53 protein-coding genes, 2 pseudogenes and 1 riboswitch (1 of these 56 running past the window's edge) are annotated in these 57,671 nt (G+C 44.1%); of the genes and pseudogenes, 6 read left to right on the top strand and 49 right to left on the bottom strand.

The window, feature by feature from the left end; genetic code table 11:
• Nucleotides 1-71 precede the first annotated feature (71 nt).
• The 13 genes from ACESZH_RS15440 to ACESZH_RS15500 all read right to left on the bottom strand — a co-directional run bounded on the left by ACESZH_RS15440 (nucleotide 72) and on the right by ACESZH_RS15500 (nucleotide 8,927).
• Nucleotides 72-479, bottom strand: coding sequence for a hypothetical protein (locus ACESZH_RS15440; protein ID WP_373217700.1), 408 nt, complete (start codon nucleotides 477-479; stop codon nucleotides 72-74).
• Nucleotides 480-510: 31 nt separating this feature from the next.
• Complete coding sequence (locus ACESZH_RS15445) at nucleotides 511-660, bottom strand: hypothetical protein (RefSeq protein ID WP_373217698.1); 150 nt, start codon at nucleotides 658-660, stop codon at nucleotides 511-513.
• Between the two features lie 14 nt (nucleotides 661-674).
• Nucleotides 675-1,415, bottom strand: a complete 741-nt coding sequence (locus tag ACESZH_RS15450; RefSeq protein ID WP_373217696.1) for a hypothetical protein — start codon at nucleotides 1,413-1,415, stop codon at nucleotides 675-677.
• 4 nt (nucleotides 1,416-1,419) lie between these two features.
• The gene (locus ACESZH_RS15455; protein ID WP_373217694.1) at nucleotides 1,420-1,737 is read right to left on the bottom strand and encodes an HU family DNA-binding protein; all 318 of its coding nucleotides are present in this window, start codon (nucleotides 1,735-1,737) and stop codon (nucleotides 1,420-1,422) included.
• A gap of 5 nt (nucleotides 1,738-1,742) precedes the next feature.
• Entirely contained in the window at nucleotides 1,743-2,114 is a 372-nt protein-coding gene (locus tag ACESZH_RS15460) for a hypothetical protein (protein ID WP_373217693.1), read from the bottom strand.
• Nucleotides 2,104-2,544 carry a hypothetical protein gene (locus ACESZH_RS15465; protein ID WP_373217692.1) on the bottom strand — a complete coding sequence of 147 codons (441 nt, stop codon included), beginning with the start codon at nucleotides 2,542-2,544 and terminating at the stop codon, nucleotides 2,104-2,106. Before ACESZH_RS15465 ends, ACESZH_RS15460 begins: the two co-directional genes overlap by 11 nt.
• Before the next feature lie 396 nt (nucleotides 2,545-2,940).
• Complete coding sequence (locus tag ACESZH_RS15470; RefSeq protein ID WP_373217690.1) at nucleotides 2,941-4,146, bottom strand: hypothetical protein; 1,206 nt, start codon at nucleotides 4,144-4,146, stop codon at nucleotides 2,941-2,943.
• A gap of 17 nt (nucleotides 4,147-4,163) precedes the next feature.
• The gene (locus tag ACESZH_RS15475) at nucleotides 4,164-4,331 is read right to left on the bottom strand and encodes a hypothetical protein (protein ID WP_373217689.1); all 168 of its coding nucleotides are present in this window, start codon (nucleotides 4,329-4,331) and stop codon (nucleotides 4,164-4,166) included.
• Nucleotides 4,321-4,800 carry a helix-turn-helix domain-containing protein gene (locus ACESZH_RS15480; protein ID WP_373217688.1) on the bottom strand — a complete coding sequence of 160 codons (480 nt, stop codon included), beginning with the start codon at nucleotides 4,798-4,800 and terminating at the stop codon, nucleotides 4,321-4,323. Before ACESZH_RS15480 ends, ACESZH_RS15475 begins: the two co-directional genes overlap by 11 nt.
• 947 nt (nucleotides 4,801-5,747) lie before the next feature.
• Nucleotides 5,748-6,668: a hypothetical protein gene (locus ACESZH_RS15485; RefSeq protein WP_373217687.1), complete on the bottom strand. Its 921-nt coding sequence runs from the start codon at nucleotides 6,666-6,668 to the stop codon at nucleotides 5,748-5,750.
• Between the two features lie 420 nt (nucleotides 6,669-7,088).
• Nucleotides 7,089-7,586, bottom strand: coding sequence for a hypothetical protein (locus tag ACESZH_RS15490; RefSeq protein WP_373217686.1), 498 nt, complete (start codon nucleotides 7,584-7,586; stop codon nucleotides 7,089-7,091).
• A gap of 21 nt (nucleotides 7,587-7,607) precedes the next feature.
• Nucleotides 7,608-8,657: a hypothetical protein gene (locus tag ACESZH_RS15495; protein ID WP_373217685.1), complete on the bottom strand. Its 1,050-nt coding sequence runs from the start codon at nucleotides 8,655-8,657 to the stop codon at nucleotides 7,608-7,610.
• Between the two features lie 6 nt (nucleotides 8,658-8,663).
• A complete protein-coding gene (locus ACESZH_RS15500; protein WP_373217683.1) occupies nucleotides 8,664-8,927 on the bottom strand; it encodes a hypothetical protein in 264 nt (87 codons plus the stop codon).
• A gap of 170 nt (nucleotides 8,928-9,097) precedes the next feature.
• Between ACESZH_RS15500 and ACESZH_RS15505 the strand changes: the two genes are divergently transcribed.
• On the top strand, nucleotides 9,098-9,553 hold the full coding sequence (locus tag ACESZH_RS15505; protein ID WP_373217682.1) for a DUF6471 domain-containing protein: 456 nt from the start codon (nucleotides 9,098-9,100) through the stop codon (nucleotides 9,551-9,553).
• A 228-nt stretch (nucleotides 9,554-9,781) separates the two neighbouring features.
• Here the strand turns inward: ACESZH_RS15505 and ACESZH_RS15510 are convergent, their stop codons facing one another.
• The 4 genes from ACESZH_RS15510 to gap form a co-directional block, all read right to left on the bottom strand.
• Nucleotides 9,782-11,116 (bottom strand): tyrosine-type recombinase/integrase, encoded by a 1,335-nt coding sequence (locus ACESZH_RS15510; protein ID WP_373217681.1) that lies wholly within the window; start codon nucleotides 11,114-11,116, stop codon nucleotides 9,782-9,784.
• A 213-nt stretch (nucleotides 11,117-11,329) separates the two neighbouring features.
• Nucleotides 11,330-12,079, bottom strand: coding sequence for a triose-phosphate isomerase (gene tpiA / locus ACESZH_RS15515; RefSeq protein ID WP_373217680.1), 750 nt, complete (start codon nucleotides 12,077-12,079; stop codon nucleotides 11,330-11,332).
• Nucleotides 12,080-12,259: 180 nt separating this feature from the next.
• Nucleotides 12,260-13,453, bottom strand: a complete 1,194-nt coding sequence (gene pgk, locus ACESZH_RS15520; RefSeq protein ID WP_373217679.1) for a phosphoglycerate kinase — start codon at nucleotides 13,451-13,453, stop codon at nucleotides 12,260-12,262.
• Between the two features lie 77 nt (nucleotides 13,454-13,530).
• Nucleotides 13,531-14,550 carry a type I glyceraldehyde-3-phosphate dehydrogenase gene (gene gap / locus ACESZH_RS15525; protein WP_373217678.1) on the bottom strand — a complete coding sequence of 340 codons (1,020 nt, stop codon included), beginning with the start codon at nucleotides 14,548-14,550 and terminating at the stop codon, nucleotides 13,531-13,533.
• Nucleotides 14,551-14,749: 199 nt separating this feature from the next.
• Between gap and ACESZH_RS15530 the strand changes: the two genes are divergently transcribed.
• Nucleotides 14,750-15,568 carry a histidinol-phosphatase HisJ family protein gene (locus ACESZH_RS15530; RefSeq protein ID WP_373217677.1) on the top strand — a complete coding sequence of 273 codons (819 nt, stop codon included), beginning with the start codon at nucleotides 14,750-14,752 and terminating at the stop codon, nucleotides 15,566-15,568.
• A 68-nt stretch (nucleotides 15,569-15,636) separates the two neighbouring features.
• Here ACESZH_RS15530 and ACESZH_RS15535 read toward each other — a convergent pair whose 3' ends face one another.
• From ACESZH_RS15535 to ACESZH_RS15555, 5 genes are read right to left on the bottom strand one after another with little or no spacing between them, the layout of a single operon-like run.
• Nucleotides 15,637-18,093 carry a cation-translocating P-type ATPase gene (locus ACESZH_RS15535; RefSeq protein WP_373217676.1) on the bottom strand — a complete coding sequence of 819 codons (2,457 nt, stop codon included), beginning with the start codon at nucleotides 18,091-18,093 and terminating at the stop codon, nucleotides 15,637-15,639.
• A 44-nt stretch (nucleotides 18,094-18,137) separates the two neighbouring features.
• Nucleotides 18,138-19,220 (bottom strand): tRNA 2-thiouridine(34) synthase MnmA, encoded by a 1,083-nt coding sequence (gene mnmA / locus ACESZH_RS15540; protein WP_373217675.1) that lies wholly within the window; start codon nucleotides 19,218-19,220, stop codon nucleotides 18,138-18,140.
• On the bottom strand, nucleotides 19,220-19,666 hold the full coding sequence (gene nifU, locus ACESZH_RS15545; protein ID WP_373217674.1) for a Fe-S cluster assembly scaffold protein NifU: 447 nt from the start codon (nucleotides 19,664-19,666) through the stop codon (nucleotides 19,220-19,222). Before nifU ends, mnmA begins: the two co-directional genes overlap by 1 nt.
• A gap of 52 nt (nucleotides 19,667-19,718) precedes the next feature.
• Nucleotides 19,719-20,903 carry a cysteine desulfurase NifS gene (gene nifS, locus ACESZH_RS15550; RefSeq protein ID WP_373217673.1) on the bottom strand — a complete coding sequence of 395 codons (1,185 nt, stop codon included), beginning with the start codon at nucleotides 20,901-20,903 and terminating at the stop codon, nucleotides 19,719-19,721.
• Nucleotides 20,904-20,925: 22 nt separating this feature from the next.
• The gene (locus tag ACESZH_RS15555) at nucleotides 20,926-21,402 is read right to left on the bottom strand and encodes an Rrf2 family transcriptional regulator (protein WP_373217672.1); all 477 of its coding nucleotides are present in this window, start codon (nucleotides 21,400-21,402) and stop codon (nucleotides 20,926-20,928) included.
• A 124-nt stretch (nucleotides 21,403-21,526) separates the two neighbouring features.
• Here ACESZH_RS15555 and ACESZH_RS15560 point away from each other — a divergent pair, with 124 nt between their 5' ends.
• On the top strand, nucleotides 21,527-22,840 hold the full coding sequence (locus tag ACESZH_RS15560; protein ID WP_373217671.1) for an MATE family efflux transporter: 1,314 nt from the start codon (nucleotides 21,527-21,529) through the stop codon (nucleotides 22,838-22,840).
• A gap of 107 nt (nucleotides 22,841-22,947) precedes the next feature.
• Nucleotides 22,948-23,979: a 3-deoxy-7-phosphoheptulonate synthase gene (locus ACESZH_RS15565; RefSeq protein ID WP_373217670.1), complete on the top strand. Its 1,032-nt coding sequence runs from the start codon at nucleotides 22,948-22,950 to the stop codon at nucleotides 23,977-23,979.
• 94 nt (nucleotides 23,980-24,073) lie between these two features.
• Here ACESZH_RS15565 and ACESZH_RS15570 read toward each other — a convergent pair whose 3' ends face one another.
• The 19 genes from ACESZH_RS15570 to ACESZH_RS15660 form a co-directional block, all read right to left on the bottom strand.
• On the bottom strand, nucleotides 24,074-25,174 hold the full coding sequence (locus ACESZH_RS15570; RefSeq protein WP_373217669.1) for an ABC transporter ATP-binding protein: 1,101 nt from the start codon (nucleotides 25,172-25,174) through the stop codon (nucleotides 24,074-24,076).
• Between the two features lie 3 nt (nucleotides 25,175-25,177).
• On the bottom strand, nucleotides 25,178-26,239 hold the full coding sequence (locus ACESZH_RS15575) for a FecCD family ABC transporter permease (RefSeq protein ID WP_373217668.1): 1,062 nt from the start codon (nucleotides 26,237-26,239) through the stop codon (nucleotides 25,178-25,180).
• Nucleotides 26,240-26,263: 24 nt separating this feature from the next.
• Nucleotides 26,264-27,421, bottom strand: a complete 1,158-nt coding sequence (locus ACESZH_RS15580) for an ABC transporter substrate-binding protein (protein WP_373217666.1) — start codon at nucleotides 27,419-27,421, stop codon at nucleotides 26,264-26,266.
• Nucleotides 27,422-27,484: 63 nt separating this feature from the next.
• Nucleotides 27,485-30,424, bottom strand: coding sequence for an ABC transporter substrate-binding protein (locus ACESZH_RS15585; RefSeq protein WP_373217665.1), 2,940 nt, complete (start codon nucleotides 30,422-30,424; stop codon nucleotides 27,485-27,487).
• An 83-nt stretch (nucleotides 30,425-30,507) separates the two neighbouring features.
• A complete protein-coding gene (locus ACESZH_RS15590) occupies nucleotides 30,508-32,934 on the bottom strand; it encodes an Ig-like domain-containing protein (protein ID WP_373217663.1) in 2,427 nt (808 codons plus the stop codon).
• A 187-nt stretch (nucleotides 32,935-33,121) separates the two neighbouring features.
• A riboswitch (cobalamin riboswitch) is annotated at nucleotides 33,122-33,316 on the bottom strand.
• A 77-nt stretch (nucleotides 33,317-33,393) separates the two neighbouring features.
• Nucleotides 33,394-34,278, bottom strand: a complete 885-nt coding sequence (gene xerD / locus ACESZH_RS15595; RefSeq protein WP_373217662.1) for a site-specific tyrosine recombinase XerD — start codon at nucleotides 34,276-34,278, stop codon at nucleotides 33,394-33,396.
• Between the two features lie 222 nt (nucleotides 34,279-34,500).
• A complete protein-coding gene (locus tag ACESZH_RS15600; RefSeq protein WP_373217661.1) occupies nucleotides 34,501-35,088 on the bottom strand; it encodes a stage II sporulation protein M in 588 nt (195 codons plus the stop codon).
• 146 nt (nucleotides 35,089-35,234) lie between these two features.
• A complete protein-coding gene (gene rny, locus ACESZH_RS15605) occupies nucleotides 35,235-36,791 on the bottom strand; it encodes a ribonuclease Y (protein WP_373217660.1) in 1,557 nt (518 codons plus the stop codon).
• Nucleotides 36,792-36,889: 98 nt separating this feature from the next.
• Nucleotides 36,890-37,384 (bottom strand): regulatory protein RecX, encoded by a 495-nt coding sequence (locus tag ACESZH_RS15610; protein WP_373217659.1) that lies wholly within the window; start codon nucleotides 37,382-37,384, stop codon nucleotides 36,890-36,892.
• 3 nt (nucleotides 37,385-37,387) lie between these two features.
• A complete protein-coding gene (gene recA / locus ACESZH_RS15615; protein WP_373217658.1) occupies nucleotides 37,388-38,509 on the bottom strand; it encodes a recombinase RecA in 1,122 nt (373 codons plus the stop codon).
• A gap of 262 nt (nucleotides 38,510-38,771) precedes the next feature.
• Complete coding sequence (locus tag ACESZH_RS15620) at nucleotides 38,772-39,020, bottom strand: spore coat protein (protein ID WP_373217657.1); 249 nt, start codon at nucleotides 39,018-39,020, stop codon at nucleotides 38,772-38,774.
• 12 nt (nucleotides 39,021-39,032) lie between these two features.
• A complete protein-coding gene (locus ACESZH_RS15625) occupies nucleotides 39,033-39,218 on the bottom strand; it encodes a hypothetical protein (protein WP_373217656.1) in 186 nt (61 codons plus the stop codon).
• Between the two features lie 61 nt (nucleotides 39,219-39,279).
• Entirely contained in the window at nucleotides 39,280-40,728 is a 1,449-nt protein-coding gene (glgA, locus tag ACESZH_RS15630) for a glycogen synthase GlgA (protein WP_373217655.1), read from the bottom strand.
• 119 nt (nucleotides 40,729-40,847) lie between these two features.
• The gene (gene spo0A / locus ACESZH_RS15635; RefSeq protein WP_373217653.1) at nucleotides 40,848-41,654 is read right to left on the bottom strand and encodes a sporulation transcription factor Spo0A; all 807 of its coding nucleotides are present in this window, start codon (nucleotides 41,652-41,654) and stop codon (nucleotides 40,848-40,850) included.
• 667 nt (nucleotides 41,655-42,321) lie between these two features.
• Nucleotides 42,322-44,991 carry a hypothetical protein gene (locus ACESZH_RS15640; protein ID WP_373217652.1) on the bottom strand — a complete coding sequence of 890 codons (2,670 nt, stop codon included), beginning with the start codon at nucleotides 44,989-44,991 and terminating at the stop codon, nucleotides 42,322-42,324.
• Nucleotides 44,978-47,059, bottom strand: a complete 2,082-nt coding sequence (locus ACESZH_RS15645; RefSeq protein WP_373217651.1) for an RND family transporter — start codon at nucleotides 47,057-47,059, stop codon at nucleotides 44,978-44,980. The genes ACESZH_RS15640 and ACESZH_RS15645 overlap by 14 nt, the downstream gene beginning before the upstream one ends.
• Before the next feature lie 176 nt (nucleotides 47,060-47,235).
• Nucleotides 47,236-47,790, bottom strand: a complete 555-nt coding sequence (locus ACESZH_RS15650) for a TetR/AcrR family transcriptional regulator (protein ID WP_373217650.1) — start codon at nucleotides 47,788-47,790, stop codon at nucleotides 47,236-47,238.
• 326 nt (nucleotides 47,791-48,116) lie between these two features.
• Nucleotides 48,117-48,608, bottom strand: a complete 492-nt coding sequence (locus tag ACESZH_RS15655; RefSeq protein ID WP_373217649.1) for a heme-binding protein — start codon at nucleotides 48,606-48,608, stop codon at nucleotides 48,117-48,119.
• 114 nt (nucleotides 48,609-48,722) lie between these two features.
• Entirely contained in the window at nucleotides 48,723-49,904 is a 1,182-nt protein-coding gene (locus tag ACESZH_RS15660) for an iron-containing alcohol dehydrogenase (RefSeq protein WP_373217648.1), read from the bottom strand.
• A gap of 336 nt (nucleotides 49,905-50,240) precedes the next feature.
• Between ACESZH_RS15660 and ACESZH_RS15665 the strand changes: the two genes are divergently transcribed.
• Nucleotides 50,241-51,140 (top strand): helix-turn-helix domain-containing protein, encoded by a 900-nt coding sequence (locus ACESZH_RS15665; RefSeq protein WP_373217646.1) that lies wholly within the window; start codon nucleotides 50,241-50,243, stop codon nucleotides 51,138-51,140.
• Nucleotides 51,141-51,296: 156 nt separating this feature from the next.
• Here the strand turns inward: ACESZH_RS15665 and ACESZH_RS15670 are convergent.
• A pseudogene (locus tag ACESZH_RS15670) lies at nucleotides 51,297-51,407 on the bottom strand (SpoIVB peptidase S55 domain-containing protein); the annotation flags it as partial.
• Nucleotides 51,408-51,496: 89 nt separating this feature from the next.
• Complete coding sequence (locus ACESZH_RS15675; RefSeq protein WP_373217644.1) at nucleotides 51,497-52,054, bottom strand: virulence RhuM family protein; 558 nt, start codon at nucleotides 52,052-52,054, stop codon at nucleotides 51,497-51,499.
• Between the two features lie 97 nt (nucleotides 52,055-52,151).
• Here ACESZH_RS15675 and ACESZH_RS15680 point away from each other — a divergent pair, with 97 nt between their 5' ends.
• Nucleotides 52,152-52,325 carry a hypothetical protein gene (locus ACESZH_RS15680; protein WP_373219934.1) on the top strand — a complete coding sequence of 58 codons (174 nt, stop codon included), beginning with the start codon at nucleotides 52,152-52,154 and terminating at the stop codon, nucleotides 52,323-52,325.
• A gap of 14 nt (nucleotides 52,326-52,339) precedes the next feature.
• Here the strand turns inward: ACESZH_RS15680 and ACESZH_RS15685 are convergent.
• The 6 genes and pseudogenes from ACESZH_RS15685 to ACESZH_RS15710 all read right to left on the bottom strand — a co-directional run.
• Nucleotides 52,340-53,176: pseudogene (locus tag ACESZH_RS15685) on the bottom strand (DUF1016 N-terminal domain-containing protein); the annotation flags it as partial.
• Complete coding sequence (locus ACESZH_RS15690; protein WP_373217643.1) at nucleotides 53,176-53,502, bottom strand: helix-turn-helix transcriptional regulator; 327 nt, start codon at nucleotides 53,500-53,502, stop codon at nucleotides 53,176-53,178. The gene ACESZH_RS15690 and the pseudogene ACESZH_RS15685, both read right to left, overlap by 1 nt.
• Nucleotides 53,503-53,713: 211 nt before the next feature.
• Entirely contained in the window at nucleotides 53,714-54,916 is a 1,203-nt protein-coding gene (gene spoIVB / locus ACESZH_RS15695) for a SpoIVB peptidase (protein ID WP_373217641.1), read from the bottom strand.
• Nucleotides 54,917-54,976: 60 nt separating this feature from the next.
• The gene (recN, locus tag ACESZH_RS15700) at nucleotides 54,977-56,665 is read right to left on the bottom strand and encodes a DNA repair protein RecN (RefSeq protein WP_373217640.1); all 1,689 of its coding nucleotides are present in this window, start codon (nucleotides 56,663-56,665) and stop codon (nucleotides 54,977-54,979) included.
• A gap of 12 nt (nucleotides 56,666-56,677) precedes the next feature.
• Complete coding sequence (gene argR, locus ACESZH_RS15705; protein ID WP_373217639.1) at nucleotides 56,678-57,133, bottom strand: arginine repressor; 456 nt, start codon at nucleotides 57,131-57,133, stop codon at nucleotides 56,678-56,680.
• Nucleotides 57,134-57,201: 68 nt separating this feature from the next.
• Nucleotides 57,202-57,671 carry the 3' portion of an NAD(+)/NADH kinase gene (locus ACESZH_RS15710; protein ID WP_373217637.1) on the bottom strand. Its footprint extends 391 nt past the window's final position, so the window shows 470 of its 861 coding nt (coding positions 392-861); its start codon lies beyond the right edge, outside the window; the stop codon is at nucleotides 57,202-57,204.

Genomic DNA, 57,671 nt, shown 5'->3' on the forward strand with positions numbered 1-57,671 from the left:
AAATAAAGACAGAAAACTGAGCAACCTGTTGACAAGCGATGAAATCACATCAGCGACAGCTCATGAAATCGCTAACACATATAGTATAAACATATTTTTGCTTCCCACAGGCAAACGATATTATCATTAACTGCTTCCTGGAATTTAGTCTTGTTGTTAATTTTAATCAATTCCATTAAGGTATTTCTTGAAAAATGCTTTGTTTCATCTTTACATCTGAACAGATATTCGTATTGCTCAGGATCATCAATGCTGATAGCAGCATGATTTCCAAGTCCATCTTTTCCAACAAAGTCTATATTTTGTTTCATAATTTCTTCTTCTACTACATCCATAGTAAGAAGTGAATACGTCTTAGTCATAGCTGGAATCATAATATCTTTTCTTGCCATATCTGAGTGGAAGTGACAATCCCACTCCATATTATTTGTAAGCTTTACTCTATCATTTCTATAAAATTCTTTTATTTTATTATCCATAATTTTTCTCCTTATTATTGTTGATTCATTACTATTCACATCGTTTATTTTTCTTGCATTCATTAATGGTTACTGTATTAGCAATATACTCTGGGCTAATTTGGTAAGCCATTTCTTCAGCGGTTACACCGCCATCTTTTTCAATATCTTTCATACCTGTTGTATCAATTTTAATTTCCATAGTTTTTTCTCCTTTTAATCGAAAATATTTTCAAAATCAACATGATCGCCGGATTTATTCACTTCAAAACCAACCTGCATACAGTCATCGTACTCCGTTGCATTAATTGTATTTCGTGAATTTTTTTCAAATCCGCTTTCAAATACGTCAAATTCATCTTTAAAATCTGCCGCTTGATTTAACTCAATAAGTATAGCGGAAGCATCGGCCGGGCGAATACTTATAATAGCGAACCCAAGATAATCGTAAACCATCGGAACACGACCTTCTTCTTTCCATCCACCGTCATAAATTATTTCGCCTTCATTGTCCTCTGTACCGCAAAACTCAACAGATCCGTACACGGTATTTCCCTTTTGAATCTCTTTTTCCAACCAAGCAACGAATTTAGGATACCTGGCTTCATTGATATAGCCTTTAGCGCATAAACACCGCTTCATAACTCCATCAATCTCGACATCCTCAATGCTCCAATCCTCAAAAGCTCCTACCTGTTCTGAATCTTCAAATATCGGCAAATTGCCTTTTGTCCCAGTCAATCCATGACCATACGGAACATCTTTATCACTATCCATAAATTCCGCACATAATGGCATTCCTTTTACACTATCTGCGTTATCCCTTGTATATTGTTCAAGATATGTAATGCCGTTTTCGTTCCATTGCGTTGCATCTGGATATATCTCATGCAGAGCAACTTTTAACTCTCTGCGCCCCATTACAGAGCTTGACAGCTCCACAAATCTGCTATTCATTGTTCTAAACATCCTTTCCATTTAATAATTTATTGAGTTTGGCACTCGGTTTCAAATGTACAACACGCATATCTGGCACAGAATGACCGCCGCATATTCCGCCACTAATAGACCTTCCCTTTCGCCATCTGGTTTCTAAAGTGCCGACTTCCTTAATTTTAATTTTCAGCCCTTCCAACAAACAGAGCTTAATTTCATCACGAATGATACGCCAAACTTGATTAGCTTGCTCATTTGTGCAGCCAATTTTGGGCGCAATCCTTCTTACGAATTGATCCTGTGACAGTGTATCTTTTCTTACGCAATCGTAATATCTCCGCATATCTTTCATTCTCCTTTAATTCCAACAATTTGTTTTGCCGACAATTCTTTTTCATGATCGTTCATACCTTCCCAGCATTCTGCAAAGTTATCCATGATATTATCAAATTCATTTGAATCATCTAAGCCTATATCAACGATTCCAAGCACTGTAGGCTTTAAGTCCATAATGACAACATACCGAAGCAACAGTGTTTCGTTTCCACTTGTTACTATCACACGATAAATATCGTTTGCTTTATATCCTCTTTTTACATAAATGTCTAAGATTGCACGTTTAATCAAATCTTCTTCTTTCCAAATTCCGCTTACACTAAAAGCACTCACTCTTTTATCATCATTTAACGTAAAAATTCTAATAATCATTTCATCTTTCATTTTTCATTTCTCCTTTTATTAACTTATCCAATTTTTCTTGTATTTCTTTCATCGCAATATATTCGTCAAGAGTCTCATTAAATTTGTGGTAGATATTCAGAAGATTTTCCAAAGCATTTTTTGCATCTTTTGCATCCTTTAAATCTTTTGATTCACTGACTAAATCTTTAATGTCATCTAATCCAATATCTATGACACCCATAACCACTGGTTTGTAATCGTCAATATTGACGTATCGCAGCAGCATTTTTTCACCGGACGTAATCACCACACGGTAATAGCCGTTTACATCATCGCCCATTTTTTTCGCAATCTCAAATATCGCCCTTTTAATCAAGTCTTTCTCTTGCCAAATTCCGCTTACGCTGAACGTGCAAACTTCATTATCATTGTCCATAATTGTTATTTTTACCAAAATCTTATCTTCCATTTTTCATTTCTCCTTTTATGTTACCGACCAAGCAAAAAAGAACATAAAAATAGTGGCAGACTCGAAAGTGCCACAAACCATTTCTTTTTTTGTTGGTTGTTTATTAACTAATACTTCGCAGAAGTGTTAGTATAGATATTTGCCCGATTTCTTGATAGCAAAATTTCAGTGAGTGGCAAATATCGTCTATTGTCTATACTAACGTATAGCCAATGTATTAGTGATATATATATTTTTATTTATATATCCAGTTTATATTTTTAAATATATTTTTTATCTTTAAATTCTCTTTTAACGAAATGCGATTTTTAGAACCTCTGAAATACGATAACCAACGTACTTTCAGCGATTTCTAAAACAAGGTTTTGGGAAATTACTTTTCCCAAAAAATTTTATTTACTTTTCATTCAGCCAGGATTTCAACAGATTCCTCATTCTTGTGCAAGGAATATAGATCCAAATATCGCCGTCTTTTTCTCTAATCTTGCTTCTCCAAATCCACTGTAGCATCTCCGCTAATGCGTAGTTATCAGCATCCATAACGATACCATGTTGTGCAAAAAACTGTGATACCCCAACGTGCGGAAAAACATTTAAAGCATAAATCAGATGATCTCTGTCCGAATAATCATTAGTTGCTCTGCAGTTACATGATACGAAAGCCTTTGCTGTCCCTTTTGCTTCAAGTTTTTTCTGGCTTTGCAAAAATGTTGTCCACATAATTTGATCGGCTTTGCATGGCTCTTTGTGTTGGATGTAATTATAAATCGCCTTTTTCAGTTTGGCGATTTTATCACTATTTCCTGAGCTAGTGAACCATGTAGAAGATAAAGCAGTTTTCTTTTGCGTGAATATCTCGTTCAAATCACTTTTTTCGTAAATATGAATACGTTCTTTGAACATAGATACATCCGGCTTTTTATATTCCACAAGCTCATATCTTCCATTATCGTGGCTTACTGACACTTTATCGTATTCAATGCCGGATAAATCGAAGTAATACTTTAAAATGCTGGCATCGAATAAATATGTCATGATATAAACTTTGTCGAATAATTCAAATATTTCCGGCGGATAACGCCACATAAGCAGCTTTTGATTTACATAGAAAAGGCTCTTATTCTTTGCAAGAATCTTAATCTTGTTATAGGATGTATCTAAGTCATCATCAATCCAATGTATAAATCCTTCTGAATCAATTTCAATGCTGTTATTCTTCAGCAGGTAATCAATGTCATTCTTGTGTGCCACTGTATACGGCTCAATGGCATTGATAGTTTCATCAAGGATAAGTGTATAATGCCCTTCCTTGATTGCTTCTTTGCATTCATCTGTGAGCTTTAAGAACAGTGCGTGAGTGCTTGCAATATCTTCTTCTGTTCTAAGCAGTTCCAAGAGATTCACAAGTTTCCCTCTGCCTTTTCCTTCGGCACACGGTGTCTTGAAGTCCCTATTGTAAACATTTTTCATTATTCTGGTCGTTTCATTTATAAATGGAGTTATGTACAAAAAGTTACTGTCTTGATCTTCATTCATGTGTTGGATTGACCAGCTCGTTTTTCCTGATCCCATAACGTCATCTATTACTATTATTCTTCCCATTTTCTTCTTCCTTTACATTAATCTAAAGTTGATAGTGGCGGTGTCACATCCTCAATATCAACACCGATCTTCCCCATAAATTCTTTTAGTTCCATTCTCTCGAATAAGTTAACCGATCTGTCATATCTTTCCTTGATTATCGGTGTAATTCTTTTTATTTCTTTCTCAGTAATTTCAACTTTCATTTTCCTTTTCCTCCCTGTGTATCATCAAATATGCGCAGCAAGTCTCAAAAGTAATCAAATATTCCCCCTTTAAGATCTCACGCAACTTCATTGCATATTGCTCACGAAGTCCCCCTGTACCATTTAAGAAGTTTCTCAGAGTAGTGCCAGGAATTCTGGCATACTTTGAAATCTTATTCATGCTTAAATCGTTATATTCCATGAACAACTTAACAAGTTCATCGAGTGGCGCATTATCAATATCAACGCCAAGTGCATCGCATATTTTATCAATACTCAGCAAAAAATCGCCTTGCAAAAAGCTATATGCTTTCTTCATTTTCTCGCCACTGATATTTCTTTTTCTCTCCATCCAGGATCTCAGTGTCTTTTCTTTTATGCCGGTTTTCCTTGCCATATATTTTATTGATAAATTATTGTGATACAAAAAGCATCGAATAATGTCTCTTATGTCAAATACATCTTCCATGTACATCCTCCTTTTGTTTATTTTATCCTACCGTTTGTGTGTAAAATTTAGCTTTTAAAAAAAGGCAGCCGAAGCCGCCTAAATAAAGAAGAAAATGAAAGCATGAATCATCTACACTTAATAGGATTTTGTTTATTATATATCGTAAAATACATTCATTTCTAAAACCAAGGGGGAAGTAATAATCTTCCCCCGGCTATTAAAATGAACGTTCAGTTAATTCCGTATTGAGCAACCAGGTTTAACTGGCTGCTCGGTGGCTCTCTAAGATAATAAGGCGATATTCTCTTCCTTCATTATCCTCATAGTATAAAGTATGATGCATTCCTGGGCGAAATCCGTTAGCCCAGATTTCAACCGACCACACGAATCGGCTCAAATCAAGGTTAAATGCTGGTGGGGCAAATTACCCCACCTCTGATTCTCTTGTGGTAACACCGCACAATACGAATTGCAATACAAATGGCATAGAAAATAGCAAACATGGTGCGACTTAAAGAAACAATGAAAGAGACAGTCGCACGAATCTCACATAGATTGTGTGAGCATTTGGAGATGTTCAAAAATTTATATTTACTCCAAAAATGTAAATTTTTCAACATCTCTTTAAAAAGAGGGTGGCAAGAAATTTAGGGAAACTCGCCACCCTGCAAGTAGTATAGGCAAAAAAAGAATTGGAAAAGCTCATTGATGCGGATAAAGCATCATCTATAATCGCTCAATGAGTGAGTATAAATCATGTTTTATCTCTCTTTCCATAAGAGGTGGTACATCTCAAATACGATAACCACCGTGGTTACAGCGATTCTCAACCAAAAAATTTTCAAGCCATTTTATTATAACAAAATCCATGAAAATACTATAAATATAGCATTTGAGTCTATTTTAACTTTAAAATATAAAACGTCTTTACAAAAAATTATCCAAAAGAAAAAAGACTTGAATCATCAAGCCTTCTTTTCTATATATCTGCGATTTCTCACCCTTTTCAATTCTAGTGCATGGATCTTCTGGCATTTATCACATCTGCATTTACGTTTTTCGCTCGGTTTCTTTATGAATATCTCGTCACAATCAATGCACTTTACTTTTTTAGCTTCTTTCGGTTTATATGCCCGGCACTCTTCACATTGCGTTAAGTTATTCTGTTTGTTTTGCCGGAACAATCTTCCGCACTTCTTACATGTTCCGATTTTCGCACCATTCAATCTTTCATAATGTAAATATAAGTGGTCATAATCTGTTATCGTTTCGATAACCTCACTATCTTCATCGGCAATCATTACAAATATTTGATTTCTTTCAGATATAGTTATATATCCATTCTCTTTTAAATAATCTCTATAGTTACTTTTGCTTGCTTGGTTGCCTCGATGAACCTTTACATTCGCAAGTTTTCTGATCTTGGCATCTTCTAGCTCCACACGGTATGGCTTTGCGAAATCTTCTTTTCTTCTTCTTTGCCTTACGATATTTCTATATTTCGCTAGAATTAACATCGTAAACATCAATCTTTCAATTTCTTCATTCCCAATCTCTTTTATTCTGTTCCATTCTCCGGAAGTAATCGGAATCGGAAATTTGTACTGTATCTCTTCATCAACTGCTTTATTCACCGCATTATGGAAAGGCTCTGCATATTCCAGGAAGAACAAATCAATGTATACTTTATTTCTTCTCATATATTCTCCGATGTAATCAAACATTTTATTACTGATATTCTCATACATACTTCTCCCATTATCGGAAAGATTTTTTTCCTTTTCTCTAATGAATTTTCCGATCAGTTCCAGATTTCTTTCACTATATTCAAAATCCATCGTTTCGTACATCACCTGAGCTTCAATCATTTCATTCCAATTTATCACCTAAATTCAACTCCTATTCATACTACTTTTACTAACAGTTCATTATTAAATTATCAAGGTACGTTTAAGGTCATACTATGCCTTTTTCCTACTTCTATTATAATTTTGGGTGTCGAAATGAAATATTTAACAAAAATTTAACATTTAGGCTCGTAACCCCTATGGTTATCGTATTCTTTCATGAGAAAAATATTAAGAAATTGTTAACTTCGCCATTTGACACAACTTGTTACTTATTAACAAACTTTTTTTGTAAAAATATACATTATGTACAAAATTTTTGTCCGAATTCTCTTTATTTGTATGATTGCACAAATAATCAGTTCAATCATTTGCTTTTTTCGACATGAAATAAAACTAAAATTTTATTTACTTTTTCGGCAGCCAAAAGAGAAAAAGGTGGCAATGCCACCCTAATCTCTATTGAATACATCTTTTCAACACATGTTCTTTGAGTTTTTCGACATCATATGATGTTAATTCATCCATACAGTAATTGAGTGCTACATTATCCGTATGTTTCCGGATCTCTTCTTGCCACATTGAGCTATCATCCTGTATCTTATAATATACTTTCTCATATGCTCTATTTTTCTCTGTGATAAGGTCATGGATAATCTCTTTAATGTACGAATCAAACTTGTTGTCTGACAGTATTTCAAGAATTTTCCAGGCATCAAACGTTGCACTCTTGTAGCGTTCACTACACGGATTGAAAATATCATTGTTGATTTCATCTGCAGTGTAGCGAATATGCCACCCTGTCATTTCAACAATCAACTTACTTGTGATTTTCTCATTGTCCGGATCTGAAATTTTATCGAACAGCCCCAAAATAATGTTTTCGGCACTGCTAAAGTTTTCTATTCCAATTCTTTCCAGATATTCTAATGTGTTTTTGTCAAGTTTTGGTGTCATTTTTTCTTTCCTTTCCGGCTATCATGCCTTTTTCCGCATTGCCATCAGCATTTCACGGTTGGAAAGTTTCTTTTTTTCGTTGGCTGCCTTTTCAATCGGCTTAACCGTCTTAACAACTCCGAAATCAAGCGTTGGAAGAGCGGCAGCTTTTGCGTTTTCCACGTTTCTCTGTCGTTCTTTCTGCCCTTCAACGGCAAGATTACCAAGCCTTGATACATGATCCACCGGGAAACTCATGCCGGAAACGGCAATCAAAGTGCATTTTCCGCCCCATCCCTCTGAAATATTCAAAGGTTTTCCGACTTCTGCCACCAATTCATTGATGTCAATGTCGTTTCTGCCACTATGAATGATACCGATATTGCCGCACACCTTGTCATTTTGAAGCGGTGCAAAAATGTTTCCCTCACGGATCTTTGTTATTCCATCCTTACAGAGTGAAATAATCATGTTCCCTGGTTCTTTTAGCATCTCCATACGCTCCGATTCATCAAAGTTGTTTGGTTCTCCCCATGAATCATCAGTAAGAAACGCATCCAACATAGAAAGAAAGCTCTTGTTGATCCACCGCAGATCACCATTGTCGGATTTATTATTGTCCAGCACGAACGTTGCGCCCATTCCGTCAAGCTCCATAAGCTCTGTGATAGCCTGATATGCGTTCATATGCTTGTTGATTGATTCATTTTCTGCTGGAAGAACAGGCACGGTGCAAATAATCTTGTCATTTTCGTATTCGCCCTGAAGCCACTCTGCCACGATAGTTGATAAACCGCTGCCAGTGCTGCCACCAGTCGCATAAATTATAAAGATAATCTTCTGTTTTATGGTGCAAAGTGCGTCAACAAATTCAGAATTTTCCTGTAAACATTCCATTGCTCTGTCACGATGACCGCCGAAACCGTCAAATCCTTCCAATTTATAAATGCCTTTGATGTTTCCCAAGACTTTTAAATCCTGTTCGCTTCCATTTGCAAAGATTGTTTCATAGCCGATGTCGGCAAATTGCTTTGCAATCTTACATCCGCAGTTACCTAAACCGATGATAAGTGTGTTTTTCTTCAATTCCATACTTTCTTATTCTCCTTTTAATAAATCTTTTCCTTTTTTGAGTAAATAAAATGTGTCGGCGTGATTGTCCGGAATGCCTTTTGCGATAAATCCGGCTTCTGTCATGCACTTTAAATGCCGATATATGGTCATTCTGTTTCTTGGATTTCCGAATCCGTCAAGTGCATTCATAAGGTCGGTAATCGTAAAGCCGGAAATAGAGCTATTTGCATCATTATTGTCTAATATCTGCAGCAAGATCACGCCTGTTCTATTGATCTTATATTCCATGCCTACCTCCTTAATATCTCGTTGTGGTTATATAATACACTATAATGATATATTTGTCAAGCACATAATGTTAACGTTATGTATATGTTATTATAATGTATTTTAAATTTGACATTGCACTGTTATTTTGATATAATCAGCATGTAAAACTATATTCTTTGGAGGTACTTATGCCACAACCAAATGAAAAAAATGCAACTAGACAGATCATCAAATCTTTTCTTGCTCAAAATGGCGTGACATTAAAAGAAGTTGTGGAAAAAATGAACGAACGCCACCCGGACGATCCAACAACGCCACAAAACATAACGAACAAGTTAGCCAGGGGAACAATTAAATTTTCGGAAGTGATGGAAATTGCAGATATACTTGATTACTCGGTGGGATTTATACCGAAACATGGAAAGTATTATGCACCTGAAAATAATCTCAGGCAGCTTGAAATGGTGGTAACTATTCCTAGTCCAAATTTTGGGGAAACAATTATCAGCGGAATTGATGCGCAAAAAGCCGCCGACTATATCAAGGAAAATATTGGAGAAGCATCAAAAGCAATGGAGATTTTGCTGCACAATGATGTGCGGTCAAGATTTGATGTTCAGATCAGTGTCACAAACAGAAATTAGGATAGCCGGAAAGCTGTCCTTTTTTCTTTCTTTGGTCGTAAAAAATGAGCGTAGCAAAAACTACGCTCATTAAATTCACAAATTTGGAGTTACTTATGATTTTATCGAAATGACTTGGAGTGCATCATACAATTAAAATCCCATATATAGAGGATTCAAAAATGCGCATTTATCATTTACACCGTCATAATACCACAGATTCGAGATATGTCAATAGATGAGACAACTCTATTTTTCAAATTTTTCTTTCAGCATCAAATACATTTCATAAAGCTCAGCGGTTTTATCAAAATCACTTTTCTCTTCTTTTTTATAATCTTCAAGTACCGCCTGGGATGGAGTAGTGATTGACTTCAAGCCTTCTTCTGTAGCATGGGTATATACGTTCTCTGTCGTTATGGCTTTATGCCCCATTGCCAATGCAGTGTTGACTACGTTTGCACCTTTTGCAGAGTTAGCTATACTATCTGCTGTATGCCGGAGGGAATGCAAACATAAACCTTTCTTCTGTCCAGTTTTCGTTAATCGCACATCACGATCAATACCCAGCTTGTCGCATAATTCCTTGAAACATACTTCCATTGATGAATTGCTACGCCGTTTTCCATTGCGGAAAGTCGGATATAATAAGTTTTCAGTATTGCATTTGCAATTCAGCTTTGTTTGCTCTTGCATATAAAGAACGCACTCTCTCGCCAAATCAGACATCATTACAAATCTGGACTCTTTATTCTTCGGTACTTTTACATATTCTTCAACGCCTTTATCGTGATTTTCGGAATCCTTAAAGCGAATTGAACGTGTTTCTACGATGTCTATGCGACCAGTTTCCAAATTTATGTTATCATTGCGTAAACTTGCAAATTCACTTGCTCTCATACCAGTTTCGAGAAGGAAAAGAACAACAACCGGATATTGCCCCATGTTATTTTTGTACGCATAATAAAACTTCTCAATATCTTCCGGCGTGAATACTTTCTTTTGATTTTTGAGTGAATCATCTTTCTGTTTGTCGTATTCGTCTGCAATGTCCCTATCTAATACAGCCTGTTCCGCATAGTTTTCTTTTAAAAGGCTTTGGTTCACTAGCCAATTACAGCAACGCACACATAATTGTCTTGGTAGTAAACAAGTCTTGTGAGATTTTACTTTTTGAATTTCGTCATAAAACTTCTGAAACTCTGAAGCATTGAGCATTTGAAGCTGATAGTTTGCAATCGGATAATCATAAAAATTGCGATTCATAGTGCGAACGTAGGAATGATAACCACTTGCAGTCAGTTTGCCTTTACATTCTTTGCTTTCAATGTACTCTGTCATATATGATCCGAATGTCCTCTTTTTATCAACCTTCTGATCCCTTCCTGACTCGAAAGCCTTTTCCCATTGCTCAACTGCAAGTTTGCAATTTTCGATTGCTTCTAGCTCTGTTTCTGCCACTCGTTTAAACCGCTTTGGCTTTCCTGTCTTGGGATTCAGATATTTTGATTGAATTAGGCATTCCCACTTGCCTGTTTTTGGATCAAGGCGTGTGCTGCCTTCTCCGTTTGCCGTTCTTCTCATGTATGAAACCTCCATAAATAACTATCACTTATCCTTACTATCACTTTTTGAAAAGTGATAATAGAGTAAAGTGATATAGTGATATTCAAAGTGATATTTCATACATTATAAAACACCCCCAAACACTTTACAATTAGGAATATTGACTAATTATCAAAGCATTTGAGGGTGTTTTGTTACGTTTTATTGTTTATTTTTCACAAGATATGCTTGTTATTTGTAATTTACGATATCGCCGAACTCTGGTTTCAGAGATGCACCGCCTACAAGACCGCCATCGATATCTGCCTGAGCAAATAACTCCGGAGCTGTCTTTGCATTTACGGAGCCGCCGTACTGGATACGGATAGCTGCTGCAGTTGCCTCGTCATAAATCTCAGCAATGCATGCACGGATGCCTGCGCAAACTTCCTGAGCCTGCTCAGTTGTAGCGGTTTTTCCGGTTCCGATAGCCCAGATCGGCTCGTAAGCGATAACTGCTTCCTTAGCCTGATCTGCTGTTACGCCCTGGAATCCAACCTTAACCTGCTGGCGGATGAAGTCCATTGTCACGCCCTGCTCTCTCTGAGTCAGAGTCTCGCCGCAGCACATGATCGGGGTGATACCGTGCTCGAAAGCTTTCAGCATTTTCTTGTTTACTGTTTCGCTTGTCTCTGCAAAGTATTCTCTTCTCTCAGAATGTCCCAGAACAACATATTTTACGCCTACATCGGTAAGCATAGCCGGGGAGATTTCTCCTGTGTATGCGCCTTTTTCCTCGAAGTACATATTCTCTGCACCTACCTGGATGTTGGAGCCTTTTGCAGCCTCAACTACAGGGATAATGTCGATAGCCGGTACGCAGAATACTACATCTACATCGTCGTTTGCTACTAATGGTTTTAAGGTTTCTACTAATTTAACTGCTTCGCTTGGTGTCATGTTCATTTTCCAGTTACCAGCGATAATTTTCTTTCTTGCCATTTTTATATTCTCCTCTGATTTTTGTGGGTAAGGAAGTTCGATTCACGTTTTGCAAACCGAACGTGTTCATCCCTCAACTAACCTCGCACTCGCTATGCTCCTGCTCAGTAAGGTTCGGGATTGGCCTCGCACTAAACTCAAACTTCGCGTTCCGCTCGTTTTCGTTAAGTTGCTTTCGGCCTACTTATCATTAGCTGCAGCTACGCCCGGAAGTTCTTTGCCTTCCAGGAATTCCAGGGATGCGCCGCCACCGGTGGAGATGTGGCTCATCTTGTCGCCGTAGCCAAGGATGTTTACTGCTGCTGCAGAGTCGCCGCCGCCGATGATGGTAGTAGCATCTGTGTCAGCGAGTGCTTTTGCAACTGCCTCTGTACCATGAGCAAAGTTCGGCATTTCGAAGCAGCCCATCGGTCCATTCCAAACAACGGTCTTTGCGTCTTTAACAGCGTCAGCAAAGATTTTCTCGGTTTCCGGTCCGATATCAAGGCCTTCCCAGCCATCCGGAATATCGCCGGTAGGAACGATCTGCATATTGCAGTCATTGTCAAATTTGTCACCGATCTTGTTATCAACAGGAAGAAGAAGTTTTACGCCCTTCTCCTCTGCCTTCTTCACCATGTCGAGGGAATACTGAAGGTAATCATCCTCGCAGAGAGAATTTCCGATCTTTCCGCCCTGTGCCTTTGTGAAGGTATAGGACATACCGCCGCCGATGATCAGCACATCAACCTTGTCCAGAAGATTGTTGATAACGGAAATCTTGCTGGAAACCTTAGCGCCGCCAAGGATGGCAACAAACGGTCTCTCCGGATTGTTTACTGCGTTTCCTAAGAAATCGATCTCTTTCTGCATCAGATATCCAACTGCTGCAGTGTCAACGAACTGGGTAACACCAACGTTGGAGCAGTGTGCTCTGTGAGCAGTACCGAATGCGTCATTTACAAATACGTCGCACAGGGAAGCCAGCTCTTTGCTGAATGCCTCTCCGTTCTTTGTCTCTTCTGCACGGTAACGGGTATTCTCAAGAAGGATCACATCACCGTCATTCATAGCTTCAACAGCAGCCTTTGCATTTGGTCCTACAACTTCAGGATCAGCAGCAAATTTTACTTCCTGGCCCAGTAATTCACTGAGGCGTTTTGCAACAGGTGCAAGAGATAATTCCGGCTTCGGCTCTCCCTTAGGTTTTCCTAAATGGGAGCAAAGGATAATTTTTCCGCCGTCAGCGATTAATTTTTTAATAGTAGGAAGAGCAGCAACCAGACGGTTCTCATCTGTGATCTTTCCATCCTGAAGAGGTACGTTAAAGTCACATCTTACAAGGACTTTTTTGCCTTTTACGTTGATATCATCAACAGATTTCTTATTCAGCATTGTTATATCTCCTTAATAAATATTAAAATAGGGCCCGGTCCTTTACAGACCGGACCCTCCATTGGTTACCGTTTATCTTATTCGCTAAGCAGTTTGCCAAAGTGTTTGATTGTACGAACCATCTGGCTTGTGTAGGAGTTCTCGTTATCATACCAGGAAACTACCTGTACCTCAGTTGTGCCGTTCTCAAGCGGCAGAACCATTGTCTGGGTAGCATCAAACAGAGAACCAAATCTCATACCAACGATATCGCTGGATACGATCTCATCTTCGTTGTAACCGAAGGACTCGTTGGAAGCTGCTTTCATAGCTGCGTTGATCTGCTCTTTTGTTACGTTTCCTTCAACAACTGCTGTTAAGATAGTTGTGGAACCTGTTGGGGTAGGAACACGCTGTGCGGAACCGATCAGTTTGCCGTTCAGTTCAGGAATAACAAGGCCGATAGCTTTTGCAGCACCTGTGCTGTTCGGAACGATGTTTACTGCTGCTGCACGGGATCTTCTCAGATCGCCTTTTCTCTGCGGTCCGTCAAGTGTCATCTGATCGCCTGTGTAAGCGTGGATGGTGCACATGATACCGGATTTGATCGGAGCAAGATCATTTAATGCTTTAGCCATTGGAGCTAAGCAGTTTGTTGTACAGGAAGCTGCGGAAATGATGTGGTCCTCTTTTGTAAGAGTGTCATGGTTTACATTGTAAACGATGGTCTTAAGATCGTTTCCAGCCGGAGCGGAAATGATAACGTGTTTAGCGCCAGCATCGATATGAGCCTGAGCTTTTGCTTTGGAGGTGTAGAATCCGGTGCACTCCAGAACTACGTCTACGCCAAGCTCTCCCCAAGGAAGCTCTGCAGCGCTTGCTTTTGCATAGATTTTGATTTCTTTGCCATCTACGATGATGGAATCCTCGGTAGCGGATACGGTATCGCAAAGAGCGTATCTGCCCTGAGTGGAGTCATATTTTAATAAGTGAGCCAGCATTTTCGGGGAAGTTAAGTCGTTGATAGCTACGATCTCAAATCCCTCTGCGCCGAACATCTGACGGAATGCAAGACGACCGATACGTCCAAATCCATTAATTGCAACTTTTACTGCCATGATAAATTCCTCCTATGAATTAAATGGTAAATATTATGACGCTTCTTAAGTTTGTTAAAGAAACATCAGCCTATAAGGTATTGTACCTAATTCCTAACCAAAATTCAAGACTATTTTAGAAAAAACATTGCAAAATCACCACAAATGTCTCCATGGCATGGTATAATATGTCCGAATATGTCACGAAAGGACTTTTATCATGGAACATACAATTTTATGGGACTGCCACATGCACTCCTCTTTTTCTGCGGATTCCCCCACTCCCATGGAGGAAATGATCAAAAAGGCCATTGACTGCGGTCTTCAGGGAATCTGCTTTACCGAACACTGGGACCCGGATTATCCCGAAACTCCCGACAATATCGAATTTTCTCTGGATACGACCGCATATATGGAACAGCTTTTCAGGCTTAAGGAAGCTTACGCTTCCAGGATACAAATACGTTTCGGCATTGAACTGGGTCTTCAGACGCACCTTGGTACAAAATACAGCCGGTTTCTGAGAGAATATCCCTTCGATTTTGTCATCGGTTCCTCCCATATCGTACATGGCTTTGACCCCTATTATCCCGGCTTTTTCGAAAACCGCAGGGAAAATCTCTGTTATATGGAATACTTCGAATCCATACTGGAAAACCTGGCCTGCTTTGACGAAATGGATGTCTACGGGCATTTGGACTATGTAGTACGCTACGGTCCTGATAAAAACCGCTTTTATTCCTATGGCAGATACCAGGACATCCTTGATGAGATTCTCCGGACGCTGATAAAAAAAGGAGTCGGCATTGAGCTGAATACAGGAGGATACCATTACGGCCTGGGCGAGCCAAATCCATGTCTCGGAGTCATCCGCCGCTATCGCCAGCTCGGAGGCGAGATCATTACCATTGGAGCAGATGCCCACACCCCGGATAAAATTGCCTTTGCCTTTGACAAGGCCGCTGCCGTATTAAAGGAATGCGGCTTTGACCATTATACGGTTTTCCGAAACCGCAAGCCCGAATTCTGCAAAATATAGCCAGACAAAAACCGCCTGTCACCTCATCTCCCATTTAGGTACTGAAGTGCAGGCGGTTTTTTATGCGGTTATTTCATCATTTTATCAAGAAATGCCATAAACCAGTTCTTTGACTGTCCATCCAGAGATCTCTTATACAGCTTGCGGATCCATTCCGTTATCACGTCTATGAGAATCGGAGAGAATGTCATGAGCAAAAATACCAGGATGATCATTCCAAATTCCAATGCTCCAAGCGTAAGGAGCTTCTGCAGGATCACGGCTGCAAGGAAGAAAATACACTGCATACTGTAAATGATCACCTTGCGGTACCGATTCAGCGGAGCATACACCGTCTTCAGCGCAGCCATATAGTTCCATCCGGTTACAAGAACGCACGCGGTATTCAGCATGTCATTGGAGTGATACACGTTCTGACAGACCAGCATAATGGTAAATACACAGCCCGTGATCGTTACGGCTGCCGGAAAGGCATTCATAAACACATGGCGCAGGAAGGTATGGTCGATTTTCGTATAATTGTTTTCCTGTGCCAGGAGGAAAGTGGGGATTCCCACCGCACACGTACTGATCAATGACATCTGAATGGGTTCAAAGGGATATGCTTCCCCCACAAAAATGGTGATCAGCGCCAGCAGCACGGAAAAGATCGTCTTGATCAAAAACATGGAAGCTGCGGTACGGATATTGTTTACTACCCGACGGCCCTGATTCACAATATGAGGCATTGCTGCAAAATTGGAATCCAGCAGTACCACATTTGCGATATTTTTCGCCGCATCGCTTCCCTCTGCCATGGCAATGCTGCAGTCTGCTTCCTTTAAAGCAAGAACATCATTGACACCGTCTCCCGTCATGGCAACCGTATGTCCCTGAGCCTTTAGCGCCAGCACCATGGCCTTTTTCTGCTGAGGCGTCACCCGCCCGAAAACACTGTACTCCGCCACTGCCGCATCCATCTCGTCCTGTGTGATGATCGTCGTTGCATCAATATATTTATCTGCGTTTTTCAGTCCTGCTTTTTTTGCAATGGCAGAAACGGTTACCGGATCGTCTCCGGAGATCACCTTCAGATCAACTCCCTGTTTTCCAAAGAACTCCAGAGTTTCAGGCGCTTCCTGACGGATGACATCTGTCAGGAGCAAAAGCGCAACCGGTTCAAGCCCTTTCGGAAGCTCCGGTCCATCACTTTCCATTTCGCTGTGCGCGAGCACCAGCACCCTCAGTCCCTGTCCTGCGTATTTGCCGCACTGGGCAGTCAGAACCTCGTTTCCTTCCGGAAAAAGGAATTGTGCTGCTCCCATCAGATAGGTTCCGTGATTTTGGAAGGAGGCACCGCTGTATTTTCTGTCAGAGGAAAACGGAATGACCGTACCCGCTGTCATGTCCCTTCTCGCCCGGAACCGTTTGTGCAGGGCATCAATCGTGGCATTCTGATCCTTCAGCACTGCCATCAGGTTTCCCATAATGCGCTCAATCTCCTCCATGGCTGCCGGATCAGAAACATCCCCGGAAATCTCTTCTCCGCTCTCAGCATCCGCTTCTTCCGTAACCGCCAGCGCATTCTCTGTGCCTTGCTGACAGACATCTACATACGGCACAACCTGCTCCACACACATGGAGCCTTCTGTGATCGTACCTGTCTTGTCCAGGCAAAGGGTATCCACCCTGGCAAGCGTTTCAATACAGTACAGCTCCTGTACAAGTGTTTTTTTCCGTGCCAGAGCCAACGCTCCAAGGGTCAGTGCAACGCTAGTCAGCAGCACCAGCCCCTCCGGAATCATACCGAGCACTGCTGCCACAGTGTTTACAACAGAATCCTTAACATTATCTCCTACGATGTAATACTGTTTGTAAAACAAAAGCATTCCCAACGGAACAATAATGATACTGATTACCTTTAAGATCGCATTCAGGGAATTTCTCAGCTCTGAGTTATGACGTTTAAATTCCTTTGCCTCGCTGGTGATCTTGGAAGCATAATTATCCTTTCCCACATGAATGACCTGACAGCAGGCTTCTCCCGCTGTCACAAAGCTTCCGGAGAAAAGTTCATCTCCCACAGATTTTGCCAGATTATCCGCTTCACCTGTAAGCAGAGATTCATTGACCTCAAGGCTTCCTTCAAGAATCTTGCAGTCCGCCGGAATCTGCTCGCCTGTTTTCAGACAGATCAGATCATCCAGCACCAACTTTTCTGTGGAAATGCTCCACTTCTTTCCCTCACGGAGAACCACGGCTTTAGATTCTGTCAGGATCGCCAGCTTATCGATCGTCTTTTTCGCCCGTATTTCCTGAATGATTCCAATAACAGTATTGATGAGCACGATTCCTACAAACATGGAATTCTTGTAGGAGCCGACCAGCAATACCATCACCATCAGGACCACGTTCAAAAAGTTAAAAAACGTCAGCGTATTTTCCCTGATGATCTCCTTGTACGTCCTTGTGTTGGGATTCTCGTTGAGATTTATTTTTCCCTCTTCAATCCTTTCCTGTACCTGCTCATTTGTAAGTCCTGTCATCGTTTTTTCCTTCACCACACAATCATTCTTTTATCCGGCACACTCTAATCCTTTAATGCAGCGTCAATGATCCCACCGCCGGCCACATAGCCATCCTGATAAAAGACCACTGCCTGTCCTGGTGTGATCGCCCTCTGGGGCTCCTCAAACCTCACTATCAGCTCATCCTCGCCGGTCTTCTCGATCACTGCCGGAGCACCTTTATGATTATAACGGATTTTTGCAAAAACCTTCATACCGCTCTCAAATTCCGGCACAGACACAGGATTCAGTTTGCTGCATTTTAGTGCAGGTGCAAACACATCTCCTCCGTCTCCGATCACTACCTCATTTGTCTCCGGACGTATTTCCGTGACAAATACAGGACGGCCCATTGCCAGATTCAAACCTTTCCTCTGTCCGATGGTGTAATGGATAATGCCCTTATGCTGTCCCAAAATCTCACCGGAGGTGCTTACATAGTTTCCCACTGAAATTTTCTCATCCGTGTTTCGCGCTATGAAGCCTGCGTAATCCTGATCCGGGATAAAACAGATCTCCATGCTGTCCGGTTTTTCCGCAACCGGGATACCGTATTCGGATGCCATGCGGCGTATCTCCGTTTTTGTATATGCCCCAAGCGGCATCACAGTACGGGAAAGCTGCTCCTGGGTAAGCCCGTATAAAGCATAGGTCTGGTCTTTTGCAGCGGTAGCGGAGCATTTCAGAGAATACCTGCCGCCTGCAAGCCGTTCTACCCCGGCATAATGTCCCGTGGCAATCAGCCTGGCTCCAAGCTTCTCTCCCTGCTCCATCATTGCTTTCCATTTAATATAACGATTGCAAACCACACAAGGATTCGGTGTTCTGCCTGAAAAATATTCTTTTATGAAATAATCGATGACATTTTCTTTGAATTGCGGGCAGAAATCCACCGTGTAATGGGGAATCCCCAGATAATCCGCCACCTTCTTTGCGTCCTCCACGATTTTCGAACCGCTTCCGTTTGCTTCCTCCGAAAGCTGTTCTTCCCGAAAATTTATCATGGTAACGCCAATGACATCATACCCCTGCTGCTTCAAAAGACAGGCGGCCACCGAAGAATCAACGCCGCCGGACAGGCCCACAATGATTTTATCTTTATTCATCAATACTCTTCTTCTTCCTCTTCCTCTCCTTCATGGATATCGGACTTCGGTTTTTCAAGACCTTCGATTACAATGTGATGCTTTTCCGCATAATCCCACAGAGCTGCATGAATGGCTTCCTCTGCAAGCAGGGAACAGTGTACCTTAACAGGCGGAAGTCCGTCCAGAGCTTCCATGACTGCCTTGTTGGTCACCTGCATTGCCTCCTCGATGGTTTTGCCTTTTACCAGCTCTGTAGCCATGCTGCTGGTTGCAACGGCTGCGCCGCAGCCAAAGGTCTTAAATTTACAATCCTTGATAATATGTGTCTCATCATCGATATCCAGGAATATTCTCATAATGTCGCCGCACTTTGCGTTTCCGACAGTTCCTACGCCGCTTGCGTCCTCAATCTCTCCCACATTACGTGGATTCTGGAAATGGTCCATTACTTTATCACTATACATATTTTTTTCCTCCTGACAAGTGTTTTTTTATTCTACTCGCTCTACAGCTCAGTTATTTTTTTTTCTTTAAGAAATCCTCATACAGCGGTGACATGCTTCTTAAGTTTGCCACAATGCTTTTCAGCTTATCAACTACAAAATCCGCATCCTCCATGGTAGTTTCCTCGCTTAAGGTCATGCGCAGGGAACCGTGGGCGATCTCATGAGGCAGGCCGATGGCCAGAAGCACATGAGACGGGTCAAGTGAGCCTGATGTGCAGGCGGAACCGCTGGATGCGCAGATCCCGTAGCTGTCCAGCATCAGCAGCATAGACTCGCCTTCTACAAACTGGAAGCTGACATTTACGTTGTTCGGCAGACGTTTTGTGCGGTCCCCGTTCAGCTTCACATACGGAATCTCTTCCATGATCCTGCTGATCATATGATCGCGGACCTTTCTCTCTTTTTCTGTACGCTCTACCATCGTGCCGGCTGCACGCTGGGCTGCAGCGCCGTAGCCCACAATACCAGGTACGTTTTCTGTTCCGGCGCGGCGTTTTCTCTCCTGTGCCCCGCCGTGTACAAAGGAACGGATCTTAACACCCTTACGGATATACAAAAAGCCGATTCCCTTGGGTCCGTTTAATTTATGACCACTGGAGCTCAACATGTCGATTCCCATTTCATCTACATTGATGGGCACCTGTCCAAATGCCTGCACCGCATCGGTATGAAACAGGATGCCATGCTCTCTGGCAATGGCACCGATCTCCTTGATCGGCTCGATGGTGCCAATCTCATTATTGGCAAACATAATGGAAATTAAAATGGTTTCCGGGGTAATTGCTTTTTCCAGCTCATCCAGCTTCACAATACCATTTTCATCCACATCGAGATACGTGATTTTTGCTCCCCGCTCCTTCTCCAGATATTCGCAGGTATGCAGGATGGCATGGTGCTCGATCTTTGTGGTGATAATGTGGTTTCCTTTTGCCTTATATGCTTCAAACGCAGCCTTTAACGCCCAGTTATCCGCCTCAGAGCCTCCTGCTGTAAAATAGATCTCTTCCTTTTTTGCCCCAAGCACCTGTGCGATCTGCTCGCGCGCCTTTGTAACAGCTTCCTTGCTCTTTCCGGCAAAATCATAGACGCTGGAAGGATTTCCGTAAAGCTCAGTAAAGTACGGCAGCATTGCCTCCACTACCTCGGGTGCTGTCTTTGTAGTTGCTGCGTTATCCAGATATATCATCTTTCCCATTTTTTGGTCCTCCTATTTATGATTACAGCTGCTGTCTCGCGGGTGGACATCCCGCTTCACTGCAGTCTTTGTTTTCCTTTTTTACCCTGCGGCTTTCCTCTATCAGCTCGCTGAGCATCATGCTGTCCACTGCCTTTGTGATACTGTCATTGATACGTTTCCAGACATATTTTGCCACACAGATATCTTCTCCCTGGCACTTTCCCTCCGCTTCGTTTCCCGGGCATTCCACAGCTTCCAGACTGCCCTCCAGGACACGCAGGATATCTCCCACGGAAATCTCCTGAGCTGGTCTGCCAAGGCGGTAACCACCGCAGGCACCCCGGCTGCTTTTCACAAATCCGGCTTTTTTTAACAAAGCCATAAGCTGCTCCAGGTATCCCACGGAAATCTCCTGTCTTGTCGCGATACTCTGAAGAGACACGGATTCCTTTTCACTGTATAAACCTAAATCTATCAACGCACGAAGACCATATCTCGCTCTTGTTGAGAGTTTCATTCATCCCCTTCTTTCCAATTCCCAGTATTTTACTTGGATTTCAGGTTCACTTTACCAGATAATAGTAGTTCTGTCAAGGCAGTATTTTGCATATACTGACAAAAAAGGTACGGAATAGGTTGCTATGTCAAAAAAACGTTTTTTACAGGGAACTCTTATTCTCACCTGCGCCGGACTTCTGACCAGATTTATGGGCTTCTTTTATAGAATATTCCTCTCCCATGCTATTGGTGCGCAGGGTATTGGAGTTTATCAGCTTGCAATGCCCCTGCAGGGGCTGGTCATGGCGCTTGCCGCTGTGGGAATGCAGGCCGCCATCTCCAGACTCTGTGCCTCCCGTATGGCCTTAGGACAACAAAAAGAGGCACGGGATTATTTTCTGCTGGGTACAGGTACGGCTGTACTTTTCTCCGTTGTCCTGTCCTTTGTCATTTACAAAAACAGTGGCTTTTTTGCTTCGCAGATTTTAAAGGAGCCGCGCACCCAGCCGCTTATCAGGATCTTATCTTTCAGCTTTCCCCTGACAGCCCTTCATTCCTGTATTAACAGCTACTATTATTCCCAAAAACAGACGGCTCTTCCTTCCGGCATCCAGCTCCTTGAACAGGCGGCACGCATAGGCGGCAGCTATGTGATCTACCTTGTCTTTCTATCCGAAGGCAGAGAGATCACCTCCGTGATCGCTGCGGGCGGCGCCCTGTTCAGTGAGATCATCGCCTCCATTGTCTCTCTCATTGCCGTAGGCGCGGACTTCCGAAAGCATCACTACAGCTTAAAAAAAATCAGCAGCCCGCTGGGCAGTCTCAAGAGTATGGTGGAAATGGCAGTCCCCCATTCCATGAACCGGCTCCTGCTCACTTTGCTCCACAGTATGGAGGTGGTGCTCATTCCGCAGAGACTTTTGCTTTCAGGACTCGGCAGCGAGGAAGCACTTGCAATTTACGGTGTCTTTACAGGCATGGCTTTGCCTCTTATCCTGTTTCCTTCCACCATCACCAATTCCGCCTCCCTGATGCTGATGCCCTCCGTAGCTGAACTGCAGGCTCTTGGTTACAAAAAACGGATCGATTATGTTATAAACCGTACCTGCCGCTGCTGCTTTCTGCTGGGTGCCGGATGCTCCCTGTGTTTCTTTTTCTTCGGCATGCCAATGGGTATCCTGCTGTTTGGAAGTCCCACTGCCGGGACATATATCAAAGCCCTGGCATTTTTCTGCCCCTTTTTCTATATGAACACGGCCCTGACCAGCATTCTGAACGGACTCGGAAAGCCAAACACCTGTCTGATCCACAGTGTGATCGGTGTCAGTCTCCGGATCGGTTTTGTATTATTTGCAATTCCAGCCCTTGGTATCCGGGGATATTTTTACGGAATGCTGCTCTCCGAACTGCTGCTGTCTGTTTTGCATCTTCATGCCCTGACTGCCATGAAGAAGTAACGGTTTCCGTGAAAAGGCCGGGAAAAAGCCACAATTTTTCTATCGACAATTCCTGAAGAATGGATTATAATACTAGGTTGAAAGTGAACTGCAAAGGAGAAAGAAGCATGGGATTCGAATTTATTAAAAAGTTACCGACACCCGAAGAAATCCGCAACCAATATCCCATTGATGCAAAGATCAAAGCGCTCAAAGAGAAACGCGACCAGGAAATCTGCGACGTATTCACAGGAAAATCCGATAAATTCCTGGCTATTATCGGCCCCTGTTCTGCAGATAATGAGGATGCCGTATGCGATTATCTTTTAAGACTTCGGAAAGTCCAGGAAAAAATTGCTGATAAAGTCATTATCATTCCGAGAGTTTATACAAACAAACCACGTACTACAGGAGAGGGCTATAAGGGAATGGTCCACCAGCCGGACCCGGAGAAAAAGCCTAACATGCTGGCAGGTTTGGTTGCGATCCGCAAAATGCACATCCGTGCCATTGAGGAGAGCGAATTCACCTGTGCTGATGAGATGCTTTACCCGGAAAACTGGCGTTATCTGTCCGATATCCTGTCCTATGTAGCAGTAGGGGCACGTTCTGTTGAGGATCAGCAGCACCGTCTGACTGTCAGCGGCATGGATGTCCCGGCTGGTATGAAAAACCCTACCAGCGGTGATTTCAGCGTAATGTTAAACTCTGTTGTGGCAGCCCAGGGCGGACACCGTTTCATTTACCGCGGCTGGGAGGTGGAGACTTCCGGAAATGAACTGGCCCACACCATTCTCCGTGGCGCTGTGAATAAACATGGAGAGGCGATTCCAAACTATCATTACGAGGATTTACGTCTTCTGTACGAGAAATACGCTGCCAAGAACCTGAAGAATATGGCAACCATCGTGGATACCAACCATTCCAACTCCAACAAGCAGTATGAACAGCAGATCCGCATCGCTAAGGAAGTGCTTCACAGCCGTCTTGTTGATCCTGATATCCACAGACTTGTAAAGGGTCTGATGATCGAGAGCTATATTGAGCCGGGGAACCAGAAGATCGGCTGCAACCACATCTACGGCAAATCTATTACCGATGCCTGCCTTGGATGGGCGGAATCCGAACAGCTTTTGTATACAATTGCTGAGTTATGCTAAAAAGTATGTGTCACAACACACACTTGTGGCCGAAGCTCCGTTATGTCGGCACACTAAATAAGAGGCTGCCATTGGACAGCCTCTTCTCTTTCTTTTAAAACTTCTTTAGTTTTCCCTGTTTTTCCGCTTCGGAAAGCAATTCCCCTATTTTTCTGTTGTAGGAGCCCATCGTCACTCCTGCATTCACTACCGTTTTACATTCTCTCATAGTCTGAATAGCCATGGAAAAGGCTTCATCGCTGATCTCACAAAATGGCTCTTCCTCGATGACGCGAACAGCCAGAAGCCTTGCAAGCTGGTAATCTACATCATTCCTATAAAGAATTCCCGCCGCAAAGGGTACATTTTCCTTCTGAAGGTGCCGGAATACCGGAATTCCCTTTCCGCAGGAGGAAATCACAAATACCTCCGGCTTTCCTTCCGGCCGCGGCAGCTCCAGACTTCCAAACAGGGGATCAAAATATCCGTTGTCAATGTCATACAGGTTTCGGATAATATCCTCCTTGAAAATCTCCTCCGGCACTCCATAATGAGCGATCCGGTCGCCCTTGACACAGATGATCTTATCCGAAATTTTCTGTGCCAGGTCAATTTCGTGAAGAGACATAACCACAGTGATCTTTTTCTCCTTTGCCATGTTCCGGAGAATGGCAAGTAGTTCCAGCTTATGCCGGATATCCAAAAAGGAGGTAGGCTCATCCAATATGATAATCTCCGGCTCCTGGCAGATAGCCCTCGCCAACAGTACTCGCTGACGCTGTCCGTCACTGATGGCGTCAAACTCCCTGTGTCCCAGCTCCTGGGCATGGACAGCTTCCATGGCTTTCTCTACCTTTTCCTCATCCTCACGGCTCAGGATTCCCAGTCTTCCGGTATAAGGATACCTCCCGGTTGCCACAATATCATGGCAGGTCATAAGCTCCGGCTTCATCCGTTCCGTAAGCACAACCGCCATCTGCGTGGAAAGTGCCTTATTTGTAAGCTGGCTCATATCCTTTTTATCCAGGTATACGGTTCCCCTGATGGTTTTAAGCTGCCGGGTAATGCTTTTTAAAATTGTAGATTTTCCGGCACCGTTAGGTCCGATAAGAGTCACGATTTCGCCCTTTTCAATGCCAATACAGATGTCACGTATCAGTGCTTTTCCATTATATCCAACGGCAAGGTTATCCATTTGTACATAGCGATCCGCCATCTTTTATCTTCCTTTCTTCCGTTTCAGCATCATGATGATCACAATAGGTGCGCCGAAAACCGATGTAACCGTACTGATATTCAGCTCCATGGGGGCAAAGGCTGTCCGCGCGATCAGATCGCACAACATACAGAACACGGCCCCTCCCAGAAAAGTTCCCGGTATCACCACAAGAGGTCTTGAGCTATTCAGGCTTCTTTTTATCAAATAGGGGACCGCAATTCCCACAAAGGAAATAGGTCCTGCAAAAGCCGTGACACATGCGGATAAAATGCTGGAAAGCAGAATGAGCAGCACACGGAATACCTTAACATTTACTCCCATGCTTTGTGCGTATGCCTCCCCAAGCTGATAAGCGCCTATGGGCTTGGATAATAGGAAGGTCAGTGCAATGGTAATCCCCACTGTCACAAAAGCAATCTGCACATTGCTCCAGCTCATACCGGAAAAGCTTCCCTGGGACCACCCATGAAGGTTGACAATATCAGAATCCTCCGCAAAGGTCACAATAAAATCCGTAATTGCAGAGCAGATATACCCAATCATAGTTCCTGCCACCAACAGGGTTGCCATAGAATTCAGCTTCCGGGACATCATCAGGATAAATCCCGTGGAAATCAATGCACCGATAAAGGCTGCAATGATCAGGGAATAGGAGGAAACCACCTGAAACCTTTCCAGAAAATAGATCATAGTAAGAGCCACCACCATTTTTGCCCCCGACGAAATTCCCAGGATAAAAGGACCTGCAATAGGATTGTCAAAGAAGGTCTGCAAAAGGAAGCCAGACAGAGACAGGGCGCCTCCCAGTATAGCAGCCATCAGAACCCTGGGGAGACGGATTTTCCAGATAATATTGTATTCTGTTACATCTCCGGTTCGTCTGAAAATAATCTCCAAAATCCTGGCAACCGATATATTCGTAGTTCCCGTATTGATATTCAGTACTGTAATCAGACAAAACGCCGCAGCCAGTATTACAAACACAAGCGTATAACGGGAACGCCGTTTGAAATTTTCCATATGAAATTCACCGATGTTTCCCACATTCGTGCTTTTTCCCATTTTTACACTTCCATTCCTTTCCGGTCAGCTAATTTTTTCCATAAAGGTCATCTGGCTTTCATCTCCGCCTGTTAGCATCAGATTCATGTCTGTGATTAATTTCCCCACAATATCCGTAGCCTGATAAAGATATTTTCCTACGCTCCACACATTTCCCTCTTTGACAGCCTTGAAGTCACGGAAAAGCTCACTTTTCGCAAACAGATCATCGAGGCTTTCCAGCGGATTGTCTATGGTGCCGTTGTAGACAAGATAATCCGCATTCACAGCTGTTGCATAAAACTCTTCCATCGTCATGGGGACCGAAGAGCGTTTTGTCTCCTCTTCCTCATCCAGACTGTCAAAAATATAGCGTCCTCCTGCAATCTCTATCATCTTCGGAACATAATCCGTAGGCTTTCTCACAACCGCGGAACCCTCGGAATTAATAAAGAAAAAGGCAACCGTTTTTTCTGTGTTAGTGAAATCCTTCAGTTCTTCGATAACTTTTGCCTGCTCATCAAAAAATGCCGCAGCTTCTTCTTCCTTGTCCATCATGGCACCGTATACCTTGATCCACTCCGACCTTCCAAGCGGATGATCCTCGTAGCTGGATCGGTCAATAAATACCGGGATTCCCATCATCACCAGCATTTCCTGCACCTTTGGACTATGTAAGATCATGGTAGATTCAATTGCCAGGTCGCAGTTCTCGTCTACCAGAAGCTCATAATCTGGCTCACTGTATTTTCCCGCGAAAAGCATGTCTCCTTTTTCCATGGCTTCTGTCGCCTGTTCAATGTACCAACCGTCCGCCTGGGTTCCCGACAACCGTATGGAATCCAGCGAATCAATGGCATTGAATAACGCCATTGCGGAAGTAGCCGCAAGATATATCTTGTTCAGCGGCTTTAGCAACACCACCATGTCCCCGCTTACCCCCTCAGGAACCGGCTTTCCATCCGGAACCATAAGATACTGGGCACTATCGTAAACATTGATTACCTGATAGCCGTCCTTATAGGTAAATACGTCAAAACCAGTTGCAAACTTGACTTCCATTGTGGATTCATATTCCAGGCCTTCGATGGCTGGCGGTTCCTTGGAAATCTCGGCGGCCTCTGCTTTTTGAGGTAACATGACAAAGCCTGCAAGCAAGGCGAATGTAAAGATGATTCTGCATAATGTTTTAATCGTTTTCATTCTATACTCCTGTATTTTTATTCTGAGAAAGGCGGCAGATTTTGCCGCCTTCCCCTTTTTCCGTTACTTCTCTGCTTCTGTTTTCAGGGCTGTTTTTGAAGCCTCATACAGTTTATCCGCTTCCTCACGGCATCCGAAAAGTGCACCGTATACCTTGCTCCATTCATATTTTCCAGCCTCTTCCTTTTCTTCGGAGGAACGGTCAATAATCATGGGAATCTTCAACAAGGAAAGCTGATCTCCAAGAGTCATCACCTTGTCTTCCTCATCCTTGTCCTGATGCAGGATGTCCGCAGGCACGATTGCCAGATCACATTTACTTTTTACCATTTTCTTGAAATCGAGGGAATCAAAGCTTCCGGCAAAAATGATTTTCTCTTCGTCCATGCCCTTGGCGATACTTTCTACCTTGCAGTCGCCCTTTTCCTTTCCCACTGCCTTAATTCTATCTGTCACATTCAATTTGTCAAGTATTTTCATCCCATTTTCGGAATCCACATATGCCTTTTCTGACGGAGCATATACCACATTCATTTCCTTGTCAACCCCGGCAGGAAGCTCCACTGCGGAGGGAACAATAAGATATTTCAGAGTGTCTTCGGAATAGAAGGATTCCGCCTGCGCGGGAGCTGCCCCTTCCTCCTCGTCTCCTATCTGTACGCTTGTGCTATCCGCCTCTGATGCCCTTATTCCTCTCTGTGCATCTGTAGCTGCATCGATCTCCAGGACAGTAATGTCGTTTTTATAATAATGGAGTTTAAAATATTTTGCATACTCCATCTTTTGAGAACCCACATATTCCAGTCCGACAATTTCAGGAGCGCTGCTGTCCTGATACATATTTTCCCCGACGCTGCCTGACACAATCGTAGTGCTGCTTCCTCCTGTCTTTGAGGATGAACCGGAGTTTTGGGCATTCTTCGCTGCCTCCAGACCGATAAAGATGGAATAATCAACCCAGTGAGGCTGGGACATCTTTGTGGTTCTTCCAGAAATCACATTATTGGCATTTAACTGAACCGGTATTTCAAATGTAGCCGTATCTCCGGAAATTGTTCCGGCGAATTCCTGGGCGTTTGCCCTTACGGCATCATAGGCGCTGCTGGCAAACACAATAGTTGCCCATGCCTGTCCGTTTGTAATGGTGATTTTTTCACAGGAAATTCCTTTCAGGCGTCCTGAACCTCCCGACCAGGAAAAGCTGTCCGGTGCGTATACTCCGTCCTGCAGCTTTGTAGATGTGTTCACCACACTGGTTACTCCGCCGCCTGTACTGCCGCCTCCAGAACCCTTTACCGGCGTTGGCGTAGGAGTCGCTTTCGGTTTAGGGGTAGGAGTCGGCTTCTTGTCATTGCTTTTGATTTTCTTTATAGTGGAGGATTCAAAGGTCAGCTCCCGGTCATACCATGGCTGTTCTGCACCCTCTGCCGCATATTTCTTTGACCTCGCCGCTACGGCAATGGGCTTGTCCAGCTCGGAAACCGGGATCTCATAGGTGTATTTTCCCTCTTCATCAGGCTTATATGGAATCCATTTGCTTTTTTTCGCCTTCAGTGCCTCTTCCTTTGTTCCCATATAGAGGTAATCGTAACCCTCTCCACTTAAAGTGATAACTGCTTTCATTTTTCCTTTTTCCATAGTCAGCTTACAGGCAACTACCTTAAACATTGACGCACTGGATTTTACAGAAATGGAATATGTATTGCCTTCTTTTAGCGTTGGGGTTACAGCAGGTGTCGGGGTTACGGCAGGTGTTGGGGTTACAGTTGGTATTATTGTAGGTTCAGGCGTGGGCGTTACCGCTGGATCAGGTGTAGGGGTCGGCTCACCGGGGTCTGGTACTGTGATCTTTACGCAGATGCTATATTCTATTTCATGAGGTTCTGACATTTTCGTTGTCAGTCCTATAATCCTGTTATCCCCATTGAGAACAACCGGAATTTCATAAGAGATGGTATCTCCATTCACCGAACCATTCTGGAAAAGCTCTCCGTTTGCCTTTACGTATACCCAAGACGTACTGCTGAAAGCGATCACTCCATAAGCCTTTCCTTCTTTTACCACAATCTTATCGCAGCTTAACCTTGTCTTTCCGGTTCCGCCGCTGAAGCTAAAGCTTTCCGGAACATATTCTCCGTCTGCAAGTGTTGTGGAATTATTCACAGTCTCTGTGATACCCGGATAATCTGTCAGAGTGTAACTCCGGTTCTGATCCGGTTCACTGTCCTTCAGGAACAGATCTGCGGAGTCTCCCTTCTGTTCATTAGAGGCAGCCGGATTTTCAGGTGCTGACGGCTGGACCGGAACGTCGTCCACCGTTTCAGGAAGAATCAGAGAATAGTCTTCTGTGGTGCACCATTCACCGCTTTCCATAAAACAGGGTACATAGGAAATTGTCTGCCCAAGCTGCTCATTGGTCACCTGGAATATAAAGGTATAGCCACCGAGCATGTTTTCGGCGCCCTCTATAACCGGCTCTTTATTCTCTGCGTCTTTGCTGCCTATGAATATCTTATTAAATATTTTATTGTCCGTGGATATAGTAACCGTTATGCTTTCACCGTTCCGGACAATTCCGGACTCCACAATGTGAAAGGCAGCAGCATCCCCTGATTCTTCGGAGGTATCTGTTGTGTTCATTTTGCCGGATGCTGATGCATCTTGGCTTTTTTCAGGGGCAGGTAATTCTTCCTCAGGATCCTTCGTGTCCCCGGACGTCTCTGTATTTTCGACAGTCTCTGCTTTCGCATCCTCCGCCTCTGAAATATCAGCCTGCTCTTTGGTGCCTTCTTCTTCCTTTTCACTTTCCGTTTCTGTCTGGGCTTCTGATTCTTCCAAAGCCTCATCCGGCTGTGCTTCCTCTGCCTGCTCCGCAGCATCGGTCTGCTCCAACGTGGCCGTTTCTACCGCTATCACTTCTGACGCACTTGGTGATAATGTAGGCAGCAAAGCCATAGCGCCGGAGAGAAATAATGCCAGATATCTACGGGAATTTTTTTTCATTTCCGCTTCACTCCTATCCTTACCTTCACTGTACAATATAGCAAATGGCAGGGGGAAAACATTTGTTTCTCCCCCTGCTTTCATCATTTCTTTGTTACCGTTACCTTCAAACTAACCTTCACATTACCGGATGTGATGGTAATCTTCGCTTTTCCGGGTTTCTTTGCTGTAAGCTTACCCTTGCTGGATACGGTTACAATTTTTTTATCTGATGATTTATATGTAACCTTACTGGTGGATGTAACCGGGTCTACCGATGTCCGAAGCGCCACTTTTTTGCCCTTCTTAATGGACAGGCTGTTCTTTTTTATAGTCACTCCCTTTGTAGCTGAGACTACCTTCAGCTTTTTGGTCGTAACTGCTTTTTTCTGTACTGATACCGTAACGCTTACCGAACGACCGTAAGATGTTTTTGCTGTAATCTTTGTTTTTCCGGTTTTCTTTGCAGTAATCTTGCCGTTCTTGGATACGGTTGCAACCGATGTTTTGCTGGATTTCCAGGAAACAATTTTTTCGCCCGCGTTAAGACCGCTTACCTTAATGGCACTGGTAGATTTTTTTACCTGCAGCGGCACGGAAACAGCATTCATCTCTAACTTCGGAGTTACGGTTGGCTGAGGAGTCGCGGTGGGTTCCGGCGTCACGGTGGGCTTCGGTGCTTCCGTTGGTGCAGGCGGTGTCACGCTTGGTTCCTCTTCCGGCTTCTTTTTCAATGCTGCAACTGCATCCCGGATTGCCTTTGCCATGGCATCTACCTTTTCCTGCTGGGAAGCATACAGTCCGGTCTTTACATTATTCTTTGCAGTTGTTACCTCTGCCGCAGTGGCTTCTGTATAGATGCTTAAATCCTCCGGAACAGTTGCAAGCGCTGCATCCACTGCCGTATAATCTGCTTTGCTGCTTTCGTCGATCACAAGGGTTCTGTCTGCCTTGTTATAACTGAATATTCTTTCATACCATATGTCATTTTTCACGGAATGGAAAGAGATTACAGTTGGATCGTCGAGTATGCTATGGATACTGGCATCGTTTCCTGTACCTACAATATTTTCTACTGTAAAATGGAACTTCTTATCCTCAGAAAGGTCGATGGTCTCCTCTGAGTCTTCTGCTTTAGCAGCCGTTCCGATAAATGCCTTGTCAAAGGATGTGCTTCCCATTGTTACATCGGAAGTAATCTGATAACCATTGCTGTGTGGTCCTCCCACGATCGTCAGATCAGCTTCTTTGACTAAAAACATTTTCACATTATTTGTAACTGTAAGATCAAACGTTTCCTTGTAATCGCCGCTCTCCAGTGTCAGTGCACTCTGGTCCAGACGAAGGTATCTCGGATACCACCAATGGCCATCCTTTTTATGGGAATTGGACAAAGCCTGGATCTGCATATAACCGTCGTCTGCAGAAATCGGGATGGCAAACTGATATTTTCCATCAAATCCCTTTCCGTCAGCTCTCTTACTGCCCACAATCCATTTACTGGCGTCATCTCCGGTAGCTACCGCTTCCTCATAGGTACCTTTGAACAATTCCTGATATCCTGTGCCGCTGAGCGTCACATACAGGAACTTCCCGCTCGCATCTTCCATAATAAAGGCATCTATTACTTTAAACATCGCTGTCGTGTTGGTTATGGCAGAGTCCGCAATGGGAGTGCACTTTGGCTCATCGATGGTGTTTGTCACCGTAAAGGCGATCTCCCCCTTCATGGATGTGGAATAGGCAGCTATGTACATGGCTCCGTTTAAATCAACCGGGACATTTGCGAATTCAGAATTTCCACTGGTGTTGGTCTTTTCATAAGTCTGACCATTGGTACGGATACTGGTATAGCCAGTACTTTGCACCATAACCGTTGCTACTGCCTGCCCGTTTTTCACAGTCACGTCCTTTAAAGACCATGGCTTCTGACGGGAAGAATTACTCTTTCCCTTGCTGTACTCACTGCTTAAAGCAGGGCTTGTAGAAGCATCGTAGATACCGTCCGGCAAAGTTGTGGATGTATCAACCTGTTCCAGCACCTTAAGTCCCCAAACCGCAGTCTCCAGATCACGTCCGTAGGACTGGCTGCTTTTATTTCCCATATCCTCGTCCACTTTTTTCTGATCCTCAGTGCTGAGCTGATTATAAGCAGCAAGTGCAGCTTCGATATCCTGACGCTTTTCTTCTGTAACATTGCTCAACTCGGGCAATGCTCCAATCAGTGCCTCTACCGACTCTACTGTAGGTGCTTCCGCTTCACTTTCAGATTCAAACACCTCTGCCTGTCCTGTTTCTGAATTCTCCGCAAATTCTTCCGGGGCATCTACAAATTCTTCTCCAAGGGTGTCTGCTTCTTCCGTAAACTCTTCACTGACGGCTGCCTCTGCTTCTTCCGCTATAGTGCCTTCTGCTGCGGTCTCCTCCGCAACAAACTCTTCCCCACATACCACATTTGCGGAAATGGCGGGAGTTGTTGCCAGTGTAGCTGCAATAAAAAGTGATAACAGTTTCTGCTTTCTCAATTTCATTTCATCATCCTCCTCTTTTTATATGAGCCTCTCCATCCTGTTCCGCACCAGTTGGCCAGGTATCATATTATGTTTTTCTGCCATACAAAAACGCCCACCCCCAATGAGAGTAGACGCTGTTTGCATGAAAAATTTACTGTTCAAAAAACAGTTCGTATTTTCTGTAAATGCGTGCTTTCTTCGGAAGCCATTTACCAACACTCTCAGCAGGTTTCCTGACTCACAGTTCATCGTTCGATCATTCCTTCTCACGTATACACGCAATGGATTACATGATCTCGCTCCCTGTTTACAGTGACCGGATCGTTTAGGATTCGCACCTAATTCCCTTTTAAACCAGCAGACCTTTGCTCTGCCAGTCACTGAAAGTACTTAATCGATAGATAGTATAGCAAACAATATCTGATAAATCAATACTGTACGCTAATTTTCTCCTGTATCCCGTATTCTCGTATTCTTTCAACTTCTCGGATGCGCCTTCATGTACACATCGCGCATCTTGCTCATATTCATACTCAGATAAATCTGTGTGGTGGAAATGTCGGAATGACCCAGCATTTCCTGAACGCTCTTGATATCGGCTCCGTTCTGCAGCATATGGACTGCAAAAGAATGGCGAAGCGTATGAGGTGTGATGTCCCGCTTGATCCCGGCATCGTCTGCATAGCCCTTCAGCATCTTCCAGAAGCCCTGACGACTCATCGCCTTACCTGAACAATTAGTAAACAGAACCTTTTCACTATCTTCCTTCACAAAAGCATTCCGTGCCTTTTCCATATAGAGAAGCAGCGCTTCCCTGCACACATTCCCAATAGGAATGATCCTCTCCCGCCCGTTCTCATGGCAGGTTACATACCCAAACTGCAGATTGGCATCCTGGGTTTCCAGATGGATCAACTCGCTGACTCGCATCCCTGTAGCATACAAAAGCTCCAGCATAGCCTTATCACGGATTCCCTTGTGTGTTGAGAGATCCGGCTGCTGCAAAAGTGCATCCACTTCCTGAACCGTAAGGATCTCCGGCATCTTTTTCTCCACCTTAGGCGGCTTCAGCCCATCTGACGGGTCCTTTTCGATCTTTTTTTCTTTAAACAGATATTGAAAAAAAGCTCTCATGGATGCTACGCTTCTGGAAATCGTGGAGGATGCAAATTTCTCTCTCCCCATATAATCCAGATATCCCTCAAGATCCATTTCCCGGATATCTGTAACCTCCCGAATCCCTCTTTCGCTTAAAAACGATTCCATTTTCTTTAAATCCCGCTGATAGGATACTTCCGTGTTATGGGATGTCTTTTTAGCATTGTGCAAATAAGTAATAAATTCCCGTATGTCTCTTTCCATTCTTTTTACTTCCTGTCTTTATAGATTGTAAAAAGTAATTCTTTTGTAACCTTCTCCGTTACTGATCCTTCAAAAATGTATTTGTATTATACTTGGAAATTGACATAAAATCAAACCCTTTTTTCGACGAAAAATCCCTTAAAATCAGGCTTTTCGACCCCAAAATACCAAATGTCGGCAAGTCTTATGGTAACTGCCACTAGATGTGGTAGAAATATCCCTTTAAAAAAATTTCAGGCTGTTTAAAATTTTTTCTACCACCCATGGATTTATATAACATTCCAGAACCATTCCTCCGAAATACACTGCAATACATGCCAGGGAACGCATTGTAAACCGGTAAATCTTCTGTGGGAAAATCCCATGATTCTTCCACATTCCCATTGATTCTCTATAAACCATATCCATAGTCACAAACATCACGGGAAGATAAACAAGATATTGCGGAAACAAAAGCCCAAGCCCTACCACTCCTCCTGCAAGTCCAAACTGCAGAATGGACATGGCAAAAAGAGCCCCCAGCTCAACTCCCGCTGCAGTCATTCCCAGCACCGCCATCGGCACTCCGAAAACAGTAAAACCGCACAGGATACATAACAGAAAATACCCGCCCCTCATTCTCACAATTTCCAGCAGATATTCCACTCCCGATACCTTCCGGCTTCCAAAGGCCCCCAACAGATATACGGATGCCATCGCTTTCTGCTTCCACTGCAGCTTCCATGCCAGATTCGGCAAAAGCATTCCCAGCAAAAAACCACACAGAAACAGGATTTCTGCCGGAAGCCTTCCCCTTTCATTTTTACCCAAGCTCTTTCTTCCCATAAATTCACCCTGTACCATTCTACGTCAGGGGTTGGGCATTTATACATATGTGCACGGCAAAAAGCCGTATGGAAAAAATTTTCCATACGGCTCTATTTTCATATGAATATGAAGATGTAGTGTTCCTCCGCTTACTTAGCGTAATCAACGGCCCTGCTTTCACGAATGACATTGACCTTGATCTGACCCGGATATTCAAGCTCTGCTTCAATCTGTTTGGCGATATCCCTTGCCAGAAGAACCATATCAGCATCCGAAACATGATCCGGAACAACCATAACGCGGATCTCCCTGCCTGCCTGGATGGCATAGGATTTTTCCACGCCCTTAAACTGATTGGTGATATCCTCCAGTTGTTTCAAACGGTTGGTATAAGTCTCCAATGTCTCTCTCCGGGCGCCAGGACGGGCTGCGGAAATGGCATCGGCGGCCTGCACGATACAGGCAATCAAGCTTTCCGGCTCAATATCTCCGTGATGAGCACCAACTGCATTGATCACAAGAGCTGACTCTTTGTACTTCTTACAGAGATCCACACCGATCTGGATATGCGAACCTTCTACTTCATGGTCAATCGATTTACCAATGTCATGGAGTAATCCGGCACGTTTTGCAAGACGGACATCCACACCCACCTCTCCGGCAAGGATACCGGCCAACTGTGCCACCTCAATGGAATGCTTCAGGGCATTCTGTCCATAACTGGAACGGAATTTCATTCGTCCAAGTAATTTCAGAAGCTCAGGATGAATGCCATGGACACCTACGTCCATCGCCGCAGTTTCGCCATCCTCGCGAATCTGCGTTTCCACTTCCTTCTGAGCCTTTTCAACCATCTCCTCAATTCTGGCCGGATGAATACGTCCGTCCACAATCAACTTCTCCAATGCTACCCTTGCTACTTCACGTCGAATCGGATCAAATGCTGATAAGACAACTGCTTCCGGAGTATCATCAATGATCAGGTCAACACCTGTCAATGTCTCCAGAGTACGGATATTCCGTCCCTCACGGCCTATGATACGTCCCTTCATTTCATCGCTTGGAAGCTGTACAACAGAAATAGTAGCCTCGGAAACGTGGTCTACCGCACATTTCTGAATGGCGTTTACCACATACTCTTTGGCCTTTTTTCCGGCTTCTTCCTTTGCTCTGCCCTCAAGCTCTTTGTAAAGTCTGGCAACATCCACCTTTACATCGTCTTCCACAGATTTGAGCAACTCTTCTTTTGCCTGTTCGGAGGTCAGACCGGAAACACGTTCCAGTTCCTGTACTCCTTTCAGCTCGAGTTCTTCCACTCTCTTTTCTTTCTTCTGCAATTCAGCGAATCTCGCTGTGCATTCTGCCTCACGCTTCTCCACTGCATCCGCTTTCTTATCTACGGATTCCTCTTTCGATAAGACACGTTTTTCATACTTCTGCAGTTCGTTTCTCCGTTCCTTGGTTTCTTTCTCCAGTTCATTTTTTGTCCGGAGAGATTCTTCCTTTACTTCCAATAAAGTTTCTCTTTTTTTCGTTTCAGCTGCCTTCAAAGCTTCATCTATGATGCCTCTGGCTTTTTCCTCCGCTGAGCCAATAGTTTCTGCGTCTTTTTTGACTTTATTCTCCACAGCAACTTTGCAAGTAATAGGAACTGCAATAATGAGCGCGACTACCACAGCGACAACTGCCACAATGATTGTTGTCACAGGAGCACCTCCTTATTATTAAGTTTTCATTGTACAAATACAACAATACAAGTTTATCTGTTTTTGAGAATTATGTCAAGTTTTTCTATAGAATTGTTTTACATTTTTTGTGTCTGCAGCACGGAAATGTCCATTTCCTCCAGCACATGCGCAATATCTCCGTATGAAAAACCGCGTCTTGCAAGATATCCGTACAGACGCCGCATTTCTTTCTCATCCAGAACGCTTCCGGCTTCATACTTTTTCTCCACAGTTGCCCGAAGTACGGCCTGCTCATCCGGTTCCATCACCTGGGCAGCTCTCTCCCATGCCTGCTGTGCCGTCTCTCTGTCCACACCTTTTCCTGCCAGCTCCTGCAGGATCTTCTGGCGGCTCTTTGTCCCCATTCGGTAGGAGATATAATTCTCCGCGTACCGGTCATCATTGAGGTATCCATAGGAGCGCACATATTCCATGGCATCCTCCACTGCCTCTATGGAAAAGCCTGCCTGACGCAGACGGTCAGACAGGCCCTTTTCCGTTCGGTCCATATGTTCCAGAAGCAGCATGGCTTTTCTTCGTGCTGTTTTTTGTTCTTCCGGTGTCAATGGCATGGTTTATACCTCTTCCGCAGACTCTTCCGACTGGAAAAGACTTTCCTGCACAGGCTCCTCTTCCTTTTCAGCAGCCTTCTTTCCTGCCTTTGAAGCCTTTTTCTCCTCTTCCGGAATGCTTTCCTCCTCAGGCAGAAGGTGATAATGAATGCGCACCTTCTTTTCGATCTCGTCACAGATATCCGGGTGCTCTTTCAGGAAAAGCTTGGCATTCTCACGGCCCTGGCCTATTTTATTTCCCTCGTAGGCATACCATGCACCGCTCTTATTTACAATGGAATTCTCTGCAGCCAGATCCAGGATATCTCCCTCTTTGGAAATACCTGTACCGAACATGATATCAAACTCAGCCTGCTTAAACGGCGGGGCAACCTTGTTCTTAACGACCTTGATCCTGGTATGGTTTCCTACCATCTCACCGCCCTGCTTCAGGGTTTCCACACGGCGTACATCAAGACGAACAGAGGAGTAAAATTTCAAAGCGCGGCCTCCTGTGGTAGTCTCGGGATTACCGAACATGATTCCTACCTTTTCGCGGAGCTGATTGATAAAAATAACCACGCAGTTTGACTTGCTGATCACGGCAGTCAGTTTACGCAGGGCCTGGGACATCAGTCTCGCCTGCAGACCTACATGGCTGTCTCCCATATCTCCATCGATCTCAGCCTTTGGTACCAGGGCAGCAACGGAGTCCACAATAATAATATCCACTGCACCGGAACGCACCATGGTTTCCGTGATCTCCAAAGCCTGCTCGCCGTTATCCGGCTGGGATATGTAAAGGTTCTCAATGTCTACGCCGATATTGCTGGCATATACCGGGTCCAGCGCGTGTTCCGCGTCAATAAAACCGGCAATACCGCCTCTCTTCTGAACCTCTGCCACCATATGCAATGCAACTGTGGTCTTACCACTTGACTCCGGTCCGTAAATCTCTATAATACGGCCCTTTGGAACGCCGCCCACGCCAAGAGCAATGTCAAGGCTCAGGGACCCTGTAGGAATGGCTTCCACCTGCATATTCGCTCTGGATTCCCCCAGTTTCATCACAGAGCCTTTGCCGTACTGCTTTTCAATCTGTCCAAGGGCAGCCTCCAGTGCCTTTTTCTTATCATCATTTATCATTCTATGAAATTCTCCTTATCTTTATATTTCTGTCATCAGCGAACCTATGTTCGTGTTTTCTGTATTACATAGTATTATAATTTGCACCGGATGTCAAGCACTTCCTTAAAATTTGCCGGAATTATCGTTCGACAAAGTAAACCGTTCCGGCCCCGGCTGAACATCTGCTCCCAAGCCGTTTCTGCGGAAAAAGGGCACCGCCATCCGGCAGTGCCCTTAATACTCTGGAATTATGCTTTTTCTTATTTTGGCTTAAATGTGATCAGCCCTGGCTCAAAACACTTCGCACATGGTCTACCTCTTCTCTGGTGGCCTTTGCTGCCGGAACGTAGTAACCCTTTGCCCGTGCGATCTGGTAGATTTCTTCCTGTGATGTCTCACACTGATTGCGCATCTGTTTTAAGGTCTGTTTTAACTGCGGATTCTCTGTCTGGGTGATCATCTCGCCGTAGCGTGTCAGCTCGCCGTTAATTCCCACCAGGGTATCTGCTACCATTGTTTTTTCATTCATCTTCGGCACCTCCTACTGTAAAAACTGCATTAACTGCTGCTTGCTCTGCATTGCGGACTGGGCAGATTTCTGGAAAAACTGCTTTACCTCCATGTCCGTAGCCTGCTGTGCGTAAGCATCCATCTTACAGTGAGTTGTCTCAAAGCCGCCGATCAGATGACGCAGATTCTGTAAATCTAATTCTGAAATTTCTGTCATGATACTACCTCCTTAATCATTATACAATAGATAGTATCTCTGAAATTCCAGATAATATACTCTACTTATCTCCGATCAGCCAGTTGTACATCTCTTCGTACTGGCGTGCGGAATTTGCCCATGAGAAATCTTTTGCCATAGCACGGTCTATCATCTTATTCCATTCACGCTTCTTATCATAGTAAATGCTCTCTGCGTAGCGGATCGTGCTGAGCATTTCATGAGCATTGTAGTTGCAGAAGCTGAAACCTGTACCGGTTCCTTCGAACTCGTTATAAGCTTCTACCGTATCCTTCAGACCGCCTGTTTCTCTGACGATCGGAAGTGTTCCGTAACGGAGGCTCATAAGCTGGCTCAGTCCGCACGGCTCAAACAGGGACGGCATCAGGAACGCATCTACGGAACCGTAGATCCTGTGTGACAATCCTTCGTCATAGTAAATCTGGGCAGAAACCTTGCCATGATACTTCCAGTCAAAATGACGGAACATATTTTCATAGCGCTCGTCTCCTGTTCCCAGCACTACAAGCTGCACGGCATCCTGACACAGCTCATCCATAATATAGGCGATCAGGTCAAATCCTTTCTGGTCAGTCAGACGTGATACGATACCGATCAACATGGTCTTCGCATCCTGCTCAAGTCCCAGATCCTTCTGAAGCTGAAGTTTATTCTTTACCTTTTCCTTACGGAAGGTTGTTGCATTATATTTTGCATTCAGGAAAATATCTGTCTCCGGGTTAAAGTCATCATAATCAATACCATTGACGATACCTCTGAGGCTTGCCGCACGGGCACGGAGCAGTCCGTCCAGTCCCTCGCCGTAGAACGGTGTCTTGATCTCTTCTGCATAGGTATCGCTCACTGTGGTGATGGCATCCGCAAATACAAGACCGCCTTTTAAGAAATTGCCGTCCTTATATGCTTCCAGCTTGTCCGGAGTGAAATAGTAATCGGAAAGTCCGGTAATACTCTGGATTGTCTTTACGTCATACACACCCTGGAATTTCAGGTTATGTATGGTCATGATCGTCTTGATCCCCCAGAAGAACTCGTTCTGCTGGAAGGAATCATGCAGGTAAACCGGAACAAGTCCTGTCTGCCAGTCATGGCAGTGAATGATGTCCGGACGGAATCCAATGACCGGAAGTACGGAAAGAACTGCTTTTGAGAAAAATGCAAATTTTTCCAGATCCCACGGTGCGCTGTCATATGGCTTCGGTCCGCTGAAATAGTATTCGTTGTCAATAAAATAAAACTGGATGCCGTCATACTCCATCTGCAGGATTCCCACATAGCAGTTTTTATATCCCAGATCCATGTAGAAATGTGTGACGTATTCCATTTTATCTTTCCATTCCTGTTTCATACAGGCATATTTCGGCAAAATAACACGAATGTCAAAATACCGCTTGTCAAAGCATTTAGGCAATGATCCCGCTACATCGGCCAATCCTCCTGTTTTGATAAACGGCACTGCCTCTGATGTTGCAAATAGGATTTTCTTCATCCTTAAACTCCCTCCTTAGTAATTTTGCTTACCCTTAAGGACTCTGCCTGAGTGTTTCAGGCAGTAGCGAAAACCTTCCGCCTCACTCCTAATTTATTTCATTATACTCCAAAAATATACTATTGGAAAGCCCGATTTTTATATTCCAGTCTGATTTTATCGGCAATAAGGGCAATGAATTCAGAATTCGTAGGCTTTCCCTTTCCTGTACTTACCGTATAACCGAATAATTCGTCAATCGTATCCATTTTTCCGCGGCTCCACGCAACCTCGATGGCATGGCGGATCGCTCTCTCCACACGGCTTGGCGTGGTCTGATGCTTTTTCGCAATGGTGGGATACAGGATTTTTGTGATTGAATTCAGCATTTCCATGTCATTAACCGACAGGATGATAGCATCCCGCAGATACTGGTAGCCCTTAATATGGGCGGGAACGCCGATCTCGTGGATCACGTTTGTCACATCCGCCTCAAGATTTCCCTGCGTCAGAGAAACGTTCTCCTCACGGGGCATCTGACGGCTGATCTCCCTCATCTTTTTCTCCCCGATCCGGCGGATATGCTTGATCCTGTTCAACAGCATCTGATTGTCAAAGGGCTTCAGCATGTAATAATCCGCCCCGAGACTGAACGCATCTTCCGTGATCCGCTCCTGTCCCACAGCAGACACCACAATAAAGGAAGGTGTCTTTTTTACAGTAGTGTCATGAGAAAACCGTTCCATGACGGAAAGCCCATCCACTTTTGGCATGATGATATCCAAAACTACCACATCCGGTTCCTTTTCTCTGATTATGTTACAGATTTCTTCTCCATTATGTGCTTTTCCGACCAGCTTAAGGTCTTCATCTTCTTCGATCATGCGACCAAGTACTTCTACCATTTTCTCGTTATCGTCTGCAATTGCCACATTCAATTTTTCCATGAGGGCTGTCTCCTCCTAACTATACGAATACGTCTGCAAAAGCCGACACTACCATAACATCTCGGGAAAATCCCTTCATTTTTCCCTTTCTGTCTTATCAGATAAAAGGGATTGGTCCCCTTTTCTGCTGAAGCAGATCCGATAAGCTATCTTCCAAGAACCGCTTCGCGAACCCTGGAATTAGATTTACGGCTCCTTCCGCGCCTTTTATCGGAATCTGCTGAAGCAGATCCGATAAGCTATCTTCCAGGAACCGCTTCGCGAACCCTGGAATTAGATTTACGGCGCCTTCCGCGCCTTTTATCGGAATCTGCTGAAGCAGATCCGATAAGCTATATTATAGTGGAATGAAGATGGGGAAATCAAGCCTAAAGTGGCTATTTTACTGGATTTTCGTTCGATAGCTTTCGACTTTTCTTTCCCTGGATTTTGACAGGATACCTCCTTTTCTGACTGTTTTTTCTTCCTCTGTTCAACATATTTTCTGTAAATATTCCATATCCTCTTATCTCTCCCGAAAGGATATTTTACACCATAACGCCAGCAATCCAGCCGTTTCGGCGTGTCGAATCCTTCTGAATGCCTATGACAAAATAGCCCGGCACTTTTCCTGCAGGAAAGCGATATTTCGGAAAAAGTCCCCCGAAAACGAGGGACTTTCCACATTTTACTCTGCTTCAATAGAACCAGTTTCAATAATAAATTTGACATTTCCGCTGCTGGAAGGATCGCCCAATAGTTTGAATTCTTCCCCGGCATCCTTTATCTCTTCAAGTCGGTCGAGCATATCCTGCAGATCACCCTCCAGGAATTCCGTAATTTTACCAATGCCTTCTTCGTTGAATTTCTCCATACCTTCCTTCAATTCGTCTGCGCCGTCCTTCAGTTCTGCTACGCCCTCATCCAGCTTCGTTCCGCCTTCTGCAAGCTCTCCGGTTCCATCCTTCAGCAGTGCGCTGCCATCTGCAAGCTCCTGAATACCGCTGCTCAACTCCCCTGCTCCGCTTCTAAGCTGACTGCCTCCGGACGCCAACTGACTGATACCAGAGCTTAATACACCGGTTCCTGCATTCAACTGTCCTGTTCCGTCTGCCAGAGCTGCCGCACCGCTGTACAGGCTTGCATTTCCTTTTGCCAGGCTGGAGGCGCCGTCTGAAAGTTTTCCCATATTCTCTGCAATTGTATTCGCTCCGGTAAACAGTGTGCCAAGTCCTGCATCCAATTGCGCTGCTCCGGTATATAAGTCAGATGCTCCCTCTGCCAACTGCTGTGCGCCCGGCAGGAGCTGTGTCTGCACGCCGCTGAATACAGCTTTGATACCGCCATTTAACTGCGAAGCACCTGAAGCCAGACTGTTGGCGGATGCTGTAAGTGCCGTACTTACAGGCATTTCCACACCATTCAGCGTGGTGGTACCTGAAAGTGCTTCTACGGCGTTCTGTATCGTAGCCTGTGACGGATCACTGCTGGCTGTGCTCTGGGCCTTTAATGCGCTTCCTGCTGCCCTTAACTGTCCGATTGCCCCGGCATAGGCGGATGCTGCCCGTGAAGGAGTCTCTGCGCTTTCTGCTGCCGTAACGGTCTCAATGCTCTCCTGCTGGATTCCTCCCAGAGAATCACTCAGAAGATTAATACAGTTCTCCAGCTTTGCCACATAAGCAGGATACTGGCTTGCCATTGCCAGAAGTTCCTCCGGAGAGGAGCTTCCAAGGAGTGCCTGCACACCCTGCAGCTCTGCCAGAACCGTCTGGATATCTGCCACAGACTGGTCACTGATCGTAGTCTTTACCACAGTCTCGCTTTCTTCTGTGCTGGTTTCCGGTGCGGCGGGGCTTCCGGCCATTCCGGCCTCTACGCCGTCCAGAAACTGATTCACACCGTCAATATAGGAATTCACACTGGTCATATATCCGTTGCCGGACGGATTTTCTTTATCCGCTGAAGTCAATCCTGCCAGCAGCGCATTGACGCCCTGTGTATAGCTACTCAGCATCCCTGCAAATGCCGCGCTGCCATCTTCCAGACTCTGTGCGCCTTCCAGCATTTTCTGGTCATTTGCCTGTGTCAGCATGGAGCTGATCCCCCCTGCCAGTGCCGCACTTCCGTCCTTTAGCGCTTTGCTTCCCTCTGCCAACTGCCCGCTTCCTGCCTGCAGCTGCTTGCTGCCTTTTCCCTGCGCAAGCTCCTTTACTCCATTCAGAAGAAGCTTGGTGCTGTTGGAAAGGGTTTTACTTCCGCTTTTCGCTTCCTTTGCTCCCGCCTTCAGCTGCTTGCTTCCGGAATCCAGATCCCTGACACCCTGGATCAGAGTACCCTTGCTGTTTTCCAAAGTGTCAATACCGTCTGCCAGTGCATTGATTCCATCCACCAAATCTGTCTTCTTCGTGTTCAGCGTCTCAATGCCCTCTGCCAAAGTACCCATATTTTCATCAACGGCATTCATGCCATCAATTAATTCCACACAGGAGTCCTTTAAAGTCTGAACACCGTCTGCAAGCTCTCCGGTGCCGTCCACCAACTGGGAGGAAGCATCCGTCAGGTCGTCCAGTGCATCCTGCAGGTCGTCTGCGCTGCTGATCTCATCAATCCCCAGGGCTTCCATATCAAGAGTGGTTGCCACTGTCATTGCCATGGTCAGTTCAAAGTCTGTCACGTCTGCTTCCAGCTCAAAGCCCTCGGGAATTTCAATATCGCTGAAAGCTTCCGTTTCTCCCAGCTTCAGGCTGTCAGAAAGCCCCGGCATACCCATTCCGATCACAATTTCCTTCTCTCCATCGGAGATTACTTTTCCGTTGTCAATAGACACGTTTTTAAAGTTCTCGCCCGGGAGCACCATTCCCGTAACCATAGTAAATGGTGTGTAGACTGCCCCGCTTTTCGCCAGGTTTTTATACTGGTAACAGATTTTCACATGTCCGCTCTGCCCAGCCAGCTCCTGCGGAGAAATTTCTTTTCCATCCAGATAGTAGGTGATATCCACGCCTACCGGAAGCTCTCTGTCCGTTGTTCCCTGATAATAAATATCATTGCCGCCTGCATCCCAGACGATTTTTTGCCCGTTCTGGGTAAAACCTTCCTCTCCTTTTACATTTTCGATATTTTCCAACTCGGAGGAATCCTGAAGGCTGTCTGTACCCTCCGGGTTTTTCAGCCATTCACTGACGATCACCTCTTCTTTTTGACCCACAGCATCGGTCTTAACATATACTGTCTCTTCCTTGGTGCTTTCTGCCTTTGCTGTTTCTTCTGCGTAGATACAGCCTGCACCTGACTGCACCAGCATCACTCCGGTCATCAACCCAGCCATTGTCTTTGTTAATTTTTTATTTCTGTTCACTTTGAAGACCTCCTTTAAAACCTTTACTTGTTTTACAGATAATTTTGTCAAATACCATAAACATAGACGGCAGTACACAAAGTACGACCACCATGCTGATCAAGGCTCCTCGTGCCATCAGGTTGCACAGAGAGCTGATCATATCAATGTTGGAATACAGACCTACCCCGAATGTTGCAGCAAAGAAGCTAAGCGCGCTGACAATGATGGATTTGATATTTGCACGGTGCGCGATCTTTATAGATTCCACTTTTCCTTTTCCGCTTCCCCGCTCTGCCTCATACCGACTTGTCATAACAATGGCATAGTCCACAGTTGAACCAAGCTGGATCGTACCGATTACAATGGATGCGATAAACGGAATGGTGGTACCTGCCAGATAAGGTATGCCAAGGTTAATAAAAATCGCAAATTCAATAACTGCTACCAGCACGATCGGCAGAAACCATGACTTAAATACGAAAATAATGATCACAAACACTGCCAGGATGGATACTGCATTTACCACCTTAAAATCCTTATCTGTGATAGTGATCAGATCTTTTGTACAGGGTGCTTCTCCAACCAGCATTCCGCTGGGATCATATTTTTTTAATATGGTGTTCAGCTCTGTGATCTGCTCATTCACTTCGTCTGTTGCAACTTTATACTCATTATCGATCAGCATCAGTTCCCACTGGTCATTTTCCAGGATCTCTTTGATAGAATCCGGAATCATACTCTCCGGAATACGGCTGCCGATTAGCGACTCCAGACCCAGAACCGCTTTTACGCCATCCACCTGCTCCATTTCATCCATCATTTCCCGGACATCACTTCCAGGCAGATTGCTGTTGACTAACATCATGTGCATGGCACCCATGTTGAAATCTTCCTGCAGTTTTTTGTTTGCCATACTGCTTGGCAGGTCATCCGGCAAGGTTTCATCCAGATTGTAGTATACATCCGCATGTCTCTGGCAATAATAAGCCGGAACGATCAGAAGAACCAACACAATGGCAAATACCCTGTAATGTTTTGTAATAAAATCGGATATTCCGTCCATACTGGGCAAAAATGCTCTGTGCTTTGTTTTTTCCAGTACTTTATCAAATATCATGATCATGGATGGAAGCACAGTTACACAGCAGATAACGCCGATCACAACACCCTTTGCCATGACTACGCCAAGATCTAATCCCAATGTAAAGCTCATAAAGCACAATGCAATAAATCCTGCCACAGTTGTCATGGAACTTCCCACTACTGATTTTACAGTCTTTTCAATGGCATATGCCATTGCCTCTTTCCTATCATCAAATACTTCCAACTGTTCCTCATAGCTGTGCCACAGGAATATGGAGTAATCCATGGTAACGCCTAACTGCAGGACTGCTGCCAGCGCCTTTGTAATATAAGAAATCTCACCCTGAACGATATTCGTTCCCAGATTATAAACGATTGCCATTCCAATACTCATCAGGAAAACCACCGGTATAAAGAAAGAATCCATCGCGATTCCCAGCACTAGTGCAGACAGAAGAACTGCGATCACTACATAGATAATGACCTCTTTGTCAGCCAGCTCTTTTGTGTCTGTAACCACGGATGACATGCCGCTTAAGAAGCACTGTTTTCCTGTCACAGAACGGATATCCTGGATTGCCTTCATGGTCTCATCCGCTGATGTTGTTGTATCAAAGATGATAAACATCAGAGTACTGTCTTCAGTATTGAAAACATTTTTCACTTTATCCGGCAGCATATCCAGAGGAATGCTGAGATCCATCAGACTGTCATACCATACCACCTTTTCCACATGGTCAATGGTCTCCAGCTTTTTCCGAAGCTCCGATACGTCCTTATTTTCCATGCCCTCGCATACCAGCATGGAATAAGCACCTGTTCCAAACTGCTCCACCAGAATGTCCTGGCCCTGCATGGTTTCAATATCATCGGGCAGATAATACAAAATGTCATAATTCACTTTTGTGTTTATGTACCCGATTCCTGCAGGGATCAGCAGCAGAATACTGAGAATAAAAATCGGAATCCGATATTTTACCACCTTTCTTCCGAATCCTAACATAACTAACCATCCTCTCATTAAATATTTCATAACTGCTCGGTGCCTGGCGGGATGATCCCGGCTGAACAATTACTCTATCCACGTTTAAGAGTATGCTTATTTTCCCACTTTTTTGCCACAGTCAAAAAAAGCCCCATGCACAAAATTTGTGCACAGAACCTCATTTGTCAAAAATTTTATTTTAATGATTTCTCCAGCATTGCCGTAATGTTTCTATCCAGCATAACTCCCATTCTGTTTATGATATATTCCGGATCCTCCTTCATTCCTCCGTCCAGCCACCGCTGCATCAGACCTACCAGCGCACATTCGTAAAACTGTGCGATCAAAAGAATATCTTCTTCCTTTGCATTTATGCCTTCTGCCTGCTTTTTTACAAAATCCGTCATGATCTTACCTGTGATCTTATGCAGGTAATCCTCAATTTCCTTCCGTTTTATGGAATTGTAAATATGATAAATGCCCTTTCTGTTATCCAGAGCAAACGCGGTTGCCTGAAGGAAGGCTTCCTGCCAGGAATCATATTCAAGCCTGGACTCCAGAACACTTGCAGTCTCTGTTTCGAAGATTTCTCTTAACAGATCATAAATATCCTGATAATGATAATAAAACGTATTTCTGCTGACTCCGCAGTCCTCTACGATATCCTTTACCGTGATCTTATCAAATGGCATTTCATTGACCAGTTTGATAAAGGATTCCCTAATGGCTTTCTTCATCAGTTGAGACATTCCTCACCCTCCAACTATAATTCTTCTAAAACTCTTTTTCAATGTCATCGGGTTCATTATAGCCTTAATTAGGAATCCGCGCCAGTATTTTATAAAAATTTAATCAACTTGAAGCATATTCTCAATAAATATCCCATGCCCGCTTGTGGTATCCTGCACGAAGACAAATCTAAATCGCTGTTTTCATGTCGAATTTTATCTCTTTTTCAACTATTTTGCTTATCTCATCTTCAAAGATCCAAACATCCCTTCAATACCTGAAAAAGATCACTGTAAGGATTTTCTTCTCCTTTATCTTTTATCGTTCTAACGCCTAAAAAGCGGATTCAGCATGCTTTATCTGCTATAAAGCGGTCAAGCACTCTGAGAATCAATGCATGGTCATCCTCATGCCATAACCCTGATACGCAGATCGTCCCGATCATACCGGTTCCTTTAAGAAAGAGCGGGAACCCGCCTCCCAGTGTCCCATGCTCTACCACGTTCATCTTTTTATCTTCCAGCGTTGCTCCCTCTTTTGCAAGCAATGCCCTGACATGAAGCGAACTCATTCCCATCATTTCTACAGTATTTGCTTTTGCAGCCAGCCATTTCCCGTTCTCATGGTTGCAGCTTCCTGGCATAAAACGATAAACGCTTTCCCCATTCATCCTAATCTCCACACCTACTGTCCGCTTACAGCTTTTACTTTCTTCATAGAGCATTTCTCCAAGCGCTTTTGCATCCTCCGGGGAAAATCTTTCAAACTGATACCTATTTTCCTCTTCCATATGTTTTTCCAACAAAACTTCCAGCTCCGATTTTTCTGTATTCATCATTCAAATTTCCTTTTTTCCTACCATCTCAATATTAAAATTTTATTTGTTTTGTACATATATCTAACCAGATGACTTCATATCATTTCATCTGTATGTTCCCGTCATTTATTCTCTTCATCGCGCCATACGATAAATTTTCTCCATGTCTTCCTGATACAAAACCCTGGCTGATCCCTGACTTCCCCCGCAAGCCGCAGCACATCTGACTGCCATTTCATGGATCTGTTCCTCTGTCGGATGAATTCCCAGTTCTCCCATATTCGTAGGCATCCCGATACTGTGATAGAACTCTTCCATTGCCTCAATACCTTTCAGAGCCGTTTCCTCGTCATTACCAGTATGCTCCACATCCATCACATTCACGGCATAACGTACAAATCTGTGCAGGCAATTCCTGTAGACATATCTTGCCCAGCTTCCCCAGATTGCAGCAAGCCCTGCTCCATGTGTAACATTGAACATACCGCCCATTTCATGCTCCAACATATGGCTTGAAAAATCCCCACCGTCATTTCCGCATCCAGTCAACCCATTATGTGCCAAGGAACCTGCCCACATCACTTCTGCCCGTGCCTCATAATTTTCCGGGTCATGATGAAGGATGACTGCATTTTCCTTGATTGTCCGGAGCAGTCCCTCTGCAATACTGTCGGTGATTTCCATGTTTCCGCCATTTGTAAAGTAACGTTCCATCGTATGCATCATCATATCGGTACAGCCGCTCTCTGTCTGATAATCAGGAAGTGTCATAGTAAATTCCGGATTCATAACTGCAAACTTCGGTCGTGCAAGGTCATCGTCATACGCACGCTTTTCTCCATTTTTTTCGTTCGTAATAACAGAGCCGTTGCTTGTTTCACTTCCGGCTGCTGCAATTGTAAGAACGACTCCTACCGGTTTGCAGGCTGCAGCCGTTTTTGTATGTTCGTACAGATCCCAAACGTCCCCTTCATTCGCCAGACCATAAGCAATCGCCTTGGATGAATCAATGGAACTGCCGCCGCCAACTACCAGTATAAAGTCCACGCCTTCTGCCCTGCAAAGTTCAATTCCTTCATATACCTTGGAAAGAAGCGAATTCGGCACAACACCTCCAAGCTCCACATGTGGAATCCCAGCCTCGTCAAGTGCTCCTTTCAGACGATCGATCAGACCGGATCTTACTGCGCTCTTTCCACCATAGTGAATCAATACTTTGCTGCCTCCGGCTTCTTTTACCAGTCTGCCTACCTGTCCCTCAACTTCTTTTCCAAATACAACCTTTGTTGGTGCATAATACTCAAAATTATTTGCCATGTTTATGTCTCCTTTTCATGATTTTTTATACTTTCTGCTTGCTTTGATGATTTTATTATACTTATTTTAAGGCTACATAAACATAATAAATCAGACTAATTATAGAAAAATAGCGACCTTATTATCGTTTATATTATAATTTCAACGTCTGTTTCTCTCCCTGATAAAAAAGTCCTGCCTCTTTCAAAACGAACAGTAAGGATCCGGCTATTGAGAACCATTGTTTTGTACGTTACATTGAACTGGAGTTTAAACAAAAATCATAGTATAATGGAGATATATTAGAAAAATAACGACAGGATTAAGTATAAAATAATAATTATAGGGGGTAAAACTATGCCTGCTTTTTTTCTGGACGATAATCAGGTTGAACGAATCTCGGGAATGACACGGGAATATCCTTACTGTATGCACGTTACAGATATCACGGAATTTACTGTGCCATGGCACTGGCACGAAGAGCTGGAACTTAATTATGTAAAACAGGGCGCTATGAAAGTCATCACCACAAATGCAGAATATGTGATTCACGAAGGAGAGGCGTTTTTCATCAACACTAACGTCATGGAAATGAAAGAAGCGATAAAAAATACGGATGTCCATGCCATTGAAATCGCCCATCTGTTTCATCCGGTTTTCCTGACAGGTCACTTTCAGAGTCTGTTTGAATCCAAGTATCTAAACCCTATTCTAAACAACAGGCAGATCGAGGTCGTTGTCATGACACCGCAGACAAAATCCGGAAAGAAAATGATCCAACTTCTCAAAGACGCAGAAGAATTGCAGAAAAACAAAGATATGGAGTTTCAGACAAGAAACCTCCTGTCAGAGGCCTGGCTGGTCTTAATCGAGGAGCTTAATGAAAATGCACAAAATCTGCCGTCAATTACTCTGACCAGCCAGGAAAGAATTCAATACATGATTTCTTATATACACCGCAACTATGCAGAAAGAATCAGCTTAAAGCAGATAGCCGCCAGTGCCAATATTGGAGAACGGGAAGCACAGCGTTGTTTTCAGAAAACCCTGAACCGCACCCCTTTGGATTACCTGAACGAGTATCGCCTGAATCAGGCAAAAAAACTTCTTAGTGAAACAGACCTGTCTGTCACCCAGATCGCCCTCCAGACCGGTTTTTCAGACAGTGCCTATTTTGGAAAGGTCTTTCGAAAACTGCATCATATGACACCAAAGGAATTTCAGGCAGACTATCAGAAATCAGGATCCAAAAGATAATTTGCTGTTTGAGATGTCAGCCATTCTGTTTCATATTCAAAAGAAAATTGTTTTTCTTCCATCATGCTTCACTTCTTATGTCTTCATAGAGAAAAAGACTCTACGCAAATTTACTTAGAGTCTTTTTCGTGTACTGTCTTTTTGCTATGAATGATTTCACTGCTCCAGCATTGTTTCCGCAAAAATTTCATACCCGCTGGTAGAATCCTGAACAAAAACGTGGGTGACGGCGCCGATGAATTTTCCATTTTGTACCACGGGGCTGCCTTTGAAAGAATCATCTTTCTCTTTGCCGAACAGATCCGATTCATCTCCAAAGCGCATACTCTGAATCACCTCCATACATTCTTCATATTTCAGAACATATGTTGCTTCATTTCCTTTCGGCGAGTCATATTCTGGTGATCGTAGGAATCCAGCAGATCCAGTGCATTGCTATACTTTTCAATTACGGAAAGCACTTGTTTGCTGTCCAGTTCATTCTCCGTCCTTCTCATGATCCGTATCACTTCTCCCAGTTGTTTGATACGATTATCATTCACCGCATATCCTTGCAATATGTACTGTTTTAATACAGAGTTTGCCCAACGGCGAAATTCCACACCACGTTTTGATTTCACGCGATAACCGACGGAAATGATTACAGCCAGGCTATAGTATTCTATATTTCTTTCTACTTCTCGTTCTCCCTCAATTTGAACTGTCGCAAATTTTGCGACAGTTGAATTATCAGCAGATAATTCCTCTTTAAGTGCATTATTAATATGCTTACCAATTGTTTTTACATCTCTGTCGAACAACTGAAACATCTGATTCCGGTTTAACCATACCGTCTCGTCTTCAACCGTTACGGGCAATCTTACCTGATGGTCTTCCGCTTCAAAAAATACAATCTCGTTATTTCTCTGCATCATGCTCCTCCTTTTGCTCTCGATCAGTTTTTCGTACCTTATCTGATACTCGATCAGCCGGGTTGATAAACTTACACATCAGGATCTTGGGCAAATGCAGATGTATGTGAATTATTATGACAGATATGTGAAGCTGGATGATGAGAAATCCACTATAGGAATTTTAATAGTACGAATCCTCATCAAAAGTAAAACGTTTCTGTCTGGCTTCAAACAAATAGCCTTTCCCCATTTCAAGCGCATAACGCGTTCAATTCTCATTAAAATAAGATAATGTGACCACGACAAAATAAACGGCAGCGTATCTCCAAAAAGGCTAAACGTTGTTTCACTAATTCTGTCCCGATAGGTCAAATAAAATTTTCGTGCATTTTTCAGAGTATCCTCTAAGAATCCTCTCCCGTATTTTTCAGTCAAAGCAGCGGACAATTTTCTAATTATGTATTGCCCGTATTTTGCACGTTTTTCTCCTTGCTCTTTAACAATCCATTGCCCCAAAGCATAAACATGCTTAGATGGGAATTTTGCAATCCACAGGTTTCCTTTTTCATCCTTTACCGTAGCCTTGGGGCGAGCCCCTCCAAGAGATGAGCCAGGTGCTAAAAGCTGCCGCAGCCATTTTGTTTCCAATCCACTTTCATCATTTTCAAAGCCCCAACTGGCAGCTTCTAATGTACGCAATGTAGTCCAGGGAGGGGTTGCCAGTTCCTGATCGTCCGACAAAAATAAACCATTTTTTTCAGTTTTAAAACGTAATGCACCCATACGTGCTTTGTCATATACCCCCAATAGATAATCACTTTCGCCTAATTTCTTTGGCTTTCTGTCTTCTCTTCTGGCCAACTCAGCTTCTCTTCTCCGCATCAAAAGTCTTCCCCATCTGTCTGGACATGAATCTGCAAACACTCCGAACAGTTTTTTATCCATTGGTACATAATGTCTTCCGTTATATAATAACAAATCAGGATCCAAAAGATAATTTGCTGCTTGAGATGTTAGCCATTCTGTTTCATATTCAAAAGAAAATTGTTCTTTCCCTCTAATATAAGAAACATAGAGTTTTCCAATTAATTTCGGGTCTGATTCAGTCCAGTTTTCATAGACAAAAATTGTTTTTTCTTCCATTACGCTTCACTTCTTTCTTTTGGCGCACGTTTTCTGGTCACAAGTTCTAAATCCTGCAGCTTACGGCCAAGCTCATCATCCTTTGCTATCAGTAATAAATCCTTATCCAAATTGTTTAACGCATGTAATACTGCCGCATACATTCCAATCGCTACAGTAGGCGCTCCTTTCTCTATAGACCATAGAGTCGCACGACTAATTCCTGCGCGTTCCGCGACCAGTTCTGCTGATAATTTTCTTCGGAGCCTGGCTAATTTGATTTGTTCTCCCATCTGTTCCAGAATCATTTCTGTCTGCGGCGTAATAGTAACTGATTTTTTACTCATCTCCCTCTCCTCCCATCTCTCATATCTTCTATAATAATATACAAAAAATGTTATATTTGTCAAATTTATTAAACATTATTGCATTTATGAAATACATAATGTCTGAACAGTTTTAAGTTCTGGCATTTTTTAATGTCACCATAGAGAAAAAGACTCTACATAAATCTACTTAGAGTCTTTTTCGTGTACTGTCTTTTTGCTATGAATGATTTCACTGCTCCAGCATAGTCTCCGCAAAAATACCATACCCGCTGGTGGAATCCTGGACAAAAACGTGGGTGACTGCTCCGACGAATTTTCCATTTTGTACCACGGGGCTTCCAGACATTCCCTGAACAATGCCCCCGGTGACTGCCAGCAGTTCCTCATCCGTTATGTGTATGACAAAGCTTTTATTCGTATCCTCATGATTCATGTCTATTTTGGTGATTTCCGCGTCGTACTCCCGGACGCCGTCCTCCACACAGCACAGGATCGATGCGGGACCGATCTCCATTTCCTGTTTATAGCCCACTTCCATCTGCCGCAGGGAGATTCCTTCTCCCATATTTCCCTCATATTCCCCGTAAATTCCATTTTCGCTGTTTGACGAAATAGTGCCGATGACATTTTTCGGCTCATAGCGGATCAGGCCGGAAAGCTCGCCGGGGCTTCCCTTGCTGCCCATCTGGATTCCCAGTATCTGTGCCCGGTAAAGGGCGCCGCCTTTAATATTCAGAAGCTCTCCGGTATCCACATCGCTGATGCCGTGTCCCAGTGCACCGTATCTGCCCTGACTGTCCACATAGGTCAATGTGCCGATTCCCTGGGTGTCATCCCGCACCCAGATTCCAAGCTTATATTTTCCCTGTGTGTCCTTTACAGGGGAAAGGGACACGGGAATCGTCTCGCCGTTTCTTACGATCTCAAGGGTTACGTCATCGCCGTCAAGCCCATCCAGATCCTTGATCAGTTCTTTTTTCGTGGAAATCTTCTGCTCATTAAATGCCACGATGTAATCGCCGGGCTTTACGATATTTTTAGCCGGCTCCTTTGTTTCTCCGCCTTCTGAGAGGATTTCTCCCGTATCTATGATCAGGACACCTTCTGTTTCCATATATATGCCCACAGTACTTCCGCTGACAAGAATGCTCTTTCCGTCCGTAGGAACTACCTTTACATCTTTAATGGGCACAAGCCCCAGCAGCTTGCACGGCAGGAGATAGCTTCCCTCGCCGGAAACTGTGATCGCATCATCAAAGGTGACAAAAGGGCGTTCCAAAAGCATTTCTACATTTTGGCTCCCACCCTTTGCCACATGGATCTCATCCGGTATTTTTCTGTCCAAATACTGGTAACCCAGCACTGCCATTGCCAGCAAATCAAGTCCCAGGCACAAAAAAAGGAACCTTCTGTATCTTTTCTTTCTGTCCATTCTCACCACATCCTTTTCTTCTGTAATGGATTATCCTCCCTTAGTATGTGGTGAAAAGATTTATTTCAGTCTTGTATTTTTATGTACCTGTGCCAATTCTTTCATCTCTCTGGCATTTACCAGAACAGCGTCCGTAATCTCTGCGCCGCCCAAAAGTCTTGCCAGCTCTCTGATAGAAGCATCCTCCGTCAGAGTGTGGATCTGTGTTGCGGTCTCCGCGCCCTCCACATGCTTTTCAATCTCAAAATGGCAATCAGCCATAGCCGCGATCTGCGGAAGATGCGTGATGCACAGCACCTGATGATGCTGTCCGATGACCGCCATTTTTTCGGAAACCTTCTGCGCGGTCCGTCCGCTGATTCCTGTATCGATCTCATCAAAGATCAAAGTCTCAATCTGATCCCGGTCAGCCAGGATTGCTTTAAGCGCCAGCATGATTCTGGAAAGCTCGCCGCCTGACACGATCTTACCCAAAGGCTTCAGACTTTCTCCCGGATTGGTAGAAATCCGGTATTCCACATCATCAAAGCCATTGTCCGTAAAGCCTTTTTTCTTATTAAATGCAATGGAAAAATCCACATCCAGAAAATTCAGGTCCTTCAAACCTTCAATTACTTTGCCTTCCAGTTGTTTACTATATTCTTTGCGGATTTCTGATAAATCATTCGAATACTTCTCCAGAATTTTTTCCGCTGCTGCCAGATTTTCCTGCGACTTCCGGAAAATTTCTTCAAATTTTTGCATTTTTTCCAATTTTTGCTGCTGCCTGTCCTGATAAGCAAGAATGTCACGGATATTTTGCCCGTATTTTGCCTTCAATCCGTTGATCAGGTCAAGCCTTCGCTCCGTTTCATAGAAAACCTCCTGGTCAAAGGTCATATCATCCATATAGGACGACAGCTCCCTGTTAAAATCATTGAGAAGGCTGTCCACTTCTCCCAGCGTATCAGCCAGTGAATTCAGCTCCTCGTCAAACTCTGTCACCCGTGCCAGTTCACGGAGGGCATTTCCCACCATGTCTCCGGCACCTTCTCCCTCGTATCCTGTCATTCCATGAATACTTTGGAGGGAATCAATGATCCTACGCCCGTTGGAAAGCCTGCGGTACTGTTTTTCCAGTTCCTCATCCTCCCCTTCCCGCAGAGCTGCACTTTCGATCTCATTGATCTCAAATTCCAGGAACGCCATCTCACGGTTTCTCTGTTCTTCGTCCATGTCCAGGGACGCAAGCTCTGCCCGGCACTTTTTGTACTCTTTATAGGCATCCCGAACCTTTTCCCTGGCAGGCTGAATTTTTTCCTTTCCATAGGCATCCAGGATCTCAAGCTGCTTATCCTGATAAAGCAGGGACTGATGCTCATGCTGTCCGTGAATGTCCAGCAGACAGGCTGCTGCTGCCTTCATCTGTCCCATGGTAACCGTTTCCCCGTTTATCTTATTGATACTCCTGCCTTCCATTATTTTGCGCGACAAAAGCACCTGACCTTCCTCCGTGAAAATGTCAAGTCTTTCCAGTGCCTCTTTCGCTTTTGGATTTTCTATCTGGAAAAGAAGCTCCACCAGCCCGTAGGGAGCCTTTTCCCTGATCATATTTTTGGAAATTTTTCCGCCCAGAATGAGCTGCATGGAGCCAAGCAGGATCGATTTTCCCGCTCCGGTTTCACCTGTCAGAATGTTCAGACCTGGTCCGAATTCCACTTCGATTTCTTCTATCAGTGCAAGGTTTTTTACGTGCAGATGAACTAACATGGTTGCACCTCCTTACTTCTGTTCCAGGATATGACGGAGCTTCTCCATCACGCCAGCGGCAAACTCTGCGGTTTTGCAGGCGCACATAATGGTATCGTCCCCTGCAATGCAGCCCAGAAGTTCAGGCCATCTCAGAGCATCCAGCGCAGCGGCAACCCCCATTGCCATTCCCGGCACGGTCTTCACCACCACAAGATTCTGTCCCGCATCCACGGAAACCACCGCGTCACGCAAAACTCTTGTATATTTATCTCCAAGTTCCGGCACAGCATCCTTCAAAATAGCATAACGGGACTTTCCGTCCTTTCCTGCTACCTTTGTCATTTTCAGAGCGCGTATATCTCTGGAAACCGTGGCCTGTGTCACCTTGAAGCCGGCATCGTTAAGCCTGGCCGCAAGCTCCTCTTGTGTGTCAATATCATATTGATGAATCAGTTCAATAATCTTTTCATGTCTCGCTAATTTCACAACCAAACCTCCCTGCCGTCCCTTCTCAGTCAGACGGCCAGCCTGCAGGGGAGCTCCCTGACGGCCCATTAACTGTCTCGCATCTTCTGTCTCAATACCTCTACAAAGCTTAAATGGTTCAGCTTTAGTATTTTTGTTTTTACGTCAGCCTTTCGTATCACAATCCGGTCTCCTGTCACCATATGGATTACAGAGTCCCCATCAAAGGATGCAATTCCCCTCTCACAATCCTGATGACGCCCTTTTCCCATTTCCACCGTGATCACATCCTCTTCGGGAAAAACGATACTTCTTGTGTTTAGCGTATGAGGCGCGATCGGTGTCATAATGGTCATGGACGCATTTGGGGAAACGATCGGCCCACCTACGGAAAGGCTGTACCCTGTGGAGCCAGTTGGCGTGGAAATAATGATTCCATCCGCATTGTAGGAATTCAGATATTCGTTGTTGACGAAATTCATGAACCTTACAACACGCAGAGGACCTTCTCTTCCTATTACGATATCATTTAACGCAATATCCTCTCCGATCACCGTTT

The organism is Ruminococcus sp. 5_1_39BFAA (assembly GCF_964240875.1).
In the GTDB taxonomy this organism is placed as follows: domain Bacteria; phylum Bacillota; class Clostridia; order Lachnospirales; family Lachnospiraceae; genus Blautia_A.

Coding starts and splice junctions, on each gene's coding strand:
- ACESZH_RS15440 (WP_373217700.1), bottom strand. CDS start 479: ATGGATAATAAAATAAAAGAATTTTATAGAAATGATAGAGTAAAGCTT.
- ACESZH_RS15445 (WP_373217698.1), bottom strand. CDS start 660: ATGGAAATTAAAATTGATACAACAGGTATGAAAGATATTGAAAAAGAT.
- ACESZH_RS15450 (WP_373217696.1), bottom strand. CDS start 1,415: ATGAATAGCAGATTTGTGGAGCTGTCAAGCTCTGTAATGGGGCGCAGA.
- ACESZH_RS15455 (WP_373217694.1), bottom strand. CDS start 1,737: ATGCGGAGATATTACGATTGCGTAAGAAAAGATACACTGTCACAGGAT.
- ACESZH_RS15460 (WP_373217693.1), bottom strand. CDS start 2,114: ATGAAAGATGAAATGATTATTAGAATTTTTACGTTAAATGATGATAAA.
- ACESZH_RS15465 (WP_373217692.1), bottom strand. CDS start 2,544: ATGGAAGATAAGATTTTGGTAAAAATAACAATTATGGACAATGATAAT.
- ACESZH_RS15470 (WP_373217690.1), bottom strand. CDS start 4,146: ATGGGAAGAATAATAGTAATAGATGACGTTATGGGATCAGGAAAAACG.
- ACESZH_RS15475 (WP_373217689.1), bottom strand. CDS start 4,331: ATGAAAGTTGAAATTACTGAGAAAGAAATAAAAAGAATTACACCGATA.
- ACESZH_RS15480 (WP_373217688.1), bottom strand. CDS start 4,800: ATGGAAGATGTATTTGACATAAGAGACATTATTCGATGCTTTTTGTAT.
- ACESZH_RS15490 (WP_373217686.1), bottom strand. CDS start 7,586: ATGACACCAAAACTTGACAAAAACACATTAGAATATCTGGAAAGAATT.
- ACESZH_RS15495 (WP_373217685.1), bottom strand. CDS start 8,657: ATGGAATTGAAGAAAAACACACTTATCATCGGTTTAGGTAACTGCGGA.
- ACESZH_RS15500 (WP_373217683.1), bottom strand. CDS start 8,927: ATGGAATATAAGATCAATAGAACAGGCGTGATCTTGCTGCAGATATTA.
- ACESZH_RS15505 (WP_373217682.1), top strand. CDS start 9,098: ATGCCACAACCAAATGAAAAAAATGCAACTAGACAGATCATCAAATCT.
- ACESZH_RS15510 (WP_373217681.1), bottom strand. CDS start 11,116: ATGAGAAGAACGGCAAACGGAGAAGGCAGCACACGCCTTGATCCAAAA.
- tpiA (WP_373217680.1), bottom strand. CDS start 12,079: ATGGCAAGAAAGAAAATTATCGCTGGTAACTGGAAAATGAACATGACA.
- pgk (WP_373217679.1), bottom strand. CDS start 13,453: ATGCTGAATAAGAAATCTGTTGATGATATCAACGTAAAAGGCAAAAAA.
- gap (WP_373217678.1), bottom strand. CDS start 14,550: ATGGCAGTAAAAGTTGCAATTAATGGATTTGGACGTATCGGTCGTCTT.
- ACESZH_RS15530 (WP_373217677.1), top strand. CDS start 14,750: ATGGAACATACAATTTTATGGGACTGCCACATGCACTCCTCTTTTTCT.
- ACESZH_RS15535 (WP_373217676.1), bottom strand. CDS start 18,093: ATGACAGGACTTACAAATGAGCAGGTACAGGAAAGGATTGAAGAGGGA.
- mnmA (WP_373217675.1), bottom strand. CDS start 19,220: ATGAATAAAGATAAAATCATTGTGGGCCTGTCCGGCGGCGTTGATTCT.
- nifU (WP_373217674.1), bottom strand. CDS start 19,666: ATGTATAGTGATAAAGTAATGGACCATTTCCAGAATCCACGTAATGTG.
- nifS (WP_373217673.1), bottom strand. CDS start 20,903: ATGGGAAAGATGATATATCTGGATAACGCAGCAACTACAAAGACAGCA.
- ACESZH_RS15555 (WP_373217672.1), bottom strand. CDS start 21,402: ATGAAACTCTCAACAAGAGCGAGATATGGTCTTCGTGCGTTGATAGAT.
- ACESZH_RS15560 (WP_373217671.1), top strand. CDS start 21,527: ATGTCAAAAAAACGTTTTTTACAGGGAACTCTTATTCTCACCTGCGCC.
- ACESZH_RS15565 (WP_373217670.1), top strand. CDS start 22,948: ATGGGATTCGAATTTATTAAAAAGTTACCGACACCCGAAGAAATCCGC.
- ACESZH_RS15570 (WP_373217669.1), bottom strand. CDS start 25,174: ATGGCGGATCGCTATGTACAAATGGATAACCTTGCCGTTGGATATAAT.
- ACESZH_RS15575 (WP_373217668.1), bottom strand. CDS start 26,239: ATGGGAAAAAGCACGAATGTGGGAAACATCGGTGAATTTCATATGGAA.
- ACESZH_RS15580 (WP_373217666.1), bottom strand. CDS start 27,421: ATGAAAACGATTAAAACATTATGCAGAATCATCTTTACATTCGCCTTG.
- ACESZH_RS15585 (WP_373217665.1), bottom strand. CDS start 30,424: ATGAAAAAAAATTCCCGTAGATATCTGGCATTATTTCTCTCCGGCGCT.
- ACESZH_RS15590 (WP_373217663.1), bottom strand. CDS start 32,934: ATGAAATTGAGAAAGCAGAAACTGTTATCACTTTTTATTGCAGCTACA.
- xerD (WP_373217662.1), bottom strand. CDS start 34,278: ATGGAAAGAGACATACGGGAATTTATTACTTATTTGCACAATGCTAAA.
- ACESZH_RS15610 (WP_373217659.1), bottom strand. CDS start 37,384: ATGCCATTGACACCGGAAGAACAAAAAACAGCACGAAGAAAAGCCATG.
- recA (WP_373217658.1), bottom strand. CDS start 38,509: ATGATAAATGATGATAAGAAAAAGGCACTGGAGGCTGCCCTTGGACAG.
- ACESZH_RS15620 (WP_373217657.1), bottom strand. CDS start 39,020: ATGAATGAAAAAACAATGGTAGCAGATACCCTGGTGGGAATTAACGGC.
- ACESZH_RS15625 (WP_373217656.1), bottom strand. CDS start 39,218: ATGACAGAAATTTCAGAATTAGATTTACAGAATCTGCGTCATCTGATC.
- glgA (WP_373217655.1), bottom strand. CDS start 40,728: ATGAAGAAAATCCTATTTGCAACATCAGAGGCAGTGCCGTTTATCAAA.
- spo0A (WP_373217653.1), bottom strand. CDS start 41,654: ATGGAAAAATTGAATGTGGCAATTGCAGACGATAACGAGAAAATGGTA.
- ACESZH_RS15645 (WP_373217651.1), bottom strand. CDS start 47,059: ATGTTAGGATTCGGAAGAAAGGTGGTAAAATATCGGATTCCGATTTTT.
- ACESZH_RS15650 (WP_373217650.1), bottom strand. CDS start 47,790: ATGTCTCAACTGATGAAGAAAGCCATTAGGGAATCCTTTATCAAACTG.
- ACESZH_RS15655 (WP_373217649.1), bottom strand. CDS start 48,608: ATGATGAATACAGAAAAATCGGAGCTGGAAGTTTTGTTGGAAAAACAT.
- ACESZH_RS15660 (WP_373217648.1), bottom strand. CDS start 49,904: ATGGCAAATAATTTTGAGTATTATGCACCAACAAAGGTTGTATTTGGA.
- ACESZH_RS15665 (WP_373217646.1), top strand. CDS start 50,241: ATGCCTGCTTTTTTTCTGGACGATAATCAGGTTGAACGAATCTCGGGA.
- ACESZH_RS15675 (WP_373217644.1), bottom strand. CDS start 52,054: ATGATGCAGAGAAATAACGAGATTGTATTTTTTGAAGCGGAAGACCAT.
- ACESZH_RS15680 (WP_373219934.1), top strand. CDS start 52,152: ATGTATGTGAATTATTATGACAGATATGTGAAGCTGGATGATGAGAAA.
- ACESZH_RS15690 (WP_373217643.1), bottom strand. CDS start 53,502: ATGAGTAAAAAATCAGTTACTATTACGCCGCAGACAGAAATGATTCTG.
- spoIVB (WP_373217641.1), bottom strand. CDS start 54,916: ATGGACAGAAAGAAAAGATACAGAAGGTTCCTTTTTTTGTGCCTGGGA.
- recN (WP_373217640.1), bottom strand. CDS start 56,665: ATGTTAGTTCATCTGCACGTAAAAAACCTTGCACTGATAGAAGAAATC.